Origin of the sequence: Arthrobacter sp. NPDC056886 (assembly GCF_042788715.1) — a bacterium.
GTDB lineage: Bacteria > Actinomycetota > Actinomycetes > Actinomycetales > Micrococcaceae > Arthrobacter.
Window position 1 is genome coordinate 1 of sequence record NZ_JBHUBT010000003.1, and the last position, 55,095, is coordinate 55,095.

54 protein-coding genes and 3 tRNA genes (1 of these 57 only partly in view) are annotated in these 55,095 nt (G+C 67.0%); 40 read left to right on the forward strand and 17 right to left on the reverse strand.

The window, feature by feature from the left end; all coding sequences use genetic code 11:
* Positions 1-122 precede the first annotated feature (122 nt).
* Positions 123-614 carry a YajQ family cyclic di-GMP-binding protein gene (locus ACFRJ8_RS05720; protein WP_018773569.1) on the reverse strand — a complete coding sequence of 164 codons (492 nt, stop codon included), beginning with the start codon at positions 612-614 and terminating at the stop codon, positions 123-125.
* Positions 615-812: 198 nt separating this feature from the next.
* On the opposite strand from ACFRJ8_RS05720, the gene ACFRJ8_RS05725 reads away from it, so the two are divergent.
* A complete protein-coding gene (locus ACFRJ8_RS05725) occupies positions 813-1,067 on the forward strand; it encodes a hypothetical protein (protein ID WP_377985197.1) in 255 nt (84 codons plus the stop codon).
* A 162-nt stretch (positions 1,068-1,229) separates the two neighbouring features.
* Positions 1,230-1,311, forward strand: a tRNA-Tyr gene (locus tag ACFRJ8_RS05730).
* A 181-nt stretch (positions 1,312-1,492) separates the two neighbouring features.
* On the opposite strand, the gene ACFRJ8_RS05735 is transcribed toward ACFRJ8_RS05730, so the two are convergent.
* Entirely contained in the window at positions 1,493-2,062 is a 570-nt protein-coding gene (locus ACFRJ8_RS05735) for a LysM peptidoglycan-binding domain-containing protein (protein WP_377985198.1), read from the reverse strand.
* Positions 2,063-2,182: 120 nt separating this feature from the next.
* Between ACFRJ8_RS05735 and ACFRJ8_RS05740 the strand changes: the two genes are divergently transcribed.
* The 3 genes from ACFRJ8_RS05740 to ACFRJ8_RS05750 all read left to right on the forward strand — a co-directional run bounded on the left by ACFRJ8_RS05740 (position 2,183) and on the right by ACFRJ8_RS05750 (position 4,245).
* Positions 2,183-2,776: a DinB family protein gene (locus tag ACFRJ8_RS05740; RefSeq protein ID WP_377985199.1), complete on the forward strand. Its 594-nt coding sequence runs from the start codon at positions 2,183-2,185 to the stop codon at positions 2,774-2,776.
* 150 nt (positions 2,777-2,926) lie between these two features.
* Positions 2,927-3,103: a DUF1059 domain-containing protein gene (locus ACFRJ8_RS05745; protein WP_377985200.1), complete on the forward strand. Its 177-nt coding sequence runs from the start codon at positions 2,927-2,929 to the stop codon at positions 3,101-3,103.
* Positions 3,100-4,245: an EAL domain-containing protein gene (locus ACFRJ8_RS05750; protein WP_377985201.1), complete on the forward strand. Its 1,146-nt coding sequence runs from the start codon at positions 3,100-3,102 to the stop codon at positions 4,243-4,245. The genes ACFRJ8_RS05745 and ACFRJ8_RS05750 overlap by 4 nt, the downstream gene beginning before the upstream one ends.
* Here ACFRJ8_RS05750 and ACFRJ8_RS05755 read toward each other — a convergent pair.
* The gene (locus ACFRJ8_RS05755; RefSeq protein WP_377985202.1) at positions 4,242-4,706 is read right to left on the reverse strand and encodes a DUF1810 domain-containing protein; all 465 of its coding nucleotides are present in this window, start codon (positions 4,704-4,706) and stop codon (positions 4,242-4,244) included. The two genes, ACFRJ8_RS05750 and ACFRJ8_RS05755, sit on opposite strands and share 4 nt — an antisense overlap.
* Positions 4,707-4,903: 197 nt before the next feature.
* Between ACFRJ8_RS05755 and ACFRJ8_RS05760 the strand changes: the two genes are divergently transcribed.
* The 4 genes from ACFRJ8_RS05760 (at position 4,904) to ACFRJ8_RS05775 (ending at position 7,081) form a co-directional block, all read left to right on the forward strand.
* Entirely contained in the window at positions 4,904-5,635 is a 732-nt protein-coding gene (locus ACFRJ8_RS05760; protein ID WP_377985203.1) for an MgtC/SapB family protein, read from the forward strand.
* On the forward strand, positions 5,619-6,032 hold the full coding sequence (locus ACFRJ8_RS05765; RefSeq protein ID WP_377985204.1) for a DUF1801 domain-containing protein: 414 nt from the start codon (positions 5,619-5,621) through the stop codon (positions 6,030-6,032). Before ACFRJ8_RS05760 ends, ACFRJ8_RS05765 begins: the two co-directional genes overlap by 17 nt.
* A gap of 72 nt (positions 6,033-6,104) precedes the next feature.
* Positions 6,105-6,647, forward strand: coding sequence for a GNAT family N-acetyltransferase (locus tag ACFRJ8_RS05770; protein ID WP_377985205.1), 543 nt, complete (start codon positions 6,105-6,107; stop codon positions 6,645-6,647).
* Positions 6,647-7,081: a VOC family protein gene (locus ACFRJ8_RS05775; protein ID WP_377985206.1), complete on the forward strand. Its 435-nt coding sequence runs from the start codon at positions 6,647-6,649 to the stop codon at positions 7,079-7,081. The genes ACFRJ8_RS05770 and ACFRJ8_RS05775 overlap by 1 nt, the downstream gene beginning before the upstream one ends.
* Positions 7,082-7,094: 13 nt before the next feature.
* Here the strand turns inward: ACFRJ8_RS05775 and ACFRJ8_RS05780 are convergent, their stop codons facing one another.
* Positions 7,095-7,529 (reverse strand): hypothetical protein, encoded by a 435-nt coding sequence (locus ACFRJ8_RS05780; RefSeq protein WP_377985207.1) that lies wholly within the window; start codon positions 7,527-7,529, stop codon positions 7,095-7,097.
* A gap of 217 nt (positions 7,530-7,746) precedes the next feature.
* Between ACFRJ8_RS05780 and ACFRJ8_RS05785 the strand changes: the two genes are divergently transcribed.
* The 3 genes from ACFRJ8_RS05785 (at position 7,747) to trxA (ending at position 9,605) form a co-directional block, all read left to right on the forward strand.
* Entirely contained in the window at positions 7,747-8,475 is a 729-nt protein-coding gene (locus tag ACFRJ8_RS05785; protein ID WP_377985208.1) for a Type 1 glutamine amidotransferase-like domain-containing protein, read from the forward strand.
* 69 nt (positions 8,476-8,544) lie between these two features.
* Positions 8,545-9,090: an acyl-CoA thioesterase gene (locus tag ACFRJ8_RS05790; protein WP_377985209.1), complete on the forward strand. Its 546-nt coding sequence runs from the start codon at positions 8,545-8,547 to the stop codon at positions 9,088-9,090.
* Between the two features lie 101 nt (positions 9,091-9,191).
* Entirely contained in the window at positions 9,192-9,605 is a 414-nt protein-coding gene (gene trxA / locus ACFRJ8_RS05795) for a thioredoxin (RefSeq protein ID WP_377985210.1), read from the forward strand.
* A gap of 145 nt (positions 9,606-9,750) precedes the next feature.
* Here the strand turns inward: trxA and ACFRJ8_RS05800 are convergent, their stop codons facing one another.
* Positions 9,751-10,029: a putative quinol monooxygenase gene (locus ACFRJ8_RS05800; RefSeq protein WP_377985211.1), complete on the reverse strand. Its 279-nt coding sequence runs from the start codon at positions 10,027-10,029 to the stop codon at positions 9,751-9,753.
* 111 nt (positions 10,030-10,140) lie between these two features.
* Between ACFRJ8_RS05800 and ACFRJ8_RS05805 the strand changes: the two genes are divergently transcribed.
* Complete coding sequence (locus ACFRJ8_RS05805) at positions 10,141-11,817, forward strand: AMP-binding protein (protein WP_377985212.1); 1,677 nt, start codon at positions 10,141-10,143, stop codon at positions 11,815-11,817.
* Here the strand turns inward: ACFRJ8_RS05805 and ACFRJ8_RS05810 are convergent.
* The 3 genes from ACFRJ8_RS05810 to ACFRJ8_RS05820 form a co-directional block, all read right to left on the reverse strand.
* Positions 11,814-12,626: an ABC transporter permease gene (locus ACFRJ8_RS05810; RefSeq protein WP_377985213.1), complete on the reverse strand. Its 813-nt coding sequence runs from the start codon at positions 12,624-12,626 to the stop codon at positions 11,814-11,816. The two genes, ACFRJ8_RS05805 and ACFRJ8_RS05810, sit on opposite strands and share 4 nt — an antisense overlap.
* Entirely contained in the window at positions 12,626-13,594 is a 969-nt protein-coding gene (locus ACFRJ8_RS05815) for an ATP-binding cassette domain-containing protein (protein WP_377985214.1), read from the reverse strand. Before ACFRJ8_RS05815 ends, ACFRJ8_RS05810 begins: the two co-directional genes overlap by 1 nt.
* A gap of 120 nt (positions 13,595-13,714) precedes the next feature.
* On the reverse strand, positions 13,715-14,695 hold the full coding sequence (locus ACFRJ8_RS05820) for a DNA-3-methyladenine glycosylase family protein (RefSeq protein WP_377985215.1): 981 nt from the start codon (positions 14,693-14,695) through the stop codon (positions 13,715-13,717).
* 163 nt (positions 14,696-14,858) lie between these two features.
* On the opposite strand from ACFRJ8_RS05820, the gene ACFRJ8_RS05825 reads away from it, so the two are divergent.
* On the forward strand, positions 14,859-15,281 hold the full coding sequence (locus tag ACFRJ8_RS05825) for a VOC family protein (RefSeq protein ID WP_377985216.1): 423 nt from the start codon (positions 14,859-14,861) through the stop codon (positions 15,279-15,281).
* A gap of 63 nt (positions 15,282-15,344) precedes the next feature.
* Here ACFRJ8_RS05825 and ACFRJ8_RS05830 read toward each other — a convergent pair whose 3' ends face one another.
* Positions 15,345-16,538, reverse strand: a complete 1,194-nt coding sequence (locus ACFRJ8_RS05830) for an SLC13 family permease (protein ID WP_377985217.1) — start codon at positions 16,536-16,538, stop codon at positions 15,345-15,347.
* 70 nt (positions 16,539-16,608) lie between these two features.
* Here ACFRJ8_RS05830 and ACFRJ8_RS05835 point away from each other — a divergent pair, with 70 nt between their 5' ends.
* The 6 genes from ACFRJ8_RS05835 (at position 16,609) to ACFRJ8_RS05860 (ending at position 23,488) form a co-directional block, all read left to right on the forward strand.
* The gene (locus tag ACFRJ8_RS05835) at positions 16,609-17,994 is read left to right on the forward strand and encodes a cystathionine beta-synthase (RefSeq protein ID WP_377985218.1); all 1,386 of its coding nucleotides are present in this window, start codon (positions 16,609-16,611) and stop codon (positions 17,992-17,994) included.
* 17 nt (positions 17,995-18,011) lie between these two features.
* Entirely contained in the window at positions 18,012-19,232 is a 1,221-nt protein-coding gene (locus ACFRJ8_RS05840) for a cystathionine gamma-synthase (RefSeq protein ID WP_377985219.1), read from the forward strand.
* 66 nt (positions 19,233-19,298) lie between these two features.
* Complete coding sequence (locus tag ACFRJ8_RS05845) at positions 19,299-19,820, forward strand: winged helix-turn-helix transcriptional regulator (protein ID WP_377985220.1); 522 nt, start codon at positions 19,299-19,301, stop codon at positions 19,818-19,820.
* Positions 19,817-21,184: an MFS transporter gene (locus ACFRJ8_RS05850; RefSeq protein WP_377985221.1), complete on the forward strand. Its 1,368-nt coding sequence runs from the start codon at positions 19,817-19,819 to the stop codon at positions 21,182-21,184. Before ACFRJ8_RS05845 ends, ACFRJ8_RS05850 begins: the two co-directional genes overlap by 4 nt.
* A gap of 102 nt (positions 21,185-21,286) precedes the next feature.
* Positions 21,287-22,663, forward strand: a complete 1,377-nt coding sequence (locus ACFRJ8_RS05855; protein ID WP_377985222.1) for a glycosyltransferase 87 family protein — start codon at positions 21,287-21,289, stop codon at positions 22,661-22,663.
* 63 nt (positions 22,664-22,726) lie between these two features.
* The gene (locus ACFRJ8_RS05860; protein WP_377985223.1) at positions 22,727-23,488 is read left to right on the forward strand and encodes an SDR family oxidoreductase; all 762 of its coding nucleotides are present in this window, start codon (positions 22,727-22,729) and stop codon (positions 23,486-23,488) included.
* A gap of 106 nt (positions 23,489-23,594) precedes the next feature.
* Here ACFRJ8_RS05860 and ACFRJ8_RS05865 read toward each other — a convergent pair whose 3' ends face one another.
* Positions 23,595-24,803: an acyl-CoA dehydrogenase family protein gene (locus ACFRJ8_RS05865; RefSeq protein ID WP_377985224.1), complete on the reverse strand. Its 1,209-nt coding sequence runs from the start codon at positions 24,801-24,803 to the stop codon at positions 23,595-23,597.
* Between the two features lie 231 nt (positions 24,804-25,034).
* On the opposite strand from ACFRJ8_RS05865, the gene ACFRJ8_RS05870 reads away from it, so the two are divergent.
* From ACFRJ8_RS05870 to ACFRJ8_RS05885, 4 genes are all read left to right on the forward strand, one after another.
* A complete protein-coding gene (locus ACFRJ8_RS05870; RefSeq protein ID WP_377985225.1) occupies positions 25,035-25,688 on the forward strand; it encodes an MOSC domain-containing protein in 654 nt (217 codons plus the stop codon).
* Positions 25,689-26,078: 390 nt separating this feature from the next.
* Positions 26,079-28,199, forward strand: coding sequence for a DEAD/DEAH box helicase (locus tag ACFRJ8_RS05875; RefSeq protein WP_377985226.1), 2,121 nt, complete (start codon positions 26,079-26,081; stop codon positions 28,197-28,199).
* 233 nt (positions 28,200-28,432) lie between these two features.
* Positions 28,433-28,504: transfer RNA gene (locus tag ACFRJ8_RS05880), tRNA-Thr, on the forward strand.
* A 62-nt stretch (positions 28,505-28,566) separates the two neighbouring features.
* Positions 28,567-28,640, forward strand: a tRNA-Met gene (locus tag ACFRJ8_RS05885).
* A gap of 264 nt (positions 28,641-28,904) precedes the next feature.
* Here ACFRJ8_RS05885 and ACFRJ8_RS05890 read toward each other — a convergent pair.
* Positions 28,905-31,292 carry a bifunctional polysaccharide deacetylase/glycosyltransferase family 2 protein gene (locus tag ACFRJ8_RS05890; RefSeq protein WP_377985227.1) on the reverse strand — a complete coding sequence of 796 codons (2,388 nt, stop codon included), beginning with the start codon at positions 31,290-31,292 and terminating at the stop codon, positions 28,905-28,907.
* Positions 31,293-31,794: 502 nt separating this feature from the next.
* Here ACFRJ8_RS05890 and ACFRJ8_RS05895 point away from each other — a divergent pair.
* Both ACFRJ8_RS05895 and ACFRJ8_RS05900 read left to right on the forward strand, forming a co-directional pair.
* Positions 31,795-32,403, forward strand: coding sequence for a hypothetical protein (locus ACFRJ8_RS05895; protein ID WP_377985228.1), 609 nt, complete (start codon positions 31,795-31,797; stop codon positions 32,401-32,403).
* A 275-nt stretch (positions 32,404-32,678) separates the two neighbouring features.
* Positions 32,679-33,500 carry a hypothetical protein gene (locus ACFRJ8_RS05900; RefSeq protein ID WP_377985229.1) on the forward strand — a complete coding sequence of 274 codons (822 nt, stop codon included), beginning with the start codon at positions 32,679-32,681 and terminating at the stop codon, positions 33,498-33,500.
* 950 nt (positions 33,501-34,450) lie between these two features.
* Here ACFRJ8_RS05900 and ACFRJ8_RS05905 read toward each other — a convergent pair.
* Complete coding sequence (locus ACFRJ8_RS05905; protein ID WP_377985230.1) at positions 34,451-35,173, reverse strand: HNH endonuclease family protein; 723 nt, start codon at positions 35,171-35,173, stop codon at positions 34,451-34,453.
* Between the two features lie 94 nt (positions 35,174-35,267).
* On the reverse strand, positions 35,268-35,858 hold the full coding sequence (locus tag ACFRJ8_RS05910) for a dihydrofolate reductase family protein (protein ID WP_377985231.1): 591 nt from the start codon (positions 35,856-35,858) through the stop codon (positions 35,268-35,270).
* Between the two features lie 134 nt (positions 35,859-35,992).
* Between ACFRJ8_RS05910 and yidC the strand changes: the two genes are divergently transcribed.
* From yidC to ACFRJ8_RS05925, 3 genes are all read left to right on the forward strand, one after another.
* The gene (gene yidC, locus ACFRJ8_RS05915; RefSeq protein ID WP_377985232.1) at positions 35,993-36,799 is read left to right on the forward strand and encodes a membrane protein insertase YidC; all 807 of its coding nucleotides are present in this window, start codon (positions 35,993-35,995) and stop codon (positions 36,797-36,799) included.
* Entirely contained in the window at positions 36,796-37,449 is a 654-nt protein-coding gene (locus ACFRJ8_RS05920; RefSeq protein ID WP_377985233.1) for an NAD(P)H-binding protein, read from the forward strand. Before yidC ends, ACFRJ8_RS05920 begins: the two co-directional genes overlap by 4 nt.
* Positions 37,450-37,621: 172 nt before the next feature.
* The gene (locus ACFRJ8_RS05925) at positions 37,622-39,193 is read left to right on the forward strand and encodes a Na+/H+ antiporter (RefSeq protein ID WP_377985234.1); all 1,572 of its coding nucleotides are present in this window, start codon (positions 37,622-37,624) and stop codon (positions 39,191-39,193) included.
* A gap of 99 nt (positions 39,194-39,292) precedes the next feature.
* Here the strand turns inward: ACFRJ8_RS05925 and ACFRJ8_RS05930 are convergent, their stop codons facing one another.
* Positions 39,293-42,166, reverse strand: coding sequence for a hypothetical protein (locus ACFRJ8_RS05930; protein ID WP_377985235.1), 2,874 nt, complete (start codon positions 42,164-42,166; stop codon positions 39,293-39,295).
* Between the two features lie 19 nt (positions 42,167-42,185).
* Between ACFRJ8_RS05930 and ACFRJ8_RS05935 the strand changes: the two genes are divergently transcribed.
* The gene (locus tag ACFRJ8_RS05935; RefSeq protein ID WP_377985236.1) at positions 42,186-42,551 is read left to right on the forward strand and encodes a hypothetical protein; all 366 of its coding nucleotides are present in this window, start codon (positions 42,186-42,188) and stop codon (positions 42,549-42,551) included.
* Positions 42,552-42,682: 131 nt separating this feature from the next.
* Here the strand turns inward: ACFRJ8_RS05935 and ACFRJ8_RS05940 are convergent, their stop codons facing one another.
* The gene (locus ACFRJ8_RS05940; RefSeq protein WP_377985237.1) at positions 42,683-43,858 is read right to left on the reverse strand and encodes an ROK family protein; all 1,176 of its coding nucleotides are present in this window, start codon (positions 43,856-43,858) and stop codon (positions 42,683-42,685) included.
* A gap of 103 nt (positions 43,859-43,961) precedes the next feature.
* Here ACFRJ8_RS05940 and ACFRJ8_RS05945 point away from each other — a divergent pair, with 103 nt between their 5' ends.
* The 9 genes from ACFRJ8_RS05945 to ACFRJ8_RS05985 all read left to right on the forward strand — a co-directional run bounded on the left by ACFRJ8_RS05945 (position 43,962) and on the right by ACFRJ8_RS05985 (position 52,516).
* Positions 43,962-45,668: a glycoside hydrolase family 13 protein gene (locus ACFRJ8_RS05945; RefSeq protein ID WP_377985238.1), complete on the forward strand. Its 1,707-nt coding sequence runs from the start codon at positions 43,962-43,964 to the stop codon at positions 45,666-45,668.
* Between the two features lie 71 nt (positions 45,669-45,739).
* A complete protein-coding gene (locus ACFRJ8_RS05950; RefSeq protein ID WP_377985581.1) occupies positions 45,740-46,690 on the forward strand; it encodes an aldo/keto reductase family oxidoreductase in 951 nt (316 codons plus the stop codon).
* A gap of 173 nt (positions 46,691-46,863) precedes the next feature.
* A complete protein-coding gene (locus tag ACFRJ8_RS05955; protein WP_377985239.1) occupies positions 46,864-47,730 on the forward strand; it encodes an HpcH/HpaI aldolase/citrate lyase family protein in 867 nt (288 codons plus the stop codon).
* 23 nt (positions 47,731-47,753) lie between these two features.
* Entirely contained in the window at positions 47,754-48,701 is a 948-nt protein-coding gene (locus ACFRJ8_RS05960) for a DUF2797 domain-containing protein (RefSeq protein ID WP_377985240.1), read from the forward strand.
* 129 nt (positions 48,702-48,830) lie between these two features.
* Entirely contained in the window at positions 48,831-49,055 is a 225-nt protein-coding gene (locus ACFRJ8_RS05965) for a DUF3188 domain-containing protein (protein ID WP_377985241.1), read from the forward strand.
* A gap of 99 nt (positions 49,056-49,154) precedes the next feature.
* The gene (locus ACFRJ8_RS05970) at positions 49,155-49,643 is read left to right on the forward strand and encodes a MaoC family dehydratase N-terminal domain-containing protein (RefSeq protein WP_377985242.1); all 489 of its coding nucleotides are present in this window, start codon (positions 49,155-49,157) and stop codon (positions 49,641-49,643) included.
* Between the two features lie 2 nt (positions 49,644-49,645).
* Positions 49,646-50,083 (forward strand): MaoC family dehydratase, encoded by a 438-nt coding sequence (locus tag ACFRJ8_RS05975; RefSeq protein ID WP_377985243.1) that lies wholly within the window; start codon positions 49,646-49,648, stop codon positions 50,081-50,083.
* A 14-nt stretch (positions 50,084-50,097) separates the two neighbouring features.
* Positions 50,098-51,396: an MFS transporter gene (locus tag ACFRJ8_RS05980; protein ID WP_377985244.1), complete on the forward strand. Its 1,299-nt coding sequence runs from the start codon at positions 50,098-50,100 to the stop codon at positions 51,394-51,396.
* Between the two features lie 52 nt (positions 51,397-51,448).
* Positions 51,449-52,516, forward strand: a complete 1,068-nt coding sequence (locus ACFRJ8_RS05985; RefSeq protein ID WP_377985245.1) for a UDP-N-acetylmuramate dehydrogenase — start codon at positions 51,449-51,451, stop codon at positions 52,514-52,516.
* Positions 52,517-52,575: 59 nt separating this feature from the next.
* Here the strand turns inward: ACFRJ8_RS05985 and ACFRJ8_RS05990 are convergent, their stop codons facing one another.
* Positions 52,576-53,106 carry a hypothetical protein gene (locus ACFRJ8_RS05990; protein WP_377985246.1) on the reverse strand — a complete coding sequence of 177 codons (531 nt, stop codon included), beginning with the start codon at positions 53,104-53,106 and terminating at the stop codon, positions 52,576-52,578.
* Positions 53,107-53,226: 120 nt separating this feature from the next.
* On the opposite strand from ACFRJ8_RS05990, the gene ACFRJ8_RS05995 reads away from it, so the two are divergent.
* Entirely contained in the window at positions 53,227-54,348 is a 1,122-nt protein-coding gene (locus ACFRJ8_RS05995; protein WP_377985247.1) for a winged helix DNA-binding domain-containing protein, read from the forward strand.
* A gap of 54 nt (positions 54,349-54,402) precedes the next feature.
* Here ACFRJ8_RS05995 and asd read toward each other — a convergent pair whose 3' ends face one another.
* A protein-coding gene (gene asd / locus ACFRJ8_RS06000; RefSeq protein WP_377985248.1) for an aspartate-semialdehyde dehydrogenase crosses the window boundary here: on the reverse strand, positions 54,403-55,095 show its 3' portion. 450 nt of this gene lie beyond the right edge of the window; only the last 693 of its 1,143 coding nucleotides appear in the window; the start codon falls outside the window, past its right edge — the gene reads right to left on this strand; its stop codon occupies positions 54,403-54,405.

A 55,095-nucleotide genomic window follows, 5' to 3' on the forward strand; every position in this document is an offset into this window, starting at 1 on the left:
CGGCGGCGGCCCGGCCGCGGCGAAAATAGTACCTGGACGCGCAAATGGGGGGGCTACCCCCGAATACGGGTGTCGCCAGCCCTTTTGCGCGTCGTGAGGAAACTTGCGCCGCGGACGGGAAGCTAGCTGCGGAAGTTGACGAACTGCAGGTCGGCCTCGTCGAAGCCCTTGAGCAGGTTCATGGTCTCCTGGAGGTCATCGCGGGACTTCGACGTCACCCGGAGCTCGTCGCCCTGGATCTGAGACTTGACGGACTTGGGGGCCTCGTCCCGGATCAGCTTGTTGATCTTCTTGGCGAGGTCCTGGGCGATGCCCTCCTTGATGGAGGCCTCGAGCCGGAATTCCTTGCCGGAGGCGTAGGGCTCGCCGGTGTCGAGGGACTTCAGCGAGATGCCGCGGCGGATGAGCTTGGACTGCAACACGTCGAGCACAGCCAGCACCCGCTCTTCCGAGTTGGCCTTCATCAGGATCTTCTCGCCGCTGAAATCAACCTCGGCGCCGACGCCCTTGAAGTCGTAGCGCTGGGCAATTTCCTTCTGTGCCTGGTTCAGCGCATTGGCGACCTCCTGCTTGTCTACCTTGCTGACGACGTCGAACGTGGATTCGCCTGCCATGACTTTTCTCCTGATGGTTAGCCGGGTGCCTGGTGTGAGGCCGGTTGTCTGCATTCCAGCCTAGTACGGATACCCCCGTTCTGGAGGGCGGCCGGGCAGGACGACGTTTCACAGTCCGCTCATAGCTCAATCACTGCGGGAACGAAGCCAGGCCCGGAAGAGTTGCAAGGGTTGGAACCGCTGCTGAAAGGCAAGAACATGCACCATAAGGCCGTCCGCTACGTCACCCGCACCACTGCCGCCGCTGCCACTACGCTGGCCGCGACGGCGACCTCCGTTGCCGCCGCCGCACTGGCGGCCTCCATCATCCTCAGCCCGGCACCCGACGCGTCCGCGCGTATGGACGGTGTCCACACGGACTTGGCCCGCGCTATCGAGCTGAACCAGGTCACCCCGGAGCAGGCGGCGCGATTCGAGGCACGGCTGGCCGGACGCATTCTCGGAGAGGCCTGAATTTCCGGGCATTTTGGCCCATTTCTGGGCCGCTGAAGCGCCGATTCGATTCTTCGGCGGAAGTTCTGTAAAGTTGTCTTGCCCGCGGGTGCTGGAAGCGGAACGGACTGGAAACAGGCGTTCTGGGACTGGAAACCGCGAGTGATCTTCTTTTTGAAGTTCGGCAGATTACCCGAGCGGCCAAAGGGGGCTGACTGTAAATCAGCTGGCAACGCCTACGGGGGTTCGAATCCCTCATCTGCCACCCTTGGAAAAGCCTCCGGAACCAATTGGTTCCGGAGGCTTTTTCTTTGCCCGCGGTACCTCGGCCGGAACCCACCCACGTTCCTGGGCCCACCGCGGACACCAGGCCCGAGGGCGGGAATCGTGTCCAAAGCCGCCCCCCGACGGTGAACTGCGGTGTCCTATCCGCGATAGTCCGCGGCTCAGTCGAGCGGCGGATTGGGGATGGCCACCGTTGTCCCGGCGGGCGGAATCCATTCGCCGCCGGTCAGATAATTCAAATTGGCTATCCGCAATGCATGAAGCGGTACGCCGTAGCGGCTCGCGATGCCGGCGGGAGTATCTCCGGCGCTCGTCCTGTACAAGAGCTGCCCCCGCCCGTCCTGGCCGGTCACGCTACCGCTGGCGCCGAACTGCGGTACGTCCACGCCTCTGAGGTCGATGACCTTTCCCGCGGCAACGGACGTCGAATCGTTGAAACTCCTGAGGATTTCGGGAGTCATCCTGAAGTGGGCGGCGATGCCCTCCCAGGTGTCGCCGTCGACGGCCGTGTAGCGCATCGGCTGGTAAAACCCGTTCAGTTCGGTCGTCCCCAGCAGGCCCGAGGGCGCCGGGGACGTAGCAGTGGGTGCTGGGGACGTTAAAGCGGCCGCCGGGGTTCCGCCCGGGGCGTCCGGGCCGGATTCGCAGGCGGTCAGCAGGCCGGCGAGAACCGCGGCCAGAACAACTGCGGCGGCCGTCCGGACGCGTTTTACACCGGAACCGTGACTCACGCTGGCTGTCCTGTCATTCGGGGCCTCCCCCCGAGGCCCGTTAGGCCCAATTATTCCATACGTTTGATGAAGCCTCGTTTCCGCAGGGTGGGGCTCCTCGGGTTGGGTATAGTGCCGGTCATGGACGAAAAGGCGATCTTGCATACCTACCTGCGCACCCGGCGGGCCAGCCTGCTGGCAAAGCTTGACGGGCTCACCGAGTACGACGCGCGCCGGCCCCTCACAGCCACGGGCACCAACCTGCTGGGTCTGGTCAAGCATGTGGCCAGCGTTGAAGTCGGTTACTTTGGCGAGGTTTTTGGCCGGCCCAGCGACTTGGAGCTGCCATGGTTCGCCGACGATGCGGAGCCGGACGCCGACATGTGGGCTGCCCCTGGTGAGACGCGCGAGCAGATCGCGGAGCTGCACCGGCTCTCTGCCGTGCACAGCGACGCCACCATCGATGAACTCACCCTGGACGCACCCGGCGTGGTGCCCTGGTGGCCGGACGAGCGCAAGCACGTGACCCTGCACCAGATCCTCGTGCACATGTGCGTGGAAACGGCCCATCACCTCGGCCACGCGGACATCCTGCGCGAGCTCATCGACGGCAGGGCCGGCCAGCGCCCGGGGGACCCGAACCTCTCCCTGCGCACCCCCGAAGAGTGGGCTGTTCACCGGGCCCGCATCGAGGCGGCCGCCGTCGCCGCCGCAGCAGGCGCGCCAGGCCGGTAGCGCGGGCGCACATCGGGCCGATAGCAACCGGCGAGCCTAGCCGGCGACACGCTGCCGGCAACACCCAATGTTCTGAAAGCAAAATCTCAGTTTTCGAGGCAGCGCCAACGTAGGGTGGTCCCGTCCGCTGTTGAAGAAGAAGGAGCGATCGTGAAGTCGTTTGCCTGTGGTGATGTGGTTCCCGGTTGCGAAGCCCGCTGGGTGTGCAGTACGGATGACGAAATTCTGGTGAATGTGGCGGCCCATGCTGCGTCCGCACATGGGCTGGAGGAGCTGCCGGCCGACGTCGTGCAGTCGGTTCACAAAGCCATCATTTCCGTTAGTTGATTCACGAGGCAGGCGGCCACCCGCCCGACGCCGGGGCCGCTCCGGGCCCGGATTGGAACGAGAACCTGGCGGCCGCCTGCCGAGGTGTCGGCCTTGCCGCCGCCTACCAGCCCATTGTTGATACTGCCCGCGGCACAGTGGTGGGCTATGAGGCCTTGGCCCGGTTTCCGGGTTTCGCCGAAAAAAATCCTGAAGTGTGGTTTGCCGCCGCGCGCACGCATGGCCTGGCGGCCGAGCTCGAGGCAGCGGCCTTGCGGGTGGCGCTCGCGGCACGCCCCACCCTGCCTGCGAACTGCTTCCTGACCCTGAACGTCTCACCGGAGCTGCTGCTGACGGAGGGGATCCGTGAGATCTGGCGCAGTGAGGGAAACCTCGGCGGGCTGGTGGTTGAACTTACGGAACAAACCCCGATCGACTCCTATCTGGAGCTTGAGCCTGACCTCAACCAGCTGCGCGCTGCGGGCGCGCTGATCGCGATCGACGACGCCGGGGCCGGCTACGCGGGACTCCGTCACCTCCTGGCGCTGCGGCCCTCGCTGATCAAGATCGATCGTGAACTCATCCAGGACATCGACCGTGACGAGGCCAAGCGCGCCCTGGTCTCCATGCTCGGAACCTTTGCCAGCCGCGTGGACGCCTGGATCCTGGCCGAAGGAGTGGAGCGGGTGGAGGAACTGGACGCCCTCGTCGCCCTCGGCGTACCGCTGGTGCAGGGGTATTGCCTGGCCAGGCCCGGGCCGGCGTGGGAACCGATCGACCTTGATGTTGCCCACCGACTCGCGTCCAAACCACCGGTGGCCCACCAGGGCGTTATCCGGGACATCGTGGAACCCGCGACGACGGCCACCACGACGGCGACGGCGGCCGCCGCGTTTGATGACAGCCCCGCCCTGCAGTCGGTGGTGCTGATGGGCGAGCATTTGCGGCCCGTTGCTGTGCTCGACCCGGCGGCGGCGGCCCTGGGTGTGGTCAGCCCGGGAATGTGCGTCAATCTGGACACTCCGATCAGCGAGGCCCTGGCCCGCTCCATGACGAGGACCCAGGCCAGCCGGTTTGACCCCCTGCTGGTGACGGACAACGCCGGCCGCTTTGCCGGCGTCGCCCGCATGGAACGGATGATCACGGCCCTGGCGGACAGCTAACCGCCGGCCGGGTCCGGATCGCCTGGCCGTTCCGCCAGCAGCTGTACCGTGCCGGGGTCCTCCAAACCGTCGAAATAGCGGTCCAGGACATCGCCGAACACGGATTCGCGGGGGGCCGCCAGCCGGAACAGCGTCATGGACGAGTGCAGCTTCCGCGCGTCGATGCCGCCGAAAATCTGCACCGCGGACCGCCCCTCCAGGGAAGCCACCGCGGCGGCCCCCTCCCGCAGGCGCGGGCCAAGGACGTCGTGCCGGAGGTAGGCCCGGGCCTCGTCCAGGGAGGAGATGGCATACCTGCGGGCCGTTTCGCTGTGCCCCAGGCCTGCGAGCTGGGGGAAAACAAACCACATCCAGTGGCTCCGCTTCATCCCCGACCTCAGCTCCGCCAAGGCATGCCCGTAAGTTCCGCCGGCGTCCTGGGCGATCACGAACCGTTCAAGATCGTAGGGGTCTTCTTCCATGCTCGCTAGGCTACGTCGCCAGGCAGTGAAGCGACAGGGCCGCGGAAGCGCCCAACCCCCGCCCGACGCCCCACCCCCGCCCAACTCCCCAACCCCGCCCTACTCCCCAACAACAGGCGGCGGTAGTATCAATTTCGAGAGTCGGTGGCGCACCTCACGGTTGGCCGGGCGCCACGCTCGGCCGAGTCGGAGGGCGGATGTACGACGCATTTGGGCTGTTCACCGGGTCCACACTGGTGGAAATCGGGCTCCTGCTGGCGACATTTGTCCTGTGCTCCCTGATCGGCGTCGAACGGCAGGTCCGGCAGAAGAGCGCGGGCTACCGCACCCACGTTCTGGTTGGCCTGGGATCGTGCACCTTCACCCTTATCTCCGCCTACGGCTTCGCCGCCGTCCAGGGACCCGGGGGCACCCTGGACCCGTCCCGCATTGCAGCCCAAATCGTCAGCGGCATCGGCTTCCTCGGTGCAGGGGTGATTTTCAAGGGGAGGAACGTTGTCCGGGGCCTCACCACGGCCGCGAGTATTTGGGTTTCGGCCGCCGTCGGCATGGCCTGCGGGGCCGGGATGCTTTCCCTGGCGATTTCGCTGACCGCCTTCCATCTCATCACCTTGTACGTTGTTTCGCCCGCGGTCAGGAAAATACCTACGCCCGACACCAACCGAGTCCTGCATGTGGGCTACGCGGACAATCAAGGCGTGCTGAGGCAAGTGCTGGAGCTGGCCACCAACATGGGGTTCAGCTCATCGATCCTGAGCACCAAGAAATCGGGCAACGTACAAAAACCGATCGTTCTCATGAACATCCGTTTCCACGGTCATCTTCCGCTGCGGGAGCTCGTCCCGTCGCTCCTGGAGGTGCCCGGTGTGAAGACCGTCACCGTGCTCGGCTCCGACCCGAACGAGGACGACGATGACGACAGTGCCTGAGAGCCCGGAGCGGCGGGATCCCAGGGTTGACGCGTTCATCGCGGAGCTGCCGGACTGGCAGCAGGAAATCTGCGCGCAGGTGCGTGAACTTGTCCATGCCGCCGACCCGGCGGTCGGCGAGACCATCAAGCGCACCACGCAGCCGTACTTCGTCCTCGACGGCAACATCTGCGCCCTGCTCGCGGCCAAGGACCACGTCAACGTCTTCCTGTACGACGGCGGGATCGTCCCGGACCCGGAGGGCATCATCACCGGCGGGCACGACAACAAGACTGCCCGCACCGTCGCTTTCACCCAGGGGGAAGCCATCTCCGGCCAGGCCCTCACTGCGATGTTCCGGCAGATCATCGCAAACAACCGGGCCGGCGGCTGGCGGAAACTCAAGTCTGGCCGATGAAACACGATGACCGTTCCCAAACTGCCGTGCACGCTGATTGAAGCCGTTCGGGATGACCGTTAGAGTCTCCGGATGACCGAGAACAGCATCGCCCTGACGGAGACTGTGCGTGTGCGCGTGCTGCGCAGGCCCGACGCCGGCCCCCTGGCGGATGCCTATCTGCGGAACCGGGAGCACCTGGCGCCCTGGGAGCCGGTGCGGTCCGAGGAATTCTTCACCGCCGACGGACAGGCCGCCAGCATTGAATCCAAGCTCGGGTTGTTCATCGCGGGATCGGACGTGCCTTGGGTTCTGGTGGAAGGTTCCCGGATCATCGGGGTGATGAACCTCAGCGGGATTGTCCGGGGGCCGTTCCTCAGCGCCAATCTCGGCTACTGGGTGGACAAGGACACGACCGGGCGGGGGATTGGCACGGCAGCGCTGGAGTTCGCCGTCCAAACCGCCCGGAACGAGCTGGGCCTGCACCGGCTGCAGGCAGCCACTCTCCCGCACAACTCCGCGTCGCAGCGGATCCTGAAGCGGGCGGGCTTTGAGGAGATCGGTTTGGCCCCCCGGTACCTTCGGATCGCCGGTTCCTGGCAGGACCACATCCTGTTCCAGCGGATCCTGTACTGATGGCGGCTGTTCCGGGTGCACCCGTTCCGACTCCGCCTGCGGACTTTGGTGCCCTCCACCATGTTGAGCTCTGGGTGCCGGACCTGCCACGGGCCAGGGACCAGTGGGGCTGGCTGCTGGGCCGGCTGGGCTACGAGGCCTACCAGGACTGGGCCCACGGGTGCAGCTGGCGCCGCGGGCCCACGTATATCGTCGTCGAGCAGTCCCCGGCCCTGAGCGCAACAGTGCACCAGCGCACCGCGCCGGGCCTGAACCATCTCGCCTTCAGCGCGGGGACGCGGGAGCACGTGGACTCCATGGCGGGGGAGGGCCTCAGCTACGGCTGGGCCGAACTATTTCCGGAGAAATACCCGCACGCCGGAGGCCCCGGCCACTTCGCCGCCTACCTTGTAAATTCGGACGGCTACGAAGTGGAGCTGGTTGCCTCGGACTGATCGAGTCCGTGCCCTACGGAGTGGTTGACGGAGGCGTCTGTTCGGCCTTGAGTTCCTCGCCGTGGGCAATGATCGCGTAGATGATCAGCACGTCGATGGCGATGACGATGAAGGACCACCAGGGCTGCACCGGAATGAGCATCAGTTGAACAACCGCGCTGATGCCGGCAACGACGACAGCAACCACTCGAGCCCACGTTGCACCGGAGAAGAGCGCAATGGCGGTGAGGATCAGGAGTGCCCCGAGAGCCACATTCCACCAGCCCCACCCCTTCGCATCGAAGAGGAACAGCGCGCCCGGGGTCGACAGATAGTAGGTGTCGGGCCCGGTGAGGGCGACGAGACCTTGAAGGCCGCTGAAAACGCCGTTGATGATCAGGATGACACCGGCGAAACGGACCCAACCGGTCCAGCCAGTCGAAGCGACAGGATGATGGGCAGTACTCATAGTGACGACCGCTTTCCGTTGAATGCTCTGCCGTCGGCCTCATGGTCGGCGCAGTCGTGGGGTGCAGCTAGTACCGATTCCGATTATGTTCCTGGCAGTCCGGGCCGGTCAATCGCTGGAGAGACTTTGGAGCCGCCGCGGCCGGCGCGGCGTGGGCCACGGCTGGTGCAGACGCGCCGGGCCCATGGCCGGCCCCGGATCCGGGTACCTTGAAGCCATGACCATCATCCTTGTCGGCGGGGGCCCGGACACCGTCACCACACCTGCCGTCTTCGACCGGTTCGTTAAGGAACTCCGGCACCGGGCCCCCGGCAGGATTCCCCGCGTCGCCGTGGTTCTCTTTGACCACGAGGGCAGTTCAGCGTATTTCCTGCCTGCCTATCTGGAGCCGCTGGAGTCCCGGGTAGCCTGCGAGGTCGTCCCGGTCCTTCTCGGCTTCACCCGGGGCGCCGACCCTGCCGCGTTCGACGGCGTCGACGGGATCGTCGTCGGGGGCGGGCCGACGCCTGGCTATCTGGAGGGCTTGCTGCCGTCCGCGGAGGCCATCCGCCGGGTGGTCTCTGACGGTGTGCCGTATATGGGATTCTCCGCCGGCGCGATGGTGGCGCCCGTGCGGGCGATCGTGGGCGGCTATGTAATACGCGGCGCCGAGGTCTGCCCGGTGGATTGGTCGGAGGGTCTCGAGGAAGTGGAGATCCGCAGCGGGCTGGGCCTGGTGTCCTTCGCCGTCGACGTGCACGCCGCGCAGGCCGGAACGCTCGGCCGGGCCGTCGGGGCGGTGGCGAAAGGCCTCGTGGACCGCGCGGCAGCCGTGGATGAGAACACTGCCCTGGTCCTGCACCAGGCGGACCTGGAGGAGCTGGAAGTGATCGGCACCGGGAACTGCTGGACCATTCGCGGCGCTGGCGCGAAAGCTACCGTCTCGGTTCTGTCCGGGCGCAGCTAGCCGTTCGCCGTCATGCCCTTGGTACCTTGCCCCCTTGGCACGGTTGTTACTCATGGGTAACATTGACGCATGCACCTCCTGTTCCGGACCCTCCTCCTGCTGTTCACGTCCTCGCGCCGCTCACCCCTGAGCATCTGGGACAATTCCTCGCTACCGCTGCGGGTCCTGCCCACGGATATCGACATCGCCCTGCACGTCAATAACGGCATGTACTTCTCGCTCATGGACCTCGGACGCTTCGATCTCATGGCCCGCAGCGGAACCTGGAAAAAGATGCGCCGCCGGGGCTGGACGCCGGTGGCGGCGGGGGAGACCATCGCCTTCCGCCGTTCGCTGCAGCTCTGGCAGCGGTACACCATCGAATCCAGGATCATCGGCCTCGACTCGAAGGCCATCTACTTCGAGCAGCGGATGGTGGTGGACGGCGAGGTTTACGCGCGGGCCTACATCGCCACCCGGCTTCTCAGCAAGGGCAAGCCCGTCAGCCAAGACGAAATCATCCGCGCATTCGGCGCTCCGCCATCGGATTTGGAGCTGCCCGAGTGGATCCACGAATGGCGCGAAACCAATGCCCTGCCCGGCGCCAGGCGTCCGGCCCCGCACGCCTGGGCATGACCTCCCCGCACGCCTGGGCGTGATCTCCCCGCCGGCCTGCCGGGATGTGCCAACAGCGAAATGCCGGGGACAATTCACGGCTGCTCCCGTACCGTTGACTCATGGCTACCGTAGACATCACAGGTGAACAGTTCGCATCGACAGTCGAGGATAACGACATCGTCCTCGTCGATTTCTGGGCCGAATGGTGCGGCCCGTGCAAGCAGTTTGGCCCCACGTACTCGGCGATCTCCGAGAAGCACCCGGACGTCGTCTTCTCCAAGGTGGACACCGAAGCCGAGCAGCAGCTCGCTGCCGAGGCCGGCATCACGTCGATCCCCACGCTGATGGCCTTCCGCGAAAAGGTCCTGGTGTTCTCGCAGCCCGGCGCCCTGAATGCGCAGCAGCTTGAGCAGGTGGTGGACGCCGTCAAGGCCCTGGACATGGAGGAAGTCCACGCCCACGTGGCCCGCTCGCAGGCCGAGGCCGCCGTCGCGGCGGCCAGCCAGGACGGGACCCAGATCCCGGAAGCCTGAACCCCAACGCCTCAAATCGGCGGCTAAATTCCACGGCTTAAATCAACGCGGGGTCACACCGCGCCTCTAAACCCCCTCGGGATTCGGCGCGGCATGACCCCGCGTTTTTGCGGGCCCTATCGGGCGTTGGCTGGGGGCGGAATGCCTAGAGCGTTTCCAGCTTGACCGGCTCGGCCAGCAGCGCGCTGAGGGATTCGTTCAGATCCTGGACAGCTGTGCCCTTGGAGTGCGTGTCCAGGTCCGCCTGGCTGGCCCACCGTTCGGTCAGCACGAGCTTGTCCTCGCTGGCCTCGGTGAGCTCGTAGCGGATACAGCCGGGCTCATTGACCACCTCGTCAATCGCGATGTCCAGGGCGAGCTTCACGCGGAAGAATTCGCCGTCGTTGGGGATGAAAATGGCCTGAAGGTCAACGGGTGCAGTCATGGCAATTACCCTACCGGGCCGCCGGGCCGGCGCCGGAAGATGACCCAAGATTTCATAGGACTTCCAAGCTTCGCTCTTCTTTTGCCTCCGGTCAGTTGGTAGCGTCACATCATGCTTGCTTACACAGCCGGGGACACTGACGTCCCGCTGCTCGAGGAAACCATTGGCGCGAACTTCGAACGGATTGCCGCGCGGTTCCCATATCAGGACGCCCTGATCGAGGCGGCCGCGGTGCCCGGCGAAGAGGCCCGGCGGTGGAGCTATTCGAAATTGAACGACGACGTCGACCGCCTGGCGCGTGCGCTCCTCGCCCTGGGCGTCGCGAAGGGCGAGCGGATTGGCATCTGGAGCCCCAACTGCGCCGAATGGACCATCCTGCAGTACGCCACCGCGAAGATCGGGGCGATCCTGGTCAACGTCAACCCCGCCTACCGCAGCCACGAGCTCGAGTTCGTGGTCAAGCAGAACGGCATGCGGATGCTGGTCACCGCGCCGTCGGACCGGAACAGCGACTACACCGGGATGGCGCGGCAGGCGCTGGCGGCGTGCCCGGACCTGCGTGAACTGGTTTTCCTCCCGGATGCCGGCCTGGACGGCCTGGCCGCGGGCGAGCCCGAAAACGACGCGGAGCGCACCTACGCCGAGCTGCTCAAGCGGGCTGACGACGTCGGGCATTCGGACCTGTTGGCGCGCATGGCGGAACTGGACCCCCACGATGCCATCAACCTGCAGTACACCTCGGGCACCACAGGTTTCCCGAAGGGCGCCACGCTGACGCACCACAACATCCTCAACAACGGCTACTCGATCGGCGAGCAGCTGGGCTACACCGAACACGACCGCGTGGTGATCCCGGTGCCCTTCTATCACTGCTTCGGCATGGTGATCGGGAACCTCGCGGCCCTCAGCCACGGCGCCGCGACCATTATCCCGGGCCGGGCGTTCACGCCGGCCTCGGCGCTGGAGGCCGTGCAGGACTTCGGCGGAACCTCGCTATACGGGGTGCCCACCATGTTCATCGCCGAGCTCGCCCTGCCGGACTTCGCCTCCTACGACCTCTCGACCCTGCGCACGGGCGTCATGGCCGGATCGCTGTGCCCGATCGAGGTGATGAACCGGGTCATCACCGAAATGAACATGACAGACGTCGCCATTTGCTACGGCATGACGGAGACCTCGCCGGTGTCCACCATGACCCGCAGCGTGGACACCATGGCCCAGCGGACCGAGACCGTGGGCCGGACCATGCCGAACCTGGAGAGCCGGATCGTGGACCCGGCAACGGGAGAAGTACTGGAGCGCGGCGGGATCGGCGAACTCTGCACGCGCGGCTACGCCGTGATGCAGGGGTACTGGAACCAGCCGGACCAGACGGCGGAGGCGATCGACGCCGGCGGCTGGATGCATACCGGGGACCTCGCCCGGATGGACGACGCCGGGTACATCGTGATCGAGGGCCGGATCAAGGACATGGTGATCCGCGGCGGCGAGAACGTCTACCCGCGCGAAATCGAGGAATTCCTCTACACCCACCCGGACATCCAGGACGTGCAGGTGATCGGCGTCCCGGACGCCAAATACGGCGAGGAACTGATGGCCTGCGTCATCCTGAAGCCCGGCGCCGCGCCGATGGACGCCGCCAGCCTGGCAGAGTTCTGCCGCGGCAAGCTGGCGCACTACAAGATCCCGCGCTACGTGGATGTCCGGGACAGCTTCCCGATGACCGTCTCCGGCAAGATCCGCAAGGTGGACATGCGCCAGGAGGCCGCGGCGAGGCTCGGCCTCTAGCGGGTGCTCCGGCTGATGGTCCGGATGCCCACAACAACGCCGATGACTGCTGTCATGACGGCGGCGAGGAGGCCGTACAGCGTGTCCGGGCCGATGGATCCGGCGAACAGTTCGCGTTCCGCGTTCACCAGATACGTCAGCGGGTTGAACCGGCTCGCCACCTGCATCCAGTCCGGTCCGGCCTCAATGGGCAGCATGATGCCGGAGAGGATCATGAGCGGAAACAGGAGGGTCTGCTGCACAGCCCAGAAAATCCACTCCTTGCTCTGCGAGACCAGGGCCAGCGAATAGGACAGGGCACCCAAACCGATGCCGAAGATGCCCAGGATGATTAGGCCGAGCACCACATGCAACGGGTAGAAGGTGAATCCGAAGGGCACGCACACTATGGCGATCAGCATGCCCTGCACCACCAGCGGCGCCCACTCCTTGAGCGCCCGCCCGATCATCAGTGAGGAGCGGGACAGAGGCGTGGCCAGGATCCGCTCGTAGGAGCCCGTCATGAGCTCGTACTGCAGGTTGGATCCGGTCATGGACGTGCCGAACAGCGCGATCATCACCACGACGCCGGGCAGGAACCACTGCAGTGTGGACTGGCCCCCGAAGGCCGGAGCCCCCACGGCGGATCCGAGCAAAGGCCCGAACAGGGCGAGGAAGACCAGGGGCTGAAGCAAGGAAAAGACCAGCGAAAAAGGGTCGCGCAACGGCAGCAGCATCTCGCGGCAGAAGACATACCAAGTGTCCCGCAGGACCTGCCGAAGCCCGGGCTTCTTCAGCGCCGCTTCGTCCCGGGTGGTTTGCCCAAGCATCAGGCGTCCGCTCCTTCCCGCAGGCTGCGCCCGGTCAGTTCAAGGAACACATCGTCCAGCGTCGGAGGCTTGAGTTCCATGGACAAGGCGGGGGCCCCGGCGTCGTGCATCTGGTTCAGAAGCCCCGGAGCCAGCCGGGAGCCGTGAGTGATCCGGAGCCGGAAGCGGACCACGCCGTCGTACGCGCCTTCCTCCACTTCGCCACCCGCGGCGGCGCGCAGCAGGAGGGGCCGGACTCCGGCCGCGGACCTTGCCGCGACCTCCACCGCGAACAGGTCTCCGGCCAGGTCGGCCTTGAGCCGCGCGGGAGTGTCATCGGCGATGATCCTCCCGTGGTCGATCACGATCACCCGCTCCGACATCGAATCCGCCTCGTCCATGTAATGCGTGGTGAGGACGATCGTGGTCCCGTGCTCGGCCCGCATGCGCGTGATGTGCTCCCAGAGGTTCGCGCGGTTCTGCGGGTCCATGCCGGTGGACGGTTCGTCAAGGAACAGCAGCTGTGGGGAATGCATCAGCCCCAAGGCCACGTCCATGCGCCGCCGCTGGCCGCCGGAGAGCTTGATGACGGTGCGTTTCGCGAGGTCGGTGAGCTCCAGCGACGTGAGCAGCTCCTCGGCGCGGGCCTTGGCGTCCATGGCGTTCATTCCGTAGAAACGGCCCTGCATGACCATCTCGTCGATGACCCGGTAGCTGTGGCCCCCGCCGTTGCCCTGTCCGATGTAGCCGATCCTGGCCCGCACCCCTGCGGGATCTGTCGCGACGTCCAGGCCCGCTACCGTGGCAGTCCCGGACGTGGGCTTCAGGAGCGTGGTCAGCATCCTCAGGGTGGTGGATTTTCCCGCGCCGTTCGGGCCGAGGAACGCTACGAGCTCACCTGGCGCGACATCGATGTCGATGCCCTTGACGGCTTCTACAGTTTCCTTCTTGACGACGAAGTTTCTGGTGAGTTTCCGGGTGTGGATCACTGCGCACTCCAGGGGGCGAGGCACGGGCGCCCTGGGCTGCCGGACGCCATGCCGCAACGGTATACCCGCCGTGTGGGGTCGGTCCACCGGATTGGGGACTGCCCGGCGCCGGCTGGCCGGTCAGTGGCCGCGGTGGTCCTGGATGGTCATGCGCGGGCCGAAGGTCGGTTTCCGGAAGCCGCTCAGCCCGAGCATCCGGACCACCCGCTGCCTGTGCCCTGCCCAGGGGGCCAGCAGCCTGAGCATGCCGGCGTCGTCCGTGCGGCGGCCGGTCAGGGCGGCGCCCACGTAGGCCGCGAGGTGGTAGTCGCCCACCGCGATCGAATCCGGGCACCCGTGCGTGCGCTGCACCACCTCCGCCGCCGTCCACACCCCGATTCCGGGGAGGGTTTGCAGCTTGGTCCGTGCCTCGGCGGCGGGAAGGGCGGCGAGGCGTTCAAGCGCGGCGGCGGAGCGCAGCGCCCGCATGATGGTTGCCGAACGCTGCGGCCCCACCCCTGCCTTGTGCCATTCCCAGGACGGAATGCGGAGCCACTGCGCAGCCGTCGGCTGGACCAGCAGATTGGCGGGAGCCACGGTGCCAGCACCCGGCGCCGCCGTCCCGAAGCGGTACATCAGGTAGCGGTACCCGCGGCGGGCCTCGATCACGGTGACCTTCTGCTCCAGGATGGTCGGCACCAGTGAATCGATCATCCGGCCAGTTGCAGGCAGCCGGATCGCGAGGTTCCGGCGTCGGGCTTCAACCACCATGCGCGGGAGCGTCGCGTGGAACGCGGGCTCGTCGAAGCCGGACCAGTCGTCCTCGCTGCCGAGCATGCGGGGCACGGAGTCGACGGCGTCGACCGCTCCGGGCCCCCAGGCCTGCGCGTCCACGGCCGGGTCCGCCCGCGGCCCGGCGGTTGCCAGGCGCAGTGTGGCCGGACCGTGCGGGGTGGTGAACGCGAGCCAGACTCCGTCCGGGGCTGTGCGGATGGACGGGTCGCCGTGGCCGCGCAGGAGCGTGCCGATGGTCTGCATCAGGTCGAACGGGCCGCCCGGCCGCCACCGCAAGGAGGCGTCCGCCGCGGCGGCGAGGCCTGCGGGGACGTCTACAACGGTCATTCGAACATGTTCCCATGTCCCCCTGACAGCGGCCGCATCCGCAGCAACGGAGCATAGGCCGTAGGGCCCTTAACCTCCGGCGCTGCCGGGACTAAAATCCGGCTGTGGCGTGGATCGTCCACGCCCGCCTCTTGGCCCGAATCCTTGTTCTTAGGAGAGTGTGATGGCTGGTGGAGTAGTACATTTCGAAATCCCCGCAGACGACGAGGGCCGGGCACGGGAGTTCTACAGTTCGGCGTTTGGCTGGGAGGTCAGCGTCGTGCCGGAGATGAGTTACTCCATGATCAAGACCACGCCGACGGATGCGACGGGCATGCCCTCCGTTGCGGGCTCCATCAACGGCGGTATGTTCCACCGCGAAGGCGACCTCACGTCCCCGGTGGTCACCGTCGATGTCGATGACATTGACGCGGCGCTGGAGAAGATCAACTCGCTGGGTGGCAGCACGGTATTGGCGCGGCAGGAGGTCGGCACCATGGGCTGGGCCGCCTACTTCAGGGACACCGAAGGCAACGTGGTCGGTCTCTGGCAGAACGCCCCGCGTGAAGGCGGCACCGGCACAGCGGTGGATGACATCGGCGCCTGATCCCTGACGGGCGCGCCGGCCCCTCAATTCGTCCAACTCAGAACAACTATCTCAGCACCGGCCTCAGTGCATCCCCGTGGTGAGCCACAATGCAACGACCGCCAGCGGGACGGTGAGGACGACGGCGACCACGCCGGCCACGGCGAAGCCTCCCCAGCGGATCTCCACGTTGAGGGAACGGAGCCGCTCGTGCCACAGCAGTGTGGCCAGGGAAGCCCACGGGGTCACCAGCGGGCCCAGGTTCACGCCGATCAGCAGGGCCGCCAGCCGGGCTGGGGAGCCGCCCACCGGTTCCAGGGCCAGATAGGCGGGCAGGTTGTTGACGGCGTTGGCTGCCCCCGCGCCCAGGCCGGCGAGCTGCAGGAGCGCCGGCAAGCTCTCGCCCGTGCCGGCGATCCCGGACAGGAACCGGGTGAGCCCGTTGGCGTGCAGGGCCTCCACCACCATGAACAGTCCAGACGTGAGCATGAGCGGGCGCCAGGGAATCATGGACCAGCGCAGGACGGAGCGCCGCCGCCAGAGGAAAAGCAGGAGCAGGGCCGCGGCCGCCGCGAGCGCCGGGATCTGCACCGGAACCCCGGAGACCAGCGCCGGAAGCAGGACCACCATGACCCCGGATGCCGCGTACAGCAGCACCCGGTCCCGCACTTTATGGACCGGCTGCGGCCCGTACTTGCCGCGCAGATCCTTCCGGAACGCCAGCCACAGCAGCACCAGCGGCACGAGGATCCCCACCAGGGCGGGGGCCCACACCAGCGAGGCGAACGCGGCGGGGCTGAGCTTGAGCCGGTCCTGCGCCAGCAGATTGGTGAGGTTGGAGACCGGCAGCAGCAGGGAGGCCGTGTTCGCCAGCCACACTGTGGTCAGTGCGAACGGCAGCGGCGGAATGCGGGCGTGAATGGCCAGCAGCACGACGACGGGCGTCACCAGCACCGCCGTCGTATCCAAGGACAAGAACACCGTGGAAACGGTGGCGAGGGCGATCACGAGGAGCCACAGCAACAGGACCCGGCCGCGGCCCAGGACGGCCAGCCGCTCGGTGACCACGCGGAAGAGCCCGGCCTCATCCACCAGCTCCGTGACCAGGGACATCGCCAGCACGAACGCCAGCACCGGCACGGTCCGTGCTGCCAGCTCCTGAAAGGCGGGGAGCGGCAGCAGCCCCGTGGCCAGCGCCGCGCAGCCGGCCAGCAGCATGCCAGCGGGCAGCGCGTAGCTCTTGAGCTTCTTCAGCCGGGCTATCCTCTTCACCGCCATATCCTCGCACCTGCCGGGGCCGTGGCCGCGCCGACGTGCCTGCCCGTTCGGAGACGGTAACTTTGTACCTATGAAGTACGCCCAGTCCATCCTGGACCTCATTGGCCATACGCCGCTCGTCAAACTCAACCACGTGACCGATGGCATCGCAGCCACCATCCTGGTGAAGCTGGAATACCTGAACCCCGGCGGTTCGATCAAGGACCGCATTGCGGCGAAGATGATCGAGGAGGCCGAACGAACGGGCAAGCTCCTGCCCGGCGGCACCATCGTGGAGCCCACCTCGGGCAACACCGGCGTTGGCCTGGCCCTCGTGGCCCAGCAGAAGGGCTACCGCTGCATCTTCGTCGTGCCGGACAAGGTCGGCGAAGACAAGCGGGCCGTGCTCCAGGCGTACGGCGCCGAAGTGGTGGTCACCCCCACCGCCGTCCCGCCGGACAGCCCGCAAAGCTATTACGGCGTCTCGGACCGGCTCGTCACGGAGATTCCGGGCGCCTACAAGCCGGACCAGTTCTCCAACCCGGCCGCCCCGGCCAGCCACTATGAGACCACCGGCCCCGAGATCTGGCACGACACCGACGGCCGCATCACGCACTGCGTGATCGGCGCCGGCACCGGCGGCACCATCACCGGCACCGGCCGGTACCTCAAGGAAGTTTCCGCCGGACGGGCCGCGGCCGAGGGCGGGGTCGTGAAGATCATCGGCGCGGATCCCGCAGGCTCCGTGTACTCCGGCGGCACGGGCCGCCCGTACTTTGTCGAGGGCGTAGGCGAGGACATGTGGCCGGCCAACTATGACAAGTCCGTCCCGGACGACGTCATTGCCGTCAGCGACGCCGATTCCTTCGCGATGACGCGTCGGCTGGCGCGCGAGGAAGGCCTGCTGGTGGGCGGGTCCTCGGGCATGGCCGTCGTGGCCGCCATGGAGGTCGCCAAGGATCTCCCGGCGGAAGCCGTCGTCGTGGTCATCCTGCCGGACTCCGGCCGCGGCTACCTGGCGAAGATCTTCAACGACCAGTGGATGCGCTCCTACGGCTTCCTGGCCAGCGGGGACGAGGCCTCGGTGGGCGAGGTCCTCAAGGCCAAGACCGGTGAACTGCCGGACCTCGTCCACATCCACCCGAACGAGTCCGTTCGCGATGTCATCAACATCATGAACGAGTACGGCGTCTCGCACATCCCCGTCCTGTCCCAGGAACCGCCCGTGGTCATGGGCGAGGTCCTCGGCGCCGTGGACGAGCGAACCCTCACGGCCAAGCTCTTCCGCGGCGAGGCCAAACTCTCGGACAAAATCTCCGAACACATGGAGGCCCGCCTCCCTGTGATCGGCTCGCTTGAATCGATCTCGACCGCCCGCGAACTCCTCTCCGACGCTGACACCCTCATGGTGACGTTTGTCGGCGCTCCGGTGGGGATCCTGACCCGCCACGACCTCCTCGCGTACCTCAGCAACTGACCAGTTCAAGGAGTCCCATGTCTTTGCCTGAAAGCTCTTCCTCGAAAAACCCGGGCTTCAACACCCGCGCCATCCACGCCGGCCAGGCGTTTGAGCCCCGCACCGGGGCGGTGGTGCCCCCCGTGCATTTCTCGTCGACCTATGCCCAGGACGGGATCGGCGGGTTGCGGGACGGCTACGAATACGGCCGGGGCACCAACCCCACCCGTGACTCGCTGCAGGAGCAGTTGGCCGCGCTGGAAGGCGGGAGCGCCGCGTTCTCCTTTAGCTCGGGCCTGGCCGCCGAGGACTCGATGATCCGCGCCCTCACCCGCCCCGGTGACCACATTGTGCTCGGCAACGACGCCTACGGCGGAACATACCGGCTCATCAGCCGGGTCCTGGGGGAGTGGGGCATCGGCAACACCCCGGTGGACATGGCCGACCTCGACGCGGTCGCGGCCGCCGTCGCAGCAGGCGGCACTGCCGACAGCACCGTCGGCGGCGGCGGCAAGACCCGCCTGGTGTGGGTGGAGACGCCGTCGAACCCGATGATGAAGATCACCGACATCGAGGCGCTCGCCAAGGTGGCGCACGACGCCGGCGCGCTCCTCGTGGTGGACAACACGTTCGCCTCGCCGTACCTGCAGACCCCGCTCGCCCTCGGCGCCGACATCGTGGTGCACTCCACCACCAAGTACATCGGCGGTCACTCGGACGTCGTCGGCGGCGCGATCGTGGTCAACGACCCGGAGCTGGCGGAGAAGATCGGCTTCGTCCAGTTCGCCGTCGGCGCCGTGTCCGGGCCGATGGACGCCTTCCTCACCACCCGTGGCCTGAAAACCCTCGGCGTGCGCATGGACCGGCACAGCGACAACGCCCAGGCCGTGGCCGAATGGCTGCTGGAACGCCCCGAGGTGGAGGCCGTGCTGTACCCGGGCCTGCCCTCGCACCCGGGCCACGAGCTGGCCCGGAAGCAGATGAAGAAGTTCGGCGGCATGATCTCCGTGCAGTTCAAGGGCGGCGAGGCCGCGGCACGCAAGGTGGCCGAATCGACCTCTGTCTTCACCCTGGCCGAGTCCCTGGGCGGGATCGAATCGCTCATGAACTACCCCTCGGAAATGACGCACGCCTCGGTCAAGGGCACCGAACTGGCGGTCCCGGTCAACCTGATTCGGCTCTCCTGCGGCATCGAGGACGTCGAGGACCTGATCGCGGACCTCGACGCTGCGATTTCATCGCTGGCGGACAACAGCTGAGCGGCAGCTGATCCGCAGCGCGGACCACCCTAGCTTTCTCTAAGAGAGTCAGCTAGGGTGGTCCGCATGGCACTCCGATCCGATTGGTCCCAGCGGACCTGCAGCATGGCCCGCGGCCTCGACATCCTCGGCGATCCCTGGAGCATGCTGGTCCTGCGCGAAGTGTTCTTCGGCAACGGCCGCTTCGAGGCCATGAAGCAGCGGCTGGGGGTGGCCGATTCCGTGCTCACCAAGCGGCTCTCCGGGCTCGTGGAGGCCGGCCTCCTCACCCGGCGGCCCTACGACGACGGCGGCCGCACCCGCCAGGAATACGTCCTCACCGCCAAGGGCGAAGACGCCCTCCCGGTGCTCAACGCCGTCGTGATCTGGGCCGAAAAGCACCTCCCGGCGCCGTCCGGGCAGGCGCACATGTTCGTCATCCACAGCGGCTGCGGGGAGCGGACCTCCTCGGCGGACACGTGTACGGCCTGCGGGGAACCGCTGACGGCCGCCAACACAAGCTGGCACAGCCTCTCCCGCACCGCGGACCCCGTGCCCCTGGCCTCGGCCGGCACCGGGACCCCTGTCCAGAACGGAACCGCCGCATGAGCGCCCCGGACACCATGCCCCCCGTTCCCGTCCGCCGCCGCATCCACCCGGCGTGGACCGTCGCCGCCGTGGCGTTCCTCGCGCTGGTCGGCGCCGCCGGGTTCCGGGCAGCGCCGGGCGTGCTGATGGTGCCGCTGCAGAACGAGTTCGGCTGGTCCACCACCGTGCTCTCTGCCGCGGTCAGCATCAACCTCGTGCTCTTCGGGCTGACGGCGCCGTTCGCGGCGGCCCTCATGGAACGCTTCGGCATCCGTGCCGTCACGGCCGTGGCCCTGGTGCTGATCGGCGCCGGCAGCGCCCTGACAGTCCTCGTGACCCAGTCCTGGCAGATCCTGCTGACGTGGGGGCTGCTGATCGGGCTCGGCACCGGGTCCATGGCGCTGGTCTTCGCCGCCACCATCGCTAACACCTGGTTTGCCAAGAGCCGCGGCCTGGTGATCGGCATCCTCACGGCCGGCAGTGCCGCCGGGCAGCTCGTGTTCCTGCCCTTCATCGCACTCCTGGCCCAGGACCCGGGCTGGCGGCAGGCCTCGCTCCTCATCGGTGCCGGCGCGCTGGCCGTGGTGCCGCTGGTGCTGAAGTTCCTGAAGAACTCACCGGCCGACGTCGGCGTGCTGCCCTACGGGGCGACGCCGCCGGCCGCCGGCGCAAGCACCGGGGTGGAAGCGTCCGAATCGGGGACGACAGCGCCCGGCCAGGCAGCCCCCGGGCCGGAGACGGCGGAGCCCCGCCGGAACGCCGCGGTCCGTGCCCTGCAGGTCCTCAAACGGGCCAGCAAGGTGCGCACCTTCTGGGCCCTCGTTGCCGGTTTCGCGATCTGCGGCGCGACCACCAACGGGCTGATCGGCACCCACTTCATCCCCTCCGCCCATGACCACGGCATGCCCGAAACCACCGCGGCGGGCCTGCTCGCCGTCGTCGGCCTCTTCGACATCATCGGCACCATCGCCTCCGGCTGGCTGACGGACCGCTTCAACCCCCGGATCCTGCTCGCCGTGTACTACCAGTTCCGCGGGATCGGGCTGCTGGTCCTGCCGCTGCTGCTCAGCGCCACGGTCCAGCCCAGCATGATCGTGTTCGTGGTCATCTACGGCCTGGACTGGGTGGCCACCGTGCCTCCCACGGCCGCGATCTGCCGCCAGGTGTTCGGCGCCGACGGGAGCGTCGTGTTCGGTTGGGTGTTCGCGGCCCACCAGCTCGGCGCCGCCGCCGCCGCCCTTGCAGCCGGGGCGGTCCGTGACGCCACCGGCCAGTACACCTACGCCTGGTTTGCCGCCGCGGCCATGTGCACCATCGCCGCCGTCATCAGCGCCACCATCCGCAAGGACGCCCGGAAGACGGAGTCGGTCCCGGTCCCGGCGTAGCTGTTCTGTAGACTGACCCGACAGCGAGGGCGCGTTTGCGCCGCCCTGGACGGAACCGACCAAACGGCCAGCGTCTACACCAGCAGCCCGATTGGGGAATTCATGTCAGTGCCCGATTCCGACCACAGCCCGGCGCGGCACTCACCCGTCCCGCAGCTGCTCCGGCTCTCCGTCATCCTGGCCGTCGCCGCGGTGGGCTACTTCATCTGGATCTCGCTCGGCGTCTGGGCCAAGCACGGCCTGGACTTCAGCGTCTACTGGTACGGCGGCAAAATCCTCAACGACGCCGGCGCGGCGCCCTCGGACCTGTATAGGGGGAATGTGGACTGGGCCGGCGGCCCGAACCTGATGTTTACCTACCCGCCGTTCGCCGCCCTCATCTTCGGCCTTTTGGCCCGGCTGCCCCAAGCGGCAGCGCTGAACCTGTTTAACGCGGCCGGCGCCGTCGTGGCGATCCTGACCGCGGCCCGTGCGGTCCGGTACTGGAACGCGAAATCCTCCTGGCGCGCCACCTTCCGGACGCCTGGCAACGGCTGGGCCGCCGCCGTCCTGGTCCTGGCGGTGCTGAACCTCGGCCCGTGGCGCGAGACCCTGGTGTTCGGCCAAATCAACGCCCTGCTGATGGGCCTGATCGCAGTGGACCTGCTGGCCCGCAACCGGCGCTGGACCCGCGGCTTCCCCGGCAGCGGCTTCCTGGTGGGCGTCGCTGCCGGCATCAAACTCACGCCCCTGGTGTTCGGGCTGTACTACCTGGTCCGCAAGGACTGGCGCGGACTGGGCAACATGGCTGCCGGCTTCACCGCGACCGCGGTGCTCGGCTGGCTGCTGCGCCCGGCCGAATCCCTGCAGTTCTGGCTCCAGATGCTGCCGGACACCTCCCGGATGGGCGGAGCGGGCTATGTGGACAATCTGTCGCTCAAGGGCGCCCTGCTGCACTTCGGTGTCCCGGAGGCGCACGTCACTGTGCCGTGGCTGGTGCTGAGCCTGATGGTTGTGGCCGTGGGCGCCGGCGTGATCAAGGCCGCCAGCGACCAGGGCGCCCGCATCGTGGCCGTGTCCGCGACGGCGCTCACCATGCTGCTGATCAGCCCGGTCTCGTGGTCCCACCACTGGGTCTGGGTCGCGGCAATATTTCCGGCTTTCGCCTGGACCCTGCGGGAAACCCCGCGCCGCTACGCCGCAATGCGCTGGACCATGGGCGTCGTGCTAGGCATCTCCATCCTCGTCTTCCTGTTCTCGCCCAAGACCATTGGCACAGCCCTCGGCGCGGAGAACCTTGATGTCCAGACGCCCGGCCTGTGGATCATGGCCTCCAGCGCCGGCGTCTTCTGCGCCGTGGCCCTGCTGGTGTGCTGGCTCGTCGCCCTGCGGCTTGAAGCGCTGGCACCGGGGCTCGACCTGCCACCCGGGCTCGGCCTCGCGTCCGGGCCGGCCGCCGAACGGGACGTCCAGGCCACCGCCTCTTCCCCGCTTTCGTAGGCGCCGCTTCGTAGATGCCGTTTCGCAGGCGCCGCGCCGGCCGCCACCGCTAGGCTGTCCGGCATGAGCAACCTTGTCCCGCGTAAGACTGCCCTTGTCACTGGCGTCGGCAGGCTCGCCGGAATCGGCGCCGGCATCGCGCGCCGTTTGGCCGCGGACGGCTGGGACCTCGTCCTGACGTTCTGGCAGGACTACGACGCCCGGATGCCATGGGGTGTCCAGCCGGACGACGTCGACCGCCTCACCGCCGAGCTGCAGGCGATCGGCTCCGCAGTGGTGGCGCTGCCGGCGGATTTCCAGGACCCGGAGGCCGTGGACCGGCTGATGGCCGCCGCTGCGGCCGAGGCCGGAACCCTGCAGGGCCTGGTGCTCAGCCACGCCGAATCCGTGGACTCCGGCATCCTGGACACGTCCCTGGCAAGCTTCGACCGGCACTTCGCGGTCAACACCCGGGCCAGCTGGCAGCTGATTGCCGCGTTCGCCCGGCAGGCCGGTCCCGGCGGCGGCGCCATCGTGGCCCTGACCAGTGACCACACCGCGTTCAACCTGCCCTACGGGGCCTCAAAGGGTGCCCTGGACCGGATCGTGATCGCGGCGGCCCGGGAACTCGGCCCGCTCGGGATCAGCTCGAATGTCCTCAACCCGGGACCGGTGGACACCGGCTGGATGGATGAGCCGCTCCGGAACGAGCTGGCCCGGCGGCACCCGGGCGGCCGGCTGGGGACTCCGGCGGACGTGGCGGGGACGGTCGCGTTCCTGCTTTCGCCCGAGGGCCGCTGGATGTCCGGGCAGCTGGTTAAGGCCGACGGCGGGTTCTCCGCCTGAGCCCGCCCTGGACCTCGATCCGGAACCTCTGCAGGGACGCCCGCCGAGGCGACATTTCACGGCAGTGTTTGCGCCAAACACTGCCGTGAAATGACGTCTCGCGCGGCTAGCGGAAGGCGGGGAGACCTGTGATGTGCTGGCCCAGGATCAGCGTGTGGACTTCGTCGGTGCCCTCGTACGTGCGGACGGATTCCAGATTGGCGGCGTGCCGCAGCGGGGAATGGTCCAGCGTGATGCCGTTGCCGCCCAGAATGGTGCGCGCCTCCCGGGCAATGGCGAGCGCCTCCCGCACGTTGTTCAGCTTGCCGAGCGAGATCTGCTCCGGACGCAACGTGCCGGCGTCCTTGAGCCGGCCCAGGTGCAGGGCCAGCAGCGTGCCCTTCTGGATTTCCAGGAGCATGTTCACGAGTTTCTCCTGCGTCAGCTGATAGCCGGCCAGCGGCTTGCCGAACTGCAGCCGCTCCTGGGCATAGGCCAGGGCGGCCTCGTAGGAATCCCGGGCGGCGCCCATCGCACCCCAGGCGATCCCGTACCGGGCCTCGTTGAGGCAGGAGAACGGGCCCCGCAGCCCCCGGGCCGCCGGCAGCAGCGCCTCCGGGCCCAGCCGGACGGCGTCGAAGGTGATGTCGCACTGGATGGAGGCGCGCATCGAGAGCTTCTGCCCGATCGGGGTCGCGGTGACCCCGGCGGTGCCGGCGGGGACGAGGAAACCGCGCACGCCGTCGTCGGTCATGGCCCACACCACCAGCACATCCGCCACGGACGCGAGCCCGATCCAGCGTTTGGCCCCGTCCAGGATCCAGCCGGCGCTATCGCCGGTCCCATCGGGGCGGGCGAAGGTGGTCATGGACGCCGGATCGGATCCGGCCGTGGGCTCGGTCAGGGCAAACGCGCCGATCAGTTCGCCGGCGGCCATCCGGGGGAGCCACTCCTGCTTTTGGTCCTCGGAGCCCCATTTGTGGATGGCTGTCATGGCGAGGGAGCCCTGCACGGAGACGAACGTGCGGACGCCGGAATCGCCGGCCTCGAGTTCCATGGCCGCGAGGCCGTATTCGACGGCGGACCGGCCGGGGCAGCCGTAGCCCTCCAGATGCATGCCGAGCACGCCAAGCTCACCAAGTTCCGGGGCGAGGTCCAGGGGGAACACGGCGTCCTCGTACCAACCGGCGATCTCGGGGCGGATCCGCTGGTTCGTGAAATCGCGGACGCGCTCCCGCACAGCCAGCTCCTCCGCGCTCAGCAGTGAATCGATCGCCAGGACATCGGAAACGTCGTCACCTTCTGACCCATGGGGGAAACCGGCCACATTGCTCATTCCAGCATCCTACGGTCTCGCCCGGCCTTCCTGCCTAGTTGCTTCCGGACCCGATTGCGGATCCATGCCGACTCGCCGGTGTCGCCAGGCATGTGCGGGGGTGTGCAGGAAAGTAACTGGGCAGGAGCGTCGCGCGGGGTCGGTCGTCTGGGTTGGTGGTGCGGGCGTCGGTGGCCTGCGGGGACGTCGGAGTCCGGGTGCCCGGCTGTGCCGCAGGCCTACACTGGTGCCATGGAAACCGCATCTGTGCTTGCTGTCTGCACGGTTCACCAGTTGCTCGATGATCCCGGCAGCGTCGGGGTCACCGCGATCGACAAGCGCCCCGTCGCCGGACCGGTGCGGGTCCACAAACTCGGCCTGCGCGGTGATGTCCAGGCCAGCAGGATCCACCACGGCGGCGAGGACCAGGCACTCTACGCGTATTCGCAGGACGACGCCGACTACTGGGCCGGCGAGCTGGGGCGGGACCTGCCGCCGGGCATCTTCGGCGAAAATCTGCGGATCACGGGCCTCAACGCCTCCAACGCCGTGATCGGCGAACGCTGGAAGATCGGGCTGGACGTCGAGGTGGAAGTCACCTCCCCCCGCATCCCCTGCGCTACCTTCCAGCGCCGGATGGGCGAACCGCACTGGGTCAAGCGGTTCACCGAGGCAGGCCGGGTGGGCACCTACCTCCGGGTGGTCAAGACCGGCAACATCGAAGCCGGAAACCACATCCACCAGCTCTTCGTCCCCGCGCACGGCGTGACGATCGCCAAGTGGTTCACCGACCCCACACTGGCAGACATGGAGGCCCTGCGCGACGCCGACGCCGACGGCCAGATCCGCCTGCAGCCCGAGTACCACCAGGGCTTTGAGCAGCTGCAGCGCCGCCTCGGGGTCTAGGCTTGGGGCGCCGGTGTGCGCAAGCTCACCGTCCGCCGTCGGCCCCTCAACTACCACTGTTCTGATCCATGCCCTACACTTGAAATATCCCCCACTCCGGAAATCCCTTATTCCTGCCCAATTCTTGAGGCAGGACTGGCAAGTGTTGGGGCCCGCAACTGTGATGCGGGCATTTTCATAGGGAGAGCCGGCAAAAGAAAACGCTGTACAGACTGCTGGGATAGCAGCCAAGAGATGCAGCGGGAAGTCCTGCCACGGGATTGCGAAAGCGCCGGACTTCTATGTGACCCGCCGGTCAACCGTACGCCCGGCAATTCGTGTCACGCGTACTGCGGCTCCGCTCACCTCGGGTTGTGCCGCTTGGCCCCTATGGATGAGGAAATTTCACCTATGCCCGAAAATCAGAACAACTCCGTCGAAACCGAAAACATTCAGAGCGACGTCGAGACTTCTGAAACGGCTGCCCCCGCAGCCGGCTCCGCCCCGGAATTCACCGAGGCTCCTGCGAACGTTGTAGCACCGGCCGCCGCGGCAGCCGAAGTTGCCCCGCAGGCTGACACCAAGACCGAGGCCACTTCCGCCCCGGCGAAGGACGAGGACGCCGAGGAAGAAGGCGTCAAGTTCGTAGACCTCGGCATCGACGGCCGTGTCCTCGCTGCCCTGCAGGACGTCGGCTACGAGAAGCCGTCCCCGATCCAGGCAGCAACCATCCCGCTGCTGCTCGAAGGCCGCGACGTCGTGGGCCTGGCCCAGACCGGTACCGGTAAGACTGCAGCATTCGCAGTACCGGCACTGTCCCGCCTGGCCGAGCTCCACGACCTCAACGGCCCGTCCCGCAAGACCCAGGCCCTGGTGCTGGCTCCCACCCGCGAGCTCGCTCTCCAGGTGGCCGAGGCCTTCACCTCCTACGCCAAGCACATCGACGACTTCACCGTCCTCCCGGTATACGGCGGCTCCGCCTACGGCCCCCAGCTCGCGGGCCTGCGCCGCGGCGCCCAGGTTGTTGTGGGTACCCCCGGCCGTGTCATCGACCACATCTCCAAGGGTTCCCTCGACCTGTCCGAACTCCAGTACCTCGTTCTGGATGAGGCCGACGAGATGCTCCGCATGGGCTTCGCCGAAGACGTTGAGCAGATCTTCCAGCAGACCCCCGCGGGCCGCCAGGTTGCGCTGTTCTCCGCCACGATGCCGAGCCAGATCCGCCGGCTCTCCAAGCAGTACCTGAACAACCCGGCCGAGGTGCAGGTCAAGTCCAAGACCACCACGGGCGCCAACACCCGCCAGCGCTACCTGCAGGTCATGGGCCCGCACAAGCTCGACGCGCTGACCCGCATCCTCGAGGTCGAAGAGTTCGAGGGCGTCATCGCCTTCGTGCGGACCAAGATGGCCACCGAGGACCTCGCCGACAAGCTGCGCTCCCGCGGCTTCCAGGCTGCCGCCATCAACGGCGACATCCCGCAGCAGCAGCGTGAGCGCACGGTCGAGGCCCTGCGCGACGGCAAGATCGACATCCTCGTCGCCACCGACGTCGCCGCCCGCGGCCTCGACGTCGAGCGCGTCAGCCACGTGGTCAACTACGACATCCCGCACGACACCGAGTCCTACGTCCACCGCATCGGCCGCACCGGCCGCGCAGGCCGTTCCGGCGACGCGATCCTGTTCATGACGCCGCGCGAGAAGTACCTGCTGCGTTCCATCGAGAAGGCAACCCGCCAGCCGGTGGAGCAGATGCACCTGCCCACGGCCGAGACCGTCAACACGCTGCGCCTGGGCAAGTTCGCCGAGCGCATCACGGAGACCCTCGAGTCCGAGGACGTCGCCGCGTTCCGCGACCTCATCTCCTCCTACGAGGAAGAGCACAACGTGCCGGCCTCGGAGATCGCCGCAGCACTGGCCGTCATGGCCCAGGGCGGACAGCCGCTCCTGGTCAAGGAACTGCCGGCAGCGCCCGAGTTCCAGAAGCGCGAGCGCTCCAAGGACGGCTTCGGCTCACGCGGCCCGACCCGCACCCTGACCGAGGGCAACGCCACCTACCGGATCGCAGTCGGACGCCGCCAGCGCGTCATGCCGGGTTCCATCGTTGGCGCCATTGCCAACGAAGGCGGCATCTCCTCGGCCCAGATCGGCGGCATCGACATCCGCTCGGACCACTCCCTCGTGGAGCTCCCGGCGGACCTGAGCGCCGATCAGCTCAAGGCCCTGTCCCGCACCCGGATCGGGGGCGAGCTGATCCACCTCGAGCTCGACAACGGCCGTAAGCCCTCCGGCTCGGGGGACCGCGGCTCCTACCAGGGCAACCGCGGCGGGGACCGTGGCGGCTACTCCGGTGGCAGCGGCAACTTCAAGGGCAACGGCGGCTTCAAGCGCGAATTCCGCAAGGGCGACGGCGAGCGGTCCTCCGCTGACCGTGGCGGCCGCTCCTTCAGCGAGCGCTCCGAGCAGCGCACCTTCGGCGCCGACACCCGCAAGCCCCGCACCGAAGGCGGCTTCAAGCCCCGCAACAAGTGGTAACCACTAGCACCAACTGAGAACGGGCCGGCTTCCTGAGCCGGCCCGTTCTTGTTTAACCATTCCGCCTGCGTGTTCGCTTCGTCACAGCCGCGGCGGCATGCCGGTCCTGGCCGCCGATTAAGGCTTCCGCGACCATGCGGGGAGCCCGGATTTCCGCTGTTTTCGGCCGGTCTGACGTCGTCCGGCCGCCGATTTGTTGGTGGGCCAATCTTCCGGTAGAGTATTTACTCGTTGCCCCCCTAGCTCAGTGGTAGAGCGCGTTCTTGGTAAGAACGAGGTCACCGGATCGATTCCGGTGGGGGGCTCTGGATGAGGGCCTGTGTCAAGGCGGTTTTTGACCGGCTTAGCGCAGGTTTTCCTCATTTATGGCGGTGTAGCTCAGTTGGTTAGAGCGCACGACTCATAATCGTGAGGTCGGGAGATCGAGCCTCCCCACCGCTACAGGCAAGACCCCCGGAATCCTTGAGATTCCGGGGGTCTTTTCTGTTGGTTGGTTTCGGAGAGCCGCCTCTTAGATTCCCTGGAGCAACCTCACTGTCTCTGACAGGTGGCTACTCAAGGGCGGCTTCATGCATCGCAGTGCCGCAGCGTGATTCATGTGGCATTGGAAGGCCCTGTGCGCCCGCCTCCGCTGGACGAAGTCTGTGCGGGGCGCGCCGGGGCCGGACCCTTGGACTACGGCAGTCAGGCGAGCCGCGGGGCTCTTCATGTTGACTGCTCGCCTGGGTTAATCACCGTAACTGGCAGAACGCTTTGGCTAAGACGGGCTAAACGGTCGACTGGCGCTGGCGTGAGGCGGCCGACGGGACCAGCGGGGACCGGCATCAGGACACTGTTGGTGCGTTCGGGCTTGTACCAGCCGACTGCAGAGCCCCGAATGGCCTGAATGGCGGATCCAAAGACCACGTAGGCGCGGAGGGGCTCGTAGATGAGTCTATAAATGGGGACTATGAGCAGATGAAGGGGGCTCTCATGGACCATCAGCACGGCCACTATCGAGATGAGCATATGAGTTGCGGCGACGAACACCGAGAACATCGCGACGGCCTGCCATTCTCCCCGGGCCAGGCTGGTAATCGCAACGAGGACCGTCAGCGGCATGAAGATCAGCGGGACGAGGACCGAGATCAGTGCATAGGGCATGGTGAGTACGCCAAGCGCCCCGTACCGGAGGTTGAAGAGCATGGACCGGTGTTTGTACAGGGTCTGGATGTTCCCGTACGTCCAGCGGAGCCTCTGCTTGAACAATCCCGCGACTGTCATGGGCGCTTCAGTCCACGCGACCGCCAAGTTCTCCTGGACTATGCTGTAGCCGAGCCGCTGCAGGGACAGGGTCAGGTCAGCGTCTTCGGCCAGGGTGTCATGGGAGTAGCCGCCGGCTTCCAGGAGTGCTTCCCGACGCCATGCTGCACAGGCACCGGGAACTATGGAGATCGCTCCCAGGAGCCCCTCCGCCATACGGGTGACGCAGATACCGGATAGGTACTCCAGACTTTGCCAAGCGGTAAGGAGGTTGCGGCGGTTTCCGACTTTGACGTGCCCGGCAACCGCTCCGACTTTCTTTCCGTTCCGAGGTGCGCAAAAGTGCCGGGCGAACATCTTGATGGTCTGGGGTTCAAACAAAGTGTCACCATCGAGAGTGACCACCACTTCCCCGCGGGATTGGGCTATCCCGTTGTTGCTGGCTGCTGACTTGCCGCCGTTGGGCTGGTCGATGACGCGGAGTTGCGGCCATATTCTCGCGTAATTGGAAAGAACAGCCAGGGTGCCGTCGGTCGAGCCGTCGTTTATGGCGACTACTTCCATGCGGGGGTAGTCGCTTGCTCTCAGGGCATCCAGTGTTTTGGTCACGACGAGTTCTTCGTTGAAAACGGGCAGGACCACGCTAACAAAAGGCCAGTCTTCCTCCTTGATGACGGACCAAAGGCGTTTTTTCTGTCGGTAATTGTTTACGAGGGCAAGAATCACAAACAGAAACGTAAGGATGGTCAAGGACCCGACGCCGAACCAGAACAGCCAATTAAGTATCAAATTCGGAGTGACCAAATACGTTGTCATCGCGGCCAAGGTTGCTTTGTCTTCTACGGCGCCGGCGACGTCTGACCGTGGTATATATTCCGGCGGCAGAAGGGGCTGGACCGTGGAGAACGTGTAGCCCTGAGCCTTTGCCTGCGGGATGAAGGTCTTCAGCATCTCTATGGTTGCGGCCCGGTTCCCGCCGCCGTCGTGGACCAGGACAATGTGGCCTTGGCCGTCCAGCTGCGGTACTTGAACGGGAACTCCGGGCGCGTGGTCCCAGTCTCGCGTATCAAGGTCCATGTTGATGTGGAGGTAACCCAGTTGCTGCGCCTGCAGAAGCGCCAGTGCATTGTTTGCCGGGTCGCCTGTAGGGATCCGGAACAGCCGGGATGCGTAATTGTCCGCCGCACGCATGACACGGTCAGTCGCGATGATCTGCTGACGGTTGTAGTAGTCGTCGTGGGCCCAGAAATCGATGTGGGACATCGTGTGATTGCCGACCATGTGGCCCTCGCGGACCATACGCTGGAAGATATCGGGGTGCTTGACCATGTTGTCACCCAGCGTAAAGAACGTCGCTGGTACGCCTTCACGGGACAGCAAGTCCAGAATTTGCGGCGTGTACTGCGGATCGGGCCCGTCATCGAAGGTCAGCATCAACGTCCGTTCGGCCGGCTTTCCAGAAGTTTCCATGACGTAGGGGCTGTCGCCGATCAGTTCTATCTCGTCAGTAGTGGCTTCCCTCCAGATGGTGGTGCTGAAGGGATCCTTGAGCAGGACTTTGCCGTCGTTTCGCTCAACGAGTGCGATCCGGTCGATGGCGAAGCCCTCGTCCGAGACGATACTGGGAATATTCTCCAGGTCCTGCGTAGACAACAACTTCCGCGGGTAGTCCACTGACTGATTCTGCTCTCCCTTCCACACCGGAGCGGCGGCACCGGGCAGAATCGACACGACGGACAGGACCATCAGCAGCACGCTTGCCAGCAGCGCGAGCAGAACTTTTCTCCACCGCTTTCCACTTGGATCAAAGAAGACCGGTACGGTTCCGGAAATAGGGCCTGATTTCTTCATGTGCTGCCTCGCCTATGTAATTACTCCCCAACCTGAGCCAGAACATGAGCACGAACGCTAGATTCACGGGCAAGACATCCCGTGCTGACGATCAATTTGCAGGAGAATGCATCTCCGCTATATCCCCGAAATTGCTTGAGCCGCCCTTCTGCGGCGTACGACCTATGCCTGTGCCTATGACGGTAGGGGCGAGCGACAAGGCCACACACGCGTAAGGAATACTCGATTTTTCAAACCGTTGTACTTACTCCGCGGAGGCGATTTACTGTCTGCTCTTTGTCGCGGGCAAAGCCGGAAGCTGCATGGATCGGCGTCGATCTGTAAGCCGTAGCGCTTATCGCACCCCGGACGAACCAAGGACTCCACGCATTAGCGGATTCTTTGTCGCGGAATTAAGGGGGACCGTATTCGTGGCTACCGCGGCTACCGCGGCTACCGCGGCAACGGGCGCAAGGGTATGGTTCAACGTACTTGGCCGGAATTTGGTGGAGGCAGATACCGAATGCGTAAACAAATCACAGTGGCAGCAGCCTTGCTCTCGGTAGGTTTAGCTGCCGCCGCATGCGGAAGCACCCCTGCTCCGTTTAAGCGTTCTGGATTTTCGGACCAGAAAGTCGTTCCGGACGCTTACATCACGGCCTACACGTGGTTCGACAACACGCCCGAGGGCTCTCCCGACATCAGCAATCCCGTGGCCCACAAAAAGGCAGGCGGGGCGGGAACCTATTCAGATCCGGTGACCATCGCAGTTGGGCATTCCCTGGAGACGGGCAAGGACGTCCTGGATTTCCCCGCCGGCACTCGGATATACCTGCCGGATGTTCGGCGATATTTCATCGTGGAAGACACCTGCGGGGACGGCCCCACCCCAGAGGATGGCCCGTGCCACACCGGGGCGTCCGAGCATCGCGGCGCATCCGTGTGGCTTGACATGTGGATTGGCGGCGAGGGCGGAAGTGCGTCCTTGGCGGAAGGCTGCATGGAGCAAGTAACAGGCGTGCGGACCGCTGTGTTCGACCCCGCAGACAACTACGTCGTTGCGGCCGGGAACGGCGTCATTCACGACGGCGAGTGTGACAGCGGATATGGGAACGAGCTCGTCGCCAAGTAGCCCAACTCCCAATCCAACGTTAAAAGGTTGTAGAAGGACCTCTAATTCACACGGATTAGACGATGGCCGCCTTCAATTGGTCTCTACGCGCCGACCACGGTAGCCTCTAGGTCACCGGTTGGCACACGCGCCCGCTTGAGCGTCCTGAACGCAGTCTCGTGTGATGTAGCTCGCGGTGGCGACGCCTTGCGTCCTGCCTACCCTGACCGGTTCCGGGCAGGACATATCTCTATGGGACTGCCCCTCCGCAGACCCATGAAGAGGCTAGGATTCCCATGCTAAGGAATAATCTGCTGTTCGCCGGCATGTTCTCGGTTCTACTCGCCACTTCGGCGTGTGGTGCCGTGACCGGCACCTCAAACTCATCCGCACAGTCTGCAGGCTCCGCCAGAGCAGGAGTCGAAGCCAGCTCCGGCGCCGGACACAACGACACGTCCGCAAGAGTCGGTGCCTCGCAGGCGGCCGCCACCGCCAAGGTCAAGGCTGCTGAAGCGGCGACCACTAAGAAGGCAGCAGCTGGGAAAGCAACCGCGGAGACTTCAACTGCGGCGGCTCCGAAGCCGGTGGCCGTCCTGCCGGCCTCGTCCTCCGAGCGGATTGTCAAAACCGCATACACGACGGCGTACACGTGGTACGACAACACGCCAGCGGGCTCGGCAACCATTAGCCACCCGGTGTTGCACAAGACCGCCGGGGGCGCAGGCACCTACAGTGACCCGATCACCATCGCCGTGGGGCATTCCCTCGCCACGGGTAAGGACGTGCTGGACTTCCCGGCCGGCACGCGGATCTACCTTCCGGACGTGCGTCGATACTTTATCGTCGAGGACACCTGTGGCGACGGCAGTAGGCCCCAGGCAGGGCCGTGCCACCAGGGCGTCAACGCGGACGGCACCAACTCCACCATCTGGATCGACATGTGGATCGGCGGCCAGAGCGTGAGTGCTTCCGGTGCCGACAAATGTGCGAGCAAGGTGACCGATGTCCACACCGCCGTCTTCAACCCAGCCAGCAACTACGCGGTGGCGCCGGGAGCAGGTGTCATCCATGACGGCAAATGCGATGCTGGCTATGGCGACGCCCTCATGAAAAAGTAGGTAACAGGAGACTGACCTCCGGCTGGGCCGGAGACACTGCGGGGGGCTCGCGGGTTTCGCCGGTCCCCGCTTTTGCTGGCAAGAGAAGCGGCCGTCGCGGCCTGTGCATTGCGCGGTTTTATAGACCCCATTTTTTGACACGGGAAAAACGCGTATTGTGCGGACTACGTGCACGCCAGGGGGAGAGGGCCGATATGAACCGATTGGGACCAGCCAGCAGAGCAGTCTCCGCAGCGCTGGGCGTCGCCCTTCTGCTGGCGGCATGCTCTCCGCCCAGCGGCCCGAGGACCAGTTCGTCGAGTGCAAGCTCAGCATCTCCTAGTTCCGCGGCAGCCGTTCCCAGTTCCTCGGAATCGGCCGCGACGGCATCCGCTCCGGCGTCCGCGCAGACCGAGTGGAAGACCTTCACGACGTCGGACGGCCAGCTTATGTTCGATTACCCGCCAGACTGGACCATCAAGGATCGGGTCCGTGAGGCAGCCCGCGGCGGTGCTTTTGTGGAGGTCCTCAATGGTGCCGGAAGGCCGATGGCAACCTTGCGGACCAATATTGTGGTCGGGCCGCAGTGCACTGAGAAGTATCCGTATTCCCTTATGGATTCGGAGGACGTGCCGGCGCTGGCGCAGAAAGGCGTGACGCCCCGCTTTGTTTTCGAGGGCCGAGCCGGGGCCGGAACTGACGGGTCAAAGCCGGAGCCGTTGGCTTACGGCATCACTTCCACGCCTCTACCCTCGGGGAGCAGTGCCTGCCCGATTTTCCACTTCTTTACGTGGCCCCCGGGCGTGGCAACGTTTGGCGGTGTCTATGATCCGCTCGTGACGACGAACGCCACCACGCCGAACGTGGACAATCCGGAGGCCTACACGGGAACGGACGAGTACGACGATATCCGGCAGACAATCACCTCGCTCCGCCCGGCGGACAAATAGTTGTTGGCCGGGAGGCCGGTCTTAGACGCGGGTTACCGTCAGGGTGACGTTGGGGCAGGAGGCTGCGTAGAGGATCAGCGCGGCCTTCTCTGTGATGTTGACGCTCAGGCCCCAGCGGATCTTCACCGCCACCCACTGGCCGATGTACGCGCAACGATTCTTCGGCGGCAGCCACCTTTCCGGGCCACTAGCCCGCTTTGAGTGGTTGAGAGTGGACGTCTGCACGTTCAGGGTGCGGCTGTCCCCAAGGTCGTTATAGAAAGCCACGCGCCGCGCCTGGGACCAATACCTTGCGCCGGAGCCCCAGGCTTCATGAACCGGGACCAGATGGTCCACCTCCACCTCCGTCGAGGAGGTGTGAACGCCGTTGTCCCACGATGTCACCCAGCGTCCCCTGCTGGCAATGCAACCGCGGTTGGTATAGGACACGGACCCCTTGGATTCCTGGACCAGGACTTCCTGCCTCGTGTTCTGGCAATCTCCGTTGGTATCTCCCCAGACGCCGAAGTAGCGGTCCCGGTCGTAGCCGGCGTTGACCTCGGCCGCGACAGTCAGTCCGCGTACGGCAGTCCGCAGCGGGGCCTGATATACGGTTGCTGCTTCGGCCGGAACGGCAAGGCCGGCCAGCAGCATGCCCGCCGCAACCACTGCTACACCCACCGCCCGCCGCAGCTTAATCAAGTGCCTGGAGTTCAGTACCGGAAGAGCTGTGGCGCCGACATGGCTTGAGCGATGGACGTTCATGGTTCTCGATTACTCTCAGGACGACGTGAAAGCAATAGTCGCCCGTCGCCGGCGTCCTGGCACCTGAAGAAGCGAACTGCTAAGACTCAGCGTTTCAGCGGATAACCCGATAGCGCACGTGGGTAACGAGGCTGGTGCCGCCCACTTCCGTCGGCTCAAGCTTGAGATTTCCGACGCCGTCGAGCAGCCGCTCGCCCGCTCCCAGAACCATAGGAGCGGTGTGGAGCCGCAGCTCGTCGATCAGCCCCGCAGACAGGTATTGGCGGACGGTCTGCGCTCCTCCGGCAACGGCCACGTCCTTGCCGCCGGCGGCCTTCCGCGCCTGGGCCAGCGCCGATTCGATCCCGTCGGTCACGAAGTTGAACGTGGTGCCGCCCTGCATCTCCAGGGGCTCGCGCTGGTGGTGGGTGAGCACGTATACCGGCGCGTGGTAGGGCGGCTCCTCACCCCACCATCCGCGCCACGTTTCATCCCACGTCCCGGGCCCAGCGAACATGTTCCGTCCCATGATGTAGGCGCCGGCCGCGAGAATGCCGTCGAGCCAGGCCGCGTTGGACTGGCGTTCTTCGAACTGCCACCTGTGCAGGAGCTCTCCGCCCTCGCCCAAAGGGTCCGTCATGCTTTGGTTCGGGCCGGCGAGGAATCCGTCGAGGGAGACAGTCAGATCGCACGTGACTTGGCTCATGGGCCCATCATGCCACCACTGGCAGCTCGGGGGGCTTTCTATTTCCCGGTCAGCAGAGTCCCCCGCAGCGCGCGCCCGTGACAAGCGGCTAGTTTCACCGTAGCTTTGCAGCACCTGACAGTTGGGGGAAATCAGTGGACTTCATCGGCACCATCATGGCCCCGTTCCGATGGTTGGTCTCAGCCATGATGGCGGCTTTCCACGACGGCCTCAACGCCATCGGCATGCCGGCGGCCAGCGGCTGGACGTGGACCCTGTCCATCATCGGGATCGTGCTGGTCATCCGCGCCGCCCTGATCCCGGTGTTCCTCAAGCAGGTCGACGCCCAGCAACGCATGAGACTCCTGCAACCTGACCTGATGAAGCTGCAGGAGAAGTACAAGGGCAAGACCGATCCGCTCTCCCGCCAGGACATGGTGCAGGAACAGATGGCCCTGTACAAGGTGCACGGCACCAACCCGTTCTCGGCCTGCCTGCCCATGCTGATCCAGATGCCCTTTTTCTTCGCGCTGTTCCAGGTGCTCTCCGGCATCAGCACCACGGCGGGCCAGAGCCAAGGCGTCGGTGCCATGAGTGCCGAGCAGGTCATGCAGTTCGACCAGTCCACTATTTTCAATGCCCCGCTCTCGGCCACGCTCCTTCACGGAACGCCTCCCGGCGGCAACGTGGTCTCGGTGTGGGTCCTCTCCATCGTGATGATCCTGGTCATGACGGCCGCGCAGTTCATCACGCAGAAGCAAATCATGGCCAGGACCTTGTCCGGAGAGGCCCTGGCGAGTCCGGTCATGGCCCAGCAGAGGGTGATTCTTTACGGCCTGCCTGTCGTCTTCGGTGTGGGCGGCATCGTGTTCCCCATCGGCGTACTGATCTACTGGACCACCACCAACCTTTGGACCATGGGGCAGCAGTTCGCCATTAGGTGGGACAGAATGGGTCCATGACGCGAATCGCAATCATCGGCGGCCACGGCAAGGTGGCTTTGGAACTGTCCAGGATCCTCGCGGCGGACGGGCAGGAGGTCACCTCCTTCATCCGCAACCCGGACCACGGGGCCGACGTCGCGGCCACGGGTGCCACGCCGTCGCTTCTGGATGTGGAGAACGCAACGACGGCGCAGCTCGCCGACGCCCTACGGAACCACGACGCCGTGGTGTGGTCTGCCGGGGCCGGCGGCGGCAGCCCCGAACGGACGTACGCCGTGGACCGGGACGCCGCGATCCGTTCGATGGACGCCGCGGCGGAAGCAGGCGTCAGCAGGTACATCATGGTCTCCTACTTCGGCGCCGGGCCGGACCATGGGGTCCCCGCGGACAACGGCTTCTTCCCCTACGCCGAGGCCAAGGCCGCGGCGGATGCCTATCTGCGCGGCTCAGGCCTTGACTGGACCATTCTGGGGCCCGGCACGCTGACGGCTGGGCCCGGCAACGGGATGATCGACGTCGACCCCGCCGATACGTCGGACGGCACCGCAACCGCCCGCGCCAACGTGGCCCTGGTGGCGGCGGCGGTCCTCGGACTGCCCGTCACGATTGGGCGCACCATCCAGTTCCGGGACGGTACCCTCCCGCTCGCGGCGGCCCTCGAACCTTAGGCCCAGAACCGTAAGCCCAGAACCTTAGGCCCAGAACCGTAAGCCCAGAACCGTAAGCCCAGAACCTTAGGCCGGGCACCGTAAGCCCAGTGCCGCTGACCTAGATAGGGTAGTGGGGGCGGCCCGCGCATCCACCCGGGATGCCCCGGCCCGCCTCGGGGAAAGCGGGCACATGGACCAGTTGGCACTTATCGTTGGACTCCTGTTGGCCACAGTGGGGGCCGTGGGCCTTGGGGACCGGCTGAGGCTGCCCTACCCGGTGCTGATGCTGCTCCTGGCCGTCGCCCTGACGTTCATCCCAGGCTTCCCGGAGATTCAGATCCCGCCCGAACTGATCCTGCCCATCTTCCTGCCGCCGCTGCTTTTCGCGACGGCCCAGCGCAGCTCCTGGGCCGTCTTCCGGGTCCGCTGGCGCACCTTGATCATGCTCGCCGTCGCGCTCGTGGTGGTCTCGACGGCGGTGGTGGCCGGCGCTGCCTGGCTCATGATCCCTGGCATCGGCATTCCCGCCGCGATCGCCCTGGGCGCCATGGTGGCTCCGCCGGATCCCGTGGCCGTGGACTCCATCGCCAGCCGTGTCCATATGCCGCGGCGGCTCATCAACGTCCTCCAGAGCGAGGGCCTCTTCAACGACGCCGCCGCCATCGTCATCTTCCAGGCGGCCGTGGCCGCCGCCGTCGCCGGCACCAAGATCGCCTCCGACGTCGTCCTCCAGTTTGTCCTGGGGGCCGCGCTCGCGGTGGTCGTGGGCATCGGCATGGGCTGGTTCACCAGCCTGATCACCCGCCTCGTGTCCTCCATGGTGGCCCGGAGCGCCGTCACCCTCGTGGTGCCATTTGCCGCCTACATCCTGGCCGAGGAGCTGCACGCCTCCGGGGTGATCGCCGTCGTCGTCACCGCCCTGGAAATGCAGCGCCACTCCCGGCCCGGGGACGCAGCAGAGCGGGTGACCCGGACCGCGTTCTGGGACGTCGTGGAACTGCTGATCACGGGCCTCGCCTTCGGGCTGGTGGGGCTGGAAGTCCGGCAGGTCATCCACGAGGAGGGCAGCGCCGTGTTCGGCATGATCGGCACAGCCGCGGTTGTGTGCGTCCTCGTGTTCGCCGCACGCTTCGCCTGGCTGGCCATGATGTCCGGCCTGTCCCGGGCCAGGAAAGACGTCCTGCGCCCCACCTCGGCCAAGGACGTGCTGATCCTGACCTGGTGCGGCATGCGCGGCCTGGCCACCCTGGCGTTGGCGCTGGCCCTTCCGCTGACAGTAGCGGACGGCACGCCGTTCCCGGCCCGGAGCGAGTTGCTCGTGATCGCCTGCGCGGTCCTGCTGGCCACTCTGGTACTGCCCGGCCTGACGCTGCCGTGGCTCATGCGGGTCCTGAAGGCATCCGAGGACGGTTCGGAAGAACGCGACGCCGCCCGCGTCCTGGCCCGCCGTGCGCAACAGGCAGCGATCGCCGCGCTCAGGGACAACGAGCTGATGAAGGAACTGCCTGCGGAGAAGGTGGCGCTGGTGAAGGAGAAAATGACCCGGCTGCACGCCGAATTGCTGGACGGGAGCCTAAAGAATGAAAGCGCGGGGGAGCAGCGCCAGCGCGGCCGCGAACTGGCGATTGCCGTACAGACAATCGCCCTGGACGCCGCCCGCCAGGAAGTCGTGGCGGCCCGGAACGAGCCGGGCATGGACCCGGAAGTCGCGGACCGGGTGCTGCGGCAGCTGGACCTGCGCACCATGATCATGCCGGAGTGATGGCCCTTTGCGGTTACCCCGGGTGGTGGGCTGGCAACTTCCTCGGGCGCCGGGCGCCCGGGAGGTTGGTACTCATCGCCAACCGCCCGGGCCTGTCGGTCAGGGGAGTACCACGCTGCCCTGCGCCGCAGACCAAGTGATGGTTCCGTTTTGGAATCGCTGGCTGCATGAGCCGTTGACCGGGTCGCAGGTTTCCGCTGCAGCCGGATAGCCAAGCCGCCCCTTTTCGTACCCCAGGCTGCCCCAGGTTGCGCGAATGGGACCTGAGGTGGCGAAGGCGCCGGTGGCGAGGGACCAGTGGATGGAGCCGCCCTGGAACGTCTGGTAGCAGCCGCCGCCGGTCAGGCCGCAGGTTTCCTTGCCGGACGGGTAGCCCAGTTTGCCTTTTTCGTAGCTCAGGCTGGCCCAGGTGGCACGGATACCGCCCCAGGTGGCGACCGCGCCGGTGGCGGGCGACCAGTGGATGGTGCCCCCCTGGAACATCTGGTAGCAGCCGCCGTTGATCAGGCCGCAAGTCTCCTTGCCCGTCGGATAGCCGAGCTTGCCTTTTTCGTAGCCCAGGCTGGCCCAGGTGGCACGGATCCCGCCCCAGGTGGCGCGGGCGCCGGTGGCCGGTGACCAGTGGACGGTGCCGCCCTGGAACGTCTGGTAGCAGCCGCCGTTGATCAGGCCGCAGGTTTCCCTGCCCGTCGGGTAGCCGAGTTTGCTTTTCTCGGAGCCCAGGCCTACCCAGGTGGCACGGATGCCGCCCCAGGTGGCGAAGGCGCCAGTGGCGGGCGACCAGTGGATGGAGCCGCCCTTGAACGCTTGGGAGCAGCCGCCGTTGGCCAGTCCGCAGACCTCGCGGGCCACGGGGTAGCCGAGCTTTCCTTGGGAGGAACCCAGGCTCGCCCAGGCAGTCCAGATCGGCCCTGAGGTCGCGATGGCACCCGCCGCAGCGGTCCAGTGGATGAGACCTCCCTGGAAGGACTGATCGCAACTGCCGGACTGTCCGCAGCTTTCATTGCTGCTCGGGTAACCGAGCTTTCCGTTTTGGTAACCCTGGGCGCCCCATGCTTTACGGATCGGACCCCACGAGGCGAACGCTCCGGCTCCCGGAGCGTAGTAGATTACTCCGCCCTGGAACGCCTGGGAGCAGCCTCCGTTGACCAGTCCGCAGACCTCGTTAGCGGTGGGGTAGCCGAGCCTTCCGTTTTCGTAGGCAAGTTTTCCCCATACACCGCGGATACCGCCCCAAGTGGCAACCGCGCCGGTGCCGGGCGACCAGTGGATGGTCCCGCCTTGGAATGTCTGGTAGCAGCCGCCGTTGACCAGCCCGCAGGTTTCCTTGCCGGTCGGGTAGCCGAGCTTGCTTTTCTCGGAGCCCAGGCTCGCCCAGGTGGCCCGGATGGCGCCCCAGGTGGCGACGGCCCCGCTGGCCGGCGAGTAGTGGATGGTGCCGCCCTGGAAGCGCTGGTAGCAGCCGCCGCCGGTGAGGCCGCAAATCTCGTTGGTGACGGGGTAGCCGAGCTTACCGTTCTCGTAGCCCACGCCGGCCCAAGCCGCGCGGATGGCGCCCCCGGTGGCGCGGGCGCCGGTGGCCGCCGTCCAGTGGATGGTGCCGCCCTGGAATGTCTGGTAGCAGCCGCCCCCAGTCAGACCGCAGAGCTGACGGCTGGTCGGGTAGCCCAGCTTGCCGTTTTCGTATCCCAAAGCACCCCACGCGGCGCCGATTGCACCGACCGTCGCGACTGCGCCGGTGTTGGGTGTCCAGTGGATAGAGCCGCCCTGAAAACTTCTGTAGCACCCGCCGGCTTTTAGCCCACATGCGACGGCGGTGGTCGGGCTTCCAAGGGCGGGTGTGGCTGCAGCCACAGGCCCGATTGCCCTGCCGGCTATAGAGAGTATCGACTCGACCGTCACGCTTGCGGAGGTGGAGGTGATCGAGTCAATGCTCACCCGCGTGCCGGCATGGGTGGTGAAGGTCTGTCCCGCTTGCCAAGTCTGGCGGGGATTGTAGTACCCGGCGAACGGTCTGGAATCCGGCAGCAGAATCAGCGAGCCGGCCCCCAGCTGCTGGACAATTTTGACGCCGCGATTTAGGTCCACAGCCTCGGTGGTGTCATAGCTGACAGGCAGCCGCAACTCCAGGAAATAGGATTCGCCGCTCACGGGATCCGTGAACTTCACCGCCCGGTTCGCGTCGGTACCCGCCCACGCCTTCAGGGTGAATTTCCTCATGCCGTTCAGCGTCCCGGCGTCAACGATTTCGTCGCCCCGGCCAAACCCCCCATAAGCCCAAAGAGTTGAGCTGATGGCTGGCTGGGTGAGTTGGGAGATGCCCATCAGATCCAGGCTGTCGCCATACTCACGGATGCTGCAGCTGGAATCGGCGAATGACCCGTTTGAGGTCGTGCCGACATCCTGGGCGCCGCTTCCGCACTGGAGGCTGTTTGCGTGCATGAGGCCGAGCACGTGCCCGAATTCGTGGGTCAGGACGCTGTTGGTCAACCTTGCCGGGAGCGGCATGATGACCCGCCCGCTGGTGCCCTGATAGCTCCAGCCGGCACCGTACGCGCCGTCGGAGAGTGTGGGCGAGGATACGAAGACCACAAGGGCGGTATTCGGGCTGGGAGTCCACCCGAGTTCTCCGGCAATTGTGTTCATCATGTCCGGGTAACGCTGCGTTGAGGTGGCCTTGCTGTTGCGGCTCTCTACCTTGGTCACGGTCATCGACAACCGGCCGTTGGACATTCTCTTCCAGTAGTTACTGCTGGTGGAGATGGAAGCCTGCGCTGCGGCTTGCGCGATGGTGGCCTTTTTGTCGGCCAACTGGACCAGGACCAGGCGTACTTTGATGTCGCCGGAGCGGGTCAGGGAGTAGGCCTCCGTGGTCCGTGCGGTCGCGGCGGCGGAAGCTGGGGCGCCCTTTTTGCCGACCGGGGGCGGGTTTTCGAACGTGTGCGCAATAAACGGCTGGTCGGAGCCTTCCACCGGGAGCGACTCAACGGTCGTGAGCGACGGGCTGACGCCGGCACTGGCGGAGGACTTTGGCGTCGGCTGGACCGCCTGCGCGCTGGGGGTCGAGGCAGCAGTGGGTGCCGGCGTCGGGGTTGCCACAGGAGTCGCCGGAGCGGACGCAACCGCGGTAGCCGCCGGAGCCGCCGGGGCTGTCGTAGCGGAAGCGGTAGCGGTCGCGACGGGCGTCGGCGACTGGTCAGCGAGGGCTGGCGCCGTGCCGGTGGCTGGGACAGAAGCCAAGGCAAGCACAAGCGCGGCAACCAACGCCGTCTTCATCCGTAGAGGGTTCACGTTTATCTTTCATGAGACGGCCGTTCAGCCGACGGGTCAGCTGAACGGCCGCAAGAGACCAAAGTGAGGTCAGTCTACGGATGGCAGGCCGCGATACCGGGAAACTTGCGCCAAACTTTCGGCTTGGGTATCCAATCGTTGCCGAATCTTGAGCAACGCTCTGGTGAAACCATCCGAAACAAGGTGCCCGGCAAACCGTCAGCTGGCCAGTTCGAGCTCCAGCGCGTTGGCCTCAACGAAGTCCAGGGCATGCCGGACGGCGCCCACCGTGACGATCTTGTCGCCCAGCGGCGAGACCGTGACGCGCGGCGGGGTGGCGGTGAAGCGGGGGAGCAGCGCTCTGATGCCCGGCAGGAGGGCGCCGGCGGAGTCGGCGACCGCGCCGCCGATCACCACCTGCTCGGGGTTGATCAGGCTCGCGATTGAGGCGATGACTCGCGCCATGCGCTCCGACATCCGGTCCAGGATCGCCAGCGCCGCGGCGTCTCCTGCCGCCGCGTCCTCGAAGACGCGCGGCGCGCTTGCAGGGCCGCCCGCGGACGGTCCTCCCCCCGCCGCGGACCACTGCCGCGCCAGGGCAGCAATGCCGTCGCTGGAGCCAACGCCTTCCACCATGTCCAGATAGCCCATCTCGCCGGCGGCCCCGCCACGGCCGTGGAGCAGCCGCCCGGATTCCATCACCCCGGCGCCCAGGCGCTCGCCGGCGAGGAGCACCACCAGATCGTCCACGCCCGCGCCGGAGCCGCGCCAGCGCTCGCCGAGCGCGGCCAGGTTGGCGTCGTTCTCTAGAAGCACCGTCCAGCCGTGCAGCTCTTTGAGCGCGGAGCGGAGCCCGACGTCGAACAGGCTCCAGAACCGCTGGGTCACGAGGACGTTGCCGTCCCGGTCCACCGGCGCGGCGATCCCTGCTCCGACGGCCAGCACCCTGCCCGGGTCCACGCCCGCCGCTTCCAGCGCCCGGCGGCAGGCGAGATCGACGACGCCGACGCGCTCCTGCGCGGGGATGTCCGCCGCGCGGAAGCTCCCGCTGGACCGGCCGATCACGGTGCCGCGGAGGTCGGCCACGGCGGCGGTGGTGGTCGCGGCGCCGATGTCGAGGCCCAGCACGAACCCTGCCTCCGGGTTGAAGGCGAACCGCCGGGCCGGGCGGCCCTTCCGCGGGTTGGCCGGGTCTGTGCGGGGCTGGTCCAGCTCCACAATCCAGCCCCGGCCGATCAGGTCCTCGCAGACGGCAATCACCGAGGCCCGGGTGAGTCCGGTCAGGGCCATCAGCTCGGTTCCGGTGGCGGCGTCGGCGCCGCGTAGGTGGCCCAGCACGGCCTTGGCGTTGACGCGGCGCAGCAGCTGCGGCGTGGCGGCGGCTGCGTGCGGCATCACTTCTTGACCTCTTCTGTTCCCGGACCCATAATTGTTCAGGCAATATATTTAGCTTGTATCTAAATTACCAGAAGCCCTCCCAGACCCGAAGGAATCTCCTTTGACCAACACCGCCACGCTGGCAACCCTGTCCGGTTCCGACCTCGCCGCCGACCCCAACTGGTGGCGCCAGGCCTCGGTGTACCAGATCTACCCGCGGAGCTTTTCCGATTCCAACGGTGACGGCCTGGGCGATATCAAGGGGATCACCGCCAAGGTCCCGTACCTGAAGGAACTCGGGATCGACGCCGTCTGGCTGTCCCCGTTCTACCCCTCGGCGCTGGCCGACGGCGGTTACGACGTCGACGACTACCGCGATGTGGACCCCAAGCTCGGCACCCTGGCGGACTTCGATGAGATGTCTGCCGCGCTGCACGCTGCCGGCATCAAGCTGATCGCCGACATCGTCCCCAACCACTCCTCGAACCGGCACGAATGGTTCCAGGAGGCCCTGGCCGCCCCGCGCGGATCCGCTGCCCGCGAGCGCTACATCTTCCGCGACGGCCTCGGCGAAAACGGCGAGCTCCCGCCCTCGGACTGGGAGTCCGTCTTCGGCGGCCCCGCCTGGGAGCGGATCACCGAGCCCGACGGCACGCCCGGCCAGTGGTACATGCACATCTTCGCCAAGGAACAGCCGGATCTGAACTGGGCCAACCGCGAAATCCGGGACGACTTCCTCAGGACGCTCCGTTTCTGGTCGGACCGCGGCGTGGACGGCTTCCGCGTCGACGTCGCCCACGCGCTGACCAAGGATCTCACCGAGCCGCTCATCTCCAAGGTGGAGCTCAGCGCCGCCAACACCGGTACGGACGGATTCCCGGACGGCTCGCACCCGTTCTGGGACCGCGACGAAGTCCACGAGATCTACGCCGAATGGCGCGAGGTGTTCAACGAGTACAACCCGCCGCGCACCGCCGTCGCCGAGGCCTGGGTGCACGCCACCCGCCGCGCCCGCTACGCCAGCCCGGAGGGCCTGGGCCAGGCGTTCAACTTCGACCTTCTGCAGGCAGACTTCGACGCCGCCGAGTTCCGCGAAATCATCGCCCGGAACCTTGCCGAGGCCACGGAATCCGGGGCCTCCTCCACCTGGGTCTTCTCCAACCACGACGTCGTCCGCCACGCCACCCGCTACGGCCTGCCCCAGGGCGGCGGCAAGCACGCCCAGGGTCAGGACGGCAAGGGCTGGCTGCTGGCCGGCGCCCCTGTCGAAGAGCTCGACGTCGAGCTCGGCCTGCGCCGCGCCCGCGCCGCCACATTGCTTATGCTGGCGCTGCCGGGTTCCGCCTACCTGTACCAGGGCGAGGAACTTGGTTTGCAGGAGGTCGCGGAGATCCCCGACGCCGAGCGCCAGGACCCCACCTTCTTCCGGAACAAGGGCGTAGAGATCGGCCGCGACGGCTGCCGGGTGCCGCTGCCCTGGGCGCCGGAGGGCAGCTCATTCGGCTTCGGCGACGGCGGGGCACACCTGCCCCAGCCGGCCTGGTTCGGCCGCTACGCCGTGACGGCCCAGGACGGCGTGGAAAACTCCACTCTCGAGTTGTACCGCAAGGCCCTGAAGCTGCGCCGCGAACTGCAGACCTCGGAGGAACTGCAGTGGCAGGACTCCGGCAGCGCCGACGTCCTGCGCTTCAGCCGTCCCGGTGGCTGGCAGACGGTGACTAACTTCGGCGACGCACCGGTTGACCTGCCTGCCGGGGAGGTGCTGGTCAGCAGCGGCCCGCTGGAGGGTGGACAGCTGCCGGCCAACACCACGGTCTGGCTGCGGTGAGCACCGCCTCGAAGGCTCTGTCCGGCGCGCCCGCCAACGACGAGAACGCCAGCCAGGTGAACGCCAACCCGATAAACCTTGCCCAGGAGCTCGTCTACGGCTGTATGGGCCTGGGCGGCGGCTGGTCGGCGGAGTCGTACTCGGCCGCGGATGTGGACGAGGCGGCCGCCGCCGTCGACGCCGCCATGGGCGCGGGCATCACGCTCTTTGACCACGCGGACATCTACACGCACGGCAAAGCCGAGGCCGTCTTCGGCGAGGTCCTGGCCCGGACCCCCGGGCTGCGGGAGAAGATCCGGCTGCAGACCAAGTGCGGTATCCGGCTCAACGAACAGGGCCTGGAGGCCCACTACGACCTCAGCCGGGACGGCATTCTGGAGCGGGTCAACGAAAGCCTGGCCCGGCTCCGGACGGACTACGTCGACGTGCTCATGCTGCACCGCCCCGATCCCCTAATGGAACCGGCGGAGGTGGCGTCCGCCGTCGGGCAGCTCATGGCCGAGGGCAAAGTGCGTGCCGTGGGCGTGTCCAACATGTCCGGTCCGCAGATCGAACTGCTGCAGGACCGGCTCGAGGTGCCCGTGGTGGCCAACCAGCTCGAAATGAGCCTGCTGAAGCGGGCCTGGCTCGAAAGCGCGGTGCTGGTCAACCACGCCGAGGGCACGGACTACAGCTTCCCGCACGGCACCGTGGAGCACTGCGTCCGCAACGGCATCCGGCTGCAGGCGTACGGGTCTCTGGCCCGGGGCCTGTACACCGGGGCGCCGGGCGCCGCGCCGACGCCGGCAGAGGAAGCCACCTCCGCCCTGGTGGCCGCCCTGGCCGCGGCGAAGGGGACCACGGGGGAGGCGATCGTGCTGGGCTGGCTCATGAGGCACCCGGCCGGGATTGCGCCCGTGATCGGCACCGCCAACCCGGACAGGATCCTCGCCTGCGCCGGCGCCGCCGAGGCCGCCGCGGCGATGACCCGGGCCGAGTGGTACGGCCTCTGGGTCGCGGCCCGGGGCAGCAACATCCCCTAGCCGGGGCCGCCGTCACGCCGCACCCAACCAGCTGGCTGGTGAGGCCGTTTTGCCTCATGGAAACGGCTTCTGCTGCCAACTGGTTGGGCGAGGACGTGATTTTGGTCGTAATGGTCGCCCCTGAGGGCCGGATCGCTTAGCGGCAAGTGCCCTCGGGCGGCTAGCGTAGATGCATGACCACTTCTATGACCACCGCCGAATCACTTCGGCCCCAGCGCAACATCCCGGCCGAGATCGCCCGCTCCTGGCTGCTGGTGAACGCGATGAAGACCGACCTCTTCGACCAGTCCGCCGTCTCCCGGGCCGATGCGATCATCCTGGACATCGAGGACGCGGTGGACCCCTCGCAGAAGGACACCGCCCGGAATAACGTCGTGAACTGGCTGACTGCCGGCGGCAGCGCATGGGTCCGGATCAACGACGCCACCAGCCCGTTCTGGGCCGACGACCTCGCCGGGCTTCGCGGCACCCCCGGCCTGCTCGGCGTGATGCTGGCCAAGACCGAATCGGCCGACCAGGTCACGGAGAGCTTCCACCGGATGGACGGCAAGACCCCGGTCATCCCGCTGGTCGAGTCCGCCGTCGGCATCGAGGAAGCCAACAACATCGCGAAGGCCCAGGGCGCGTTCCGCCTGGCCTTCGGCTCGGGCGACTTCCGCCGCGACACCGGCATGGCGGCCACCGCCGAAGCCATGGCCTACCCGCGCGCCAAGCTGGTTGTGGCCAGCCGTGTCGGCAACCTGCCGGGCCCCATTGACGGCCCCACCGTCGGTACGAACCACCCGATCCTGCGCGAGCAGACCGGCATCACCGTGATGATGGGGATGACCGGGAAGCTCTGCCTCGCGATCGACCAGACGCCGGTCATCAACGAGGTCATCAGCCCCACGCCGTCCGACGTCGCGTGGGCCACCGACTTCATGGCGGACTTCGAGGCCAGCGGGCGCGTTATCCGCGACGGGTCCGACCTGCCCCGCCTGGGCCGCGCCGAGAAGATCATGAAGCTCGCGGTAGCCTTTGGCGTGCAGCCGGCACTGTAGCCCACACGACTCAAGGAGACCCCGTGACCGATACCCGCTATCTGGTTCACGGGGTCTTTTGGGATGGTCCGGCCCCGGTTCCCGCCGCGGCTTCTGGAAAGGGCGTGCTCCCGGTGCTGCGCCTGCAGGACCCGGACGGCACGCTCACCGGGCTGGCGCTCGACGCCGGCACCCGGCTTGGTTTCCGGCTCGCCGCCAAGGGGAAACACTGCCTGGGGCACCACAACGTGCACGGTCCCGCGCACCGTGACCACGTCCTGTGCCCCGAACGGGCTGCCGCCACCAAGGGCAGCCAGTGCGAACGGTGTTTCGTGCTCGACGACTCGCGGCTTATCCACGACTTCCACCGCGGCGGCCGCGTCCCGCCGGGCCTGCGCGCGTACCTGATGCAGCCGCACTGGCTCTACGTGGCCACCTTCGCCACCGGCGCCAGCAAGGTCGGCACCGCCTCGGACCTGCGCAAATGGAACCGGCTTGCCGAGCAGGGCGCCGTCGTCGCCCGGTACATCGCCCGCGCCGAGGACGGCCGGGTAGTCCGCATCCTTGAGGACATGATCACGCGCGACGCCGGGCTGCCGCAGCAGGTCCGGGCCGCCGCCAAGGCGGCCGCGCTCGTGGCGCCGGCAGCCGCCGTCGAACTCGATGCCGTGAACGGGCGGCTGGCTGGGGAGGCCCGGACACTGCTCGCCGGTGCCGGCGGGGAGGGCTTCGAGGTGGTGGATGAGCGGTGGGTCCGGCCGGAACTCGCGGCCAACGCCTGCGCCCCGGCCGCCCGGCATGCCTACCCGCACGACCTGGCGGCCGGAACGCACGGGTTCCGGGTCGACTCGCTGAGCGGCAGCATTGCGCTGGCCGCCCTGGATGGCAGCGATCTGGAATTCGTGGTGAACCTGGGGCAGCTCAAGGCGCGGATGATCGAGCTCGGTGACCACGGCTCGGACGTGCCAGCGGTGCAGGAAGCATTGTTCTGACGCTCAAACTGCCCCGCGACGCGCAAAATACCGGACGCGCCCCGTATTCCGGTAGCGCCAGGCATTTTGAGTGTCGCCAGGAATTTAGCGGCTCGCAGCGTTGCCGCCGCGCCCCGGTAGACTGGCACGGTGCTGAATGAATTCTGGGTCACCGCGTCAACCACCTACAAGGTGATCGTTTTCAGCGCCATGGGCCTGATCGCCCTCGGCATCATCCTCAACGTGGTGGGCAACAGCACCGGCAACCAGGCCCTTGCCCTTGCCTCGCTGCCGGTGATCGGGCTGGGCCTGATCCTGCACCTGGCCGGGATTGTGGTCCGCGGCCAGACGATCCGGAAGAACCTCAAGCGCTAGCGGCCGCCAGTACGGCCCCGCCGCGAACCCCGCGCGAATCCCCGGCACGAGGCTGTCACGAAGCCGGCCGGCCCGGGGCGTGGCGATAGGCTGGAACCCATGACAATCAATCCGGACCTGCAGGGGCGCAGCTACCCTGCCGCAGAGGTGTATGACGTCGGCCGCGAGAAGATCCGCGAGTTCGCGCGCGCGGTCAAGGCCACGCACCCCGCCCACTTCGATGTTGCCGCCGCCGAGGCCCTGGGTCACAGCGACCTCGTGGCGCCGCCGACCTTCGCCATAATCGTCGCGCAACGCGCCGACGCGCAGCTGATCGAGGATCCGGATTCCGGGATCGACTTCTCCCGCGTGGTCCACGCCGACCAGCGGTTTACCCACCACCGCCCGATCATCGCGGGCGACCGGCTGGTCGCCGAGCTGCACGTCGACGGCGTCCGCGCCATGGGCGGCGGAGCCATGATCACCACCCGTTCGGAAATCTTCGCGCTTGGCAGGGATGTCACCGGCGCTGCCGGTGAGACCGCCGGTGTCCGCGAGCCGGTCGCCACCACCACCTCGTCCATCCTGGTCCGCGGAGAGGGACAGTAGCCATGAGCATCACCATCGCAGAACTCAGCGTCGGCCAGGACATCGGCAGCCGCAGCATCACCGTCACCCGCACCGACCTCGTCAAGTACGCGGGCGCCTCCGGTGACTTCAACCCGATCCACTGGAACGAGGCTTTCGCCACGGGCGTCGGCCTGCCCGGCGTGATCGCCCACGGCATGTTCACCATGGGCGCCGCCGTCCAGCTCGTAACCGACTGGGCGGGAGACCCCGCCGCCGTCGTCGACTTCCAGACCCGCTTCACCAAGCCGGTGCCCGTCGCTGACACCACGGGAACACCGGAGGCCGGTGCCGTGATCGAGGTCAGCGGGGCCATCGGGGCGCTCGACGCCGACGCCGGCACCGCCCGCGTCGACCTCACGGTCCTCTCGTCCGCCCAGAAGGTCCTCGTCAAGGCCCAGGCCGTCGTCAGGCTGGCCTAGCCCATGGCGCTGCTGTGACCAAGGCTCTCTTCGTTCCTGCCGCCGAGATCACGCACTGGCGCAACGCTGTGGTGGTGGCCTACGGCGCGAGCGGAATCGCGTTTTCCACCTGGGTGTCCCGGCTGCCGGCCATCCGCGACGGCCTGGACCTGACCCCGGGCACCATCGGGCTGCTCCTGCTCTGCATGACGGCGGGGTCCTTCCTGTCCGTGTCCGCGTCGGGCCTGATCGTCCTTCGGCTCGGCTCCAAGCTCACCATCCGGATCGGCAGCATCATGGTCGGCTTCGGGCTGATGCTGGCAGGCTTCGGCACCTCCGTGCTGGCCAACCCGGTGGCGGTCGCCGCGGGACTGGCGATCATCGGGCTGGGCACCGCCAGCTGGAACACGGCCTCCAACGTCGAGGGCGCCGCGGTGGAACGCGCGGTCCGGCGGCACATCATGCCCCGGCTGCACGGCTCCTTCAGCCTGGGTACGGTGGCCGGGGCCGGGCTGGGTGCCTGGGCTGCTGCCGCCGGGATCCCCGTCTTCTGGCACCTCGCCGCGGTGGGCCTGCTGGTGGCCGGCTCGGTGACCACCGCCGCTGCCTGGTTCCGGGCGGACATCACACCGGTCGAGGGGGAGCGGCCCTTCAAGGCATCCGGGACAGACACCTTTGAAGATCCCTCGACCGGGCCCATCCCGATCGTCCGGCAAACGGACGCGGTCCCGGAGCAGCCGCTGGACAACAAACGCCAGATCGCGCAGGCCTGGCGTGACAAGCGCACCCTGCTCCTGGGCGTGCTGGTCCTCGGCCTCGCCCTGGCCGAGGGCGCGGCGGGGGACTGGGTGGCCCTGGCACTGGCCGACGGCCACGGCCAGACCGACGCCGCCGGAGCCGCCGGCTACGGGCTGTTCGTCACGTTCATGACCATCGGCCGCTTCGCCGGCACTCTGGTCCTTGACCGCTTTGGCCGGGTCCCGGTGATGCGCTGGTGCGCCGCGCTGGCGGTCTTGGGACTCGGCCTGTTCGTCTTCGCCCCGGCACCGTGGCTGGCCTACGTGGCCCTGGCCATCTGGGGACTCGGCGCCTCGCTGGGCTTCCCGGTGGGCATGTCCGCCGCGGCCGACGATCCCGTCAAGGCCGCTGCCCGGGTGTCCGTGGTGTCCACGATCGGCTACGGAGCGTTCCTGTGCGGGCCGCCGCTGCTGGGGCTGCTGGCCGAGCACGTCGGCATTCTCCACTCGCTGCTTGCCGTCATGGTGATGCTGATTGTCAGCTTCCTGCTCTCCCCGGTGGCGCGCAAACTCCCCGTGCCCGCCCGGGCAAGCTGAGTACGGCCAGCACCGGCTTAGGCCTGCGGATGATCCCGGCTAGGCTGGTCAGGTGACCCAGATCCAGCTCTCCGCCCTGACCACCTCCGCTGTCGGCGGCCCCGCCGGCAGCTACATCGAGGCCCGCAGCGAGGCCGGAATCATCGACGGCGTGCGCACGGCGGACGCCGCCGGCCAGCCCTTGCTGATCATCGGCGGCGGCTCCAACCTGCTGGTGTCCGACGACGGGTTCCCCGGCACGGTGCTCAAGATCGCCTCCGAAGGATTCACCGTCAACGCCGAGGACTCCTGCGGCGGCGTGGCGGTGGTGGTCCAGGCCGGCCACAACTGGGACGCCTTCGTCGACCACGCCGTGAAGCATGCCTGGTCCGGCGTCGAGGCGCTCTCCGGCATCCCCGGCGCGACGGGAGCGACTCCCGTGCAGAACGTTGGCGCCTACGGGTCCGACGTCTCGCAGACCATCGCCACGGTGCGCACCTGGGACCGGGAACGCAACGCGGTGAAGACCTTCACCAATTCCGAACTCAAGTTCGGCTACCGGGACTCCATCCTGAAGCGGACCACCGTCAACGGCTCGCCGCGCTACGTGGTGCTCACCGTGGAATTCCAGCTCCCGCTCGGCCGGATGAGCGCCCCCGTCCGCTACGCCGAACTCGCGCGGACGCTCGGCGTCGAGCAGGGCCGGCGGGCCTACTCCAACGACGTCCGGCGCGAAGTGCTGCGGCTCCGGGCGTCCAAGGGCATGGTCTGGGACGCGAACGACCGTGACACGTACTCCACGGGGTCCTTTTTCACGAACCCGATCGTGTCCGAAGACGTTGCGGCACGGCTGCCGGAGCAGGCCCCGCGCTATCCTGCCGGTGCGGATGGGCTGACCAAGCTCTCGGCGGCCTGGCTGATCGACCAGGCCGGGTTCGCCAAGGGCTTCGGGCTGGACCCGGACAGTGTCTCGGGGGGCCGGGCCTCGCTGTCCACCAAGCACACGCTTGCGATCACGAACCGGGGCGGGGCGAGCGCGGCCGACATGCTGGCCGTTGCCCGCGAGGTGCGCCACGGCGTCGTCGAACGTTTCGGCATTGAACTGCACCCGGAACCGCTGCTGATAGGCGTCGCCCTCTGAGGTAGATCCCTCGGAAAAGCCCGGCAAAGGCTGAGGAAAGCCTAGGAAAACAGGGCCCCCTAGCGGTCCGCGTGGCGGGGGGCCACCTTGCTGAAAAGCATGAAGGTGAAACCGGAGGCCGCGGCGCCGAGCAGGAAGACCTGGCAGAACGCCACGGACTGCACGCTCGGCCCGCTTTGCAGCACCAGTCCGGCGCACGCAAACGCCACGGCGCCGGCCAGAAACGCCAGGGAGCCGAGCAGGAAGGCCTGCACGGTGGCCGGAAATTCGCCGGCGTAGTCGAGCTGGAGCTCCCTGCCCCGCGGGGCAATGCCGCCGCGCTCCACGCCCGCCTGCGACCGTGCCTGGGACCGTGCCTGAGACCGTGCCCGCGGCTGCAGCGCAGCGGCCGTGACGAAGCTGCCCACGGACACTGCCATGCACAATCCGGCCACCAGCTGCAGGTTGCTCATCATGGGCGAGAGCCGGGTACCGCTGGCGATGGCGACCGCGAGGCCGGCAGCCATGCCGGCGGCGCTGGAGGCCCAGCCCAGCAGGGCCAGCTTCCGGCACAGGGGCCGCAGCAGCGGCCACACCTCACTCATAGTCATGCATCAAGGCTAAAGAGGTCCGCTGGATGGCGGCTGGGAAGACCCGGGCAACAGCCCGACAGCCGGCGCCGGCGTCCTCTGCCATGGGGCGTCCTACTGCCAGCGTCCTACCATTGGTCCATGGCAACAACGACGGGCGTCCGGCTGAGTCCCGGAATCATGGGCAGGCTGCGGCTAGCGGCGCAGGGACTGCTGGGAGACGGGTTTGAGTCCGTCCCGGAAGCTGTCCGCACTATGACGGCAATGCAGGCCCAAGACCTGCAGGCCGCGCTCTGGGCTGTCGGCCAGCGCGTTCCGGGTGCCCGGGTTGGCGATGTCCGCGGGGCGCTGGACCGGGCCGAGATCGTCCGGTCGTGGCCCATGCGCGGCACCTTGCACGTGCTGGCTCCCGAGGATTTGAAATGGATGCTGGCGATTACGTCTGATCGGCTGATCCGTGGCATGGCCGGGCGCCACCGGGAGCTGGAAATTGATGCCCGGGACGTGGAAGCAAGCCGTGACGCAGCCCTGGAACTCGTCCAAGGTGGCCGGTCGGCGACGCGCCAGCAGCTTTTCGCGGCCTTTGAGGCCGCGGGGCAGTCGACGGCGGGCCAGCGCGGCATCCACCTGCTGGGGATGCTGTGCCAGCGGGCCTGGCTGGTCCAGGGGCCGCTTGCGGGGAACCAGCAGCTCATCAAGGCGTTCGACGAGTGGATCCCAAAATCGCGCGAACTGGACCGGGCCGAAGGCATCGCGGAACTGCTGCTGCGGTACATGCTCAGCCACGGCCCGGCCACGGAGCGGGACTTCGCGTGGTGGTCGAACACGCCGCTGACGGAGGTCCGCACCGCCCTGGCCCTGGTTAAGGACCAACTGGTGGGGCTGGAGTTCGACGGAGCCACCTACTGGCTGTCGCCGGCCACCGCGGCACTGCTTGAGGACGGCGTGCCCGGCCAGCGTACAGTGCTTGCCCTGCCAGGGTTCGACGAGTTCCTGCTGGGCTACACGGACCGGTCCCTTGTCCTGGCGCCAGGGGACGCTGACAAGGTGGTCCCCGGCGGTAACGGGGTGTTTAAGAAGACCGTGGTCTCCGGCGGTCAAGTGATTGGCACTTGGACGCGGGCAGGAACAAGCACGGCGGGCTCTGGCCGGGCGGGCGCCGTCGTTCCTGAACCGTTCGACACGATTAACGGGCTGCGGCCTGCCGCTCAAAAGTCCTTTGAGCTGCAGGCCGCGAAGTACCGCAGATTCCTTGGTGCCTGAAGCGGTGCCTGAACCGGTCCCTGAAGGGGCGCCGGAACAGGTGGGTTAAAACCCCTAGAGGTTTCCGGTGGCGATGCGGAGCATGCGGCGCAGCGGCTCCGCTGCACCCCACAGCAGCTGGTCGCCCACCGTGAAAGCGCTGATGTACTCCGGGCCCATCTCCAGCTTGCGGATGCGGCCCACCGGAATGTCCAGGGTGCCGGACGCCGCCACGGGGGTGAGCTCGGCCATCGAGGCTTCCTTGGTGTTCGGCACCACGCGGGCCCACTGGTTGTCCGCGTCCACGAGCTTCTCGATCTCGGCCACCGAGAGGTCCTCCCGCAGCTTGAGCGTCAGGGCCTGGGAGTGCGAGCGCATCGCACCGATCCGGACGCACAGGCCGTCCATGATGACCCGGTTCCCGGCGGAGGTGCCAAGGATCTTGTTCGTCTCCACCCCGGCCTTCCATTCCTCTTTGGACTGGCCGTTGCCGAGGTCCGCATCGATCCAGGGGATCAGGGAACCGGCCAACGGGACGCCGAACTGCGTGGCGTCAATGCCGGCGCGCTGGTGCGCCAGGACCTTCCGGTCGATCTCCAGGATCGCCGACGCCGGGTCCTTGAGTTCCGTGCTCACCTCGGCGTTGAGGCTGCCGAACTGGTTCAGCAGCTCACGCATGTGGCGCGCCCCGCCGCCGGAAGCCGCCTGGTACGTCATGGACGTGCCCCACTCGACGAGGTCGTTCTTGAACAGCCCGCCCAGGCCCAT

Bases quoted from the DNA above. Each gene is read 5' to 3' on its own strand.
- ACFRJ8_RS05890 (WP_377985227.1), bottom strand. From the start codon at position 31,292: ATGAAGAAATCAGGCCCTATTTCCGGAACCGTACCGGTCTTCTTTGAT.
- ACFRJ8_RS05900 (WP_377985229.1), top strand. From the start codon at position 32,679: ATGCTAAGGAATAATCTGCTGTTCGCCGGCATGTTCTCGGTTCTACTC.
- ACFRJ8_RS05855 (WP_377985222.1), top strand. From the start codon at position 21,287: ATGTCAGTGCCCGATTCCGACCACAGCCCGGCGCGGCACTCACCCGTC.
- ACFRJ8_RS05875 (WP_377985226.1), top strand. From the start codon at position 26,079: ATGCCCGAAAATCAGAACAACTCCGTCGAAACCGAAAACATTCAGAGC.
- ACFRJ8_RS05785 (WP_377985208.1), top strand. From the start codon at position 7,747: ATGACCATCATCCTTGTCGGCGGGGGCCCGGACACCGTCACCACACCT.
- ACFRJ8_RS05800 (WP_377985211.1), bottom strand. From the start codon at position 10,029: ATGACTGCACCCGTTGACCTTCAGGCCATTTTCATCCCCAACGACGGC.
- ACFRJ8_RS05770 (WP_377985205.1), top strand. From the start codon at position 6,105: ATGACCGAGAACAGCATCGCCCTGACGGAGACTGTGCGTGTGCGCGTG.
- ACFRJ8_RS05755 (WP_377985202.1), bottom strand. From the start codon at position 4,706: ATGGAAGAAGACCCCTACGATCTTGAACGGTTCGTGATCGCCCAGGAC.
- ACFRJ8_RS05970 (WP_377985242.1), top strand. From the start codon at position 49,155: ATGACAATCAATCCGGACCTGCAGGGGCGCAGCTACCCTGCCGCAGAG.
- ACFRJ8_RS05825 (WP_377985216.1), top strand. From the start codon at position 14,859: ATGGCTGGTGGAGTAGTACATTTCGAAATCCCCGCAGACGACGAGGGC.
- ACFRJ8_RS05865 (WP_377985224.1), bottom strand. From the start codon at position 24,803: ATGAGCAATGTGGCCGGTTTCCCCCATGGGTCAGAAGGTGACGACGTT.
- trxA (WP_377985210.1), top strand. From the start codon at position 9,192: ATGGCTACCGTAGACATCACAGGTGAACAGTTCGCATCGACAGTCGAG.
- ACFRJ8_RS05725 (WP_377985197.1), top strand. From the start codon at position 813: ATGCACCATAAGGCCGTCCGCTACGTCACCCGCACCACTGCCGCCGCT.
- ACFRJ8_RS05840 (WP_377985219.1), top strand. From the start codon at position 18,012: ATGTCTTTGCCTGAAAGCTCTTCCTCGAAAAACCCGGGCTTCAACACC.
- ACFRJ8_RS05910 (WP_377985231.1), bottom strand. From the start codon at position 35,858: ATGAGCCAAGTCACGTGCGATCTGACTGTCTCCCTCGACGGATTCCTC.
- ACFRJ8_RS05845 (WP_377985220.1), top strand. From the start codon at position 19,299: ATGGCACTCCGATCCGATTGGTCCCAGCGGACCTGCAGCATGGCCCGC.
- ACFRJ8_RS05905 (WP_377985230.1), bottom strand. From the start codon at position 35,173: ATGAACGTCCATCGCTCAAGCCATGTCGGCGCCACAGCTCTTCCGGTA.
- ACFRJ8_RS05860 (WP_377985223.1), top strand. From the start codon at position 22,727: ATGAGCAACCTTGTCCCGCGTAAGACTGCCCTTGTCACTGGCGTCGGC.
- ACFRJ8_RS05740 (WP_377985199.1), top strand. From the start codon at position 2,183: ATGGACGAAAAGGCGATCTTGCATACCTACCTGCGCACCCGGCGGGCC.
- ACFRJ8_RS05975 (WP_377985243.1), top strand. From the start codon at position 49,646: ATGAGCATCACCATCGCAGAACTCAGCGTCGGCCAGGACATCGGCAGC.
- ACFRJ8_RS05780 (WP_377985207.1), bottom strand. From the start codon at position 7,529: ATGAGTACTGCCCATCATCCTGTCGCTTCGACTGGCTGGACCGGTTGG.
- ACFRJ8_RS05835 (WP_377985218.1), top strand. From the start codon at position 16,609: ATGAAGTACGCCCAGTCCATCCTGGACCTCATTGGCCATACGCCGCTC.
- ACFRJ8_RS05990 (WP_377985246.1), bottom strand. From the start codon at position 53,106: ATGACTATGAGTGAGGTGTGGCCGCTGCTGCGGCCCCTGTGCCGGAAG.
- ACFRJ8_RS05920 (WP_377985233.1), top strand. From the start codon at position 36,796: ATGACGCGAATCGCAATCATCGGCGGCCACGGCAAGGTGGCTTTGGAA.
- ACFRJ8_RS05790 (WP_377985209.1), top strand. From the start codon at position 8,545: ATGCACCTCCTGTTCCGGACCCTCCTCCTGCTGTTCACGTCCTCGCGC.
- ACFRJ8_RS05955 (WP_377985239.1), top strand. From the start codon at position 46,864: ATGACCACTTCTATGACCACCGCCGAATCACTTCGGCCCCAGCGCAAC.
- ACFRJ8_RS05870 (WP_377985225.1), top strand. From the start codon at position 25,035: ATGGAAACCGCATCTGTGCTTGCTGTCTGCACGGTTCACCAGTTGCTC.
- ACFRJ8_RS05775 (WP_377985206.1), top strand. From the start codon at position 6,647: ATGGCGGCTGTTCCGGGTGCACCCGTTCCGACTCCGCCTGCGGACTTT.
- ACFRJ8_RS05850 (WP_377985221.1), top strand. From the start codon at position 19,817: ATGAGCGCCCCGGACACCATGCCCCCCGTTCCCGTCCGCCGCCGCATC.
- ACFRJ8_RS05940 (WP_377985237.1), bottom strand. From the start codon at position 43,858: ATGCCGCACGCAGCCGCCGCCACGCCGCAGCTGCTGCGCCGCGTCAAC.
- ACFRJ8_RS05805 (WP_377985212.1), top strand. From the start codon at position 10,141: ATGCTTGCTTACACAGCCGGGGACACTGACGTCCCGCTGCTCGAGGAA.
- ACFRJ8_RS05830 (WP_377985217.1), bottom strand. From the start codon at position 16,538: ATGGCGGTGAAGAGGATAGCCCGGCTGAAGAAGCTCAAGAGCTACGCG.
- ACFRJ8_RS05810 (WP_377985213.1), bottom strand. From the start codon at position 12,626: ATGCTTGGGCAAACCACCCGGGACGAAGCGGCGCTGAAGAAGCCCGGG.
- ACFRJ8_RS05760 (WP_377985203.1), top strand. From the start codon at position 4,904: ATGTACGACGCATTTGGGCTGTTCACCGGGTCCACACTGGTGGAAATC.
- ACFRJ8_RS05765 (WP_377985204.1), top strand. From the start codon at position 5,619: ATGACGACAGTGCCTGAGAGCCCGGAGCGGCGGGATCCCAGGGTTGAC.
- ACFRJ8_RS05820 (WP_377985215.1), bottom strand. From the start codon at position 14,695: ATGACCGTTGTAGACGTCCCCGCAGGCCTCGCCGCCGCGGCGGACGCC.
- ACFRJ8_RS05925 (WP_377985234.1), top strand. From the start codon at position 37,622: ATGGACCAGTTGGCACTTATCGTTGGACTCCTGTTGGCCACAGTGGGG.
- ACFRJ8_RS05720 (WP_018773569.1), bottom strand. From the start codon at position 614: ATGGCAGGCGAATCCACGTTCGACGTCGTCAGCAAGGTAGACAAGCAG.
- ACFRJ8_RS05995 (WP_377985247.1), top strand. From the start codon at position 53,227: ATGGCAACAACGACGGGCGTCCGGCTGAGTCCCGGAATCATGGGCAGG.
- ACFRJ8_RS05895 (WP_377985228.1), top strand. From the start codon at position 31,795: ATGCGTAAACAAATCACAGTGGCAGCAGCCTTGCTCTCGGTAGGTTTA.